The sequence below is a fragment of the Anaerovirgula multivorans genome, from assembly GCF_900188145.1.
Classification (GTDB): Bacteria; Bacillota; Clostridia; order Peptostreptococcales; family Natronincolaceae; genus Anaerovirgula; species Anaerovirgula multivorans.
The window spans coordinates 57,672-115,342 of the sequence record NZ_FZOJ01000006.1; the positions used below are offsets into that span (position 1 = coordinate 57,672).

Here is a 57,671-nt window from a genome sequence, read left to right on the forward strand (position 1 = left end):
GGCGGCACCATCAGTAGTAGTAAATTTACAATCTTGCATATGTGCTACGTCTTCAGCACCTTGGAAGTTATTCCAAATCAATATCTCCTGTTCGGCACTTTGCTGACCTGCGTTTAATGTGCCTATCTGCCATAGTGAAATAGCATCTGAATTATCACCTAGCCTCCATGAAACAACTGGTGCACTCATATATAACACCCCTTTTCTAAATTTAGTCAAGCATAAAATCCACACAAATACTAATATCAGCAGAACCAAGACTACCATTTGCGTTTACCTGTAATGATTCAAAATCTAAGCTACCTGTTAGACTTGCCTGAGCAAAAGTAGCTCCCACAGGTACTGTAATAGTCTCCAACGTCCCGCCACCCTTTAATAACACCACAACCAAGTCGATGTCAAAAGGCTTAGGGAAGCTGACATACATAGTCTTTAATGTACCCTTATAGGGAATATACAGTGACACTGTATGATTCTCTTGCGTAATCTGCTTAATATAGAAAACTGCTGTCTTTTTTATTGATAATTTTTCGGCTAAACTAGCCTTGTCGCCCCTAGCCTCATCTATCTCAGTTAGATAACTGTCTATAACAGCATGTGTTCTCTGTCCCTTATTAATAAGATCGTTATGATCATTTGTGGCGGTTTCACCCGCCCTGTTAAATCTCACTGACATATTATCAACCTACCGATCCTGAAACTATATTAAGCCCAAAGTAAAACTCTGGAACTGCTGACTCTAACTCAGTTGCCCTTCTAACTCTAAGGTAAAAGCTCTTTTCTCCTAAAGCAGGTATGCTGCCTAATGCTGCGATGTTGCTAAAATTACTACCGTCTACTGAAACAGAAACGAACTGATTATAATGGTCTGTGTCTTTATGCATAGAAGGTTCTATACTTACGCTATTAAAAATAGCACTGTGTGGATTTTTAACTGTCATAGCTATATCCCTGAACTCAGTAGTGCCTGAACCTGCCACTGAGTTCAGATACCCAAGAAACTCCTCTTCGTTAGCATCTACCCTTTTGTAAACACCGTCCTTGTCTGTGTAATATAAATCAAGGCTTAACTGAAACCTAAACTCATCCCCGCCCCACAATTCTCTGTTACTCTCGTCCTGTAGTATTGAGTTACCCTCCCACTTAAATTTACCTGTGACAGGTATTCCTAATAACGACAAATCAAAAGCTGTGGGGTAGTGAGCTGAATTAGTTTTTTCTGTTACCTCGTTACCATCTTCGTCAAGTAGTTTTAGCTTAGTACCTGCTGGTGGGTTCTCTATATACACGTTCACACTTCTGAATATCCTTACGTAGTCCACCAACAAGTGTTCAGTACTACCATCTACGAATAATCCAATCTTGGGAGAAACCTCACCGAAATTTTGGGTACCCACTAGTTGCCATGTCTTACCATCCTTCGACCAGTAGCCTGTGTAGACATTATAGTCCCTTACTAACCTTAGCCATGGGTAGGTGTTGGCAATACCTTTATCTACGTCAAAATATTCTTCTAGAGCAATGAAATTGTTCGCATCCGAGTATATCACTATGCCACCTATCTCACCCGCCTGAGTGGGGTTATAGGTATTCTTTACATCCATCACAAAGCGTTTTTCTTCTGTTAACTGATTAAAGAACAGATATAGTGGTGTACCCCCGCCCTCAAGATGAAGACGGGTGCCATCCGTATAGTACCTACTAGGGACATTGGGAGAAGCCTCCCATTGGTCACCTAGAGAACTCGAAAAATCCGATTGATATATAAAACCCGACTTTAGTTTTGTCACTATCGCCACACTAACCACCTACCTACCTTTAGTATAGGTACAAACTTGCTTAGGTAAACAGCCAAATCTTCTTACCTATAGAACAACCTTCAATAACTGGCTCGTACTCAAAGGTAAATATCTGACACTTGTCAGACTCTTCCTCTAGCAGTACAATGTTTACGTTATATGACTCTTCCGCCCCCACAAATTTGTAACCATCATATTCTTTTTTGCTTACTGTATAAACTCCGGGCATAAGATTAAACAGATACTCCGTTTCCAGAAGCTGGCTTGTTGTTACATCAATATGCTGTACTTCTATACAATCGAGTACTGGATCTTTAATGGTAGTACGCTTATACTTAAACTCAACTTCGGCACAAACATCATCTTTTGGCACATACATACTTTTTGAAGCATCGTCCCGCAACTCGTAGTGGTTTATTGTAATAGCTTCAAATGTACGATTACCTTCTTTAAGATCTTTAAATTCTTGTCTCAGTAAAACTTGACCAGTATCTATATCCACATGCCGTACTATTGCACAACCTTCGGCTGGTAGTAAGTCTAAAAGACATCCTATTAGGGCTTCTACACACTTATCCCCGCCCTTTGGTTCGCAGTAAGGTGTAACCATTACATCATCACATACCCAATTAGTTAAGCGCAACCAGTTAATTTTTGCATAGTCCCATGTGTAATCATCATTATCATTCTGAAAAACCCATCTGTATTTATTTAAGCCTTTATTGACCGGATGTGCTACCTCGCCGCTTTTCTCGTGCTCTAAACTATTCTTAAGTGCGCCATTAATATAAAAGTCTAACTTACTTGAGAACGGACTAGCAACTAGCTCGTAGCAACCTTCTACGACAAAATTGTTTATAACGAACAACGTCCTGAAGTCAATACCATTTAATACCTCGCCTTTTTGTTCTGTAGAGATGGATACTTCAAAGCTATCAGGTAAGCCATCAAAATGAAACTCATATACTCCCTCGTCTGTATACGTCTCCGTCATACCGTCTACATCTACAGTTATGTTACTTCCACTACAGCCCCCACCATATATTGGCTCATACTCATATAACCTAAAATTAATTGCCTCAAATCTTGAATCCTTGTACTCTTTCACCTTTTCGTAGTCATATCCGTCTATCCAGAACATGCCATTAAAGAACTCGAAAAGAGGCATACCCTCACACTCGTTCATAATGTTTTCAGTGTGGTAAGAGAATGTTAACTCCACAGGATCATCGAAAGGATTAGTAACATCCAGTTCTATCCTACCGCCGTCAAAGAGTATATCATCATGCCTATTCTTAAAATAACTGTTTGCACCAGAGCTACTTGAGCTCACATTATCTAAAAATAGTCTTATACCATCTGGATAGCACATGCCGTCCTGTAAGTGATCGCCTAGTGTACCTTCTTTGTGTCTCTCTACCTTAATAGCATCTAACCACAACCATCTACCTACTTGAACATTGTCCTGTGCTTTAAACGTGTCGGGACTAGGGGTTTTTAGAAAGTCAGCTAGGTCAGCTACCTTGAACTCCGCCCCCTTATAGTCAGCAGGTATATCTGTTATAGGGACTTCTTGTAATTGTTCTGTGAGAGTTAATCCACTTAATGTGAACCCGCCCCCCTTATCCTTTATCCCGCCCGCAGTACCAAAATCCTTCATCAGATAGTATACAACTCTGTAAGTCTTATCAGTAGGCACAGTAAAGTTTATATGCTGCCCCATTACCTCTCCGTAGGTATTTTCACTTATTACATTATTAGTACTAAGGTCTATTACCTTTACTAATACTTGTGTATTATCCTTCGCTGTTTGCTGTGCTGTGCCTAGTATATTTAAGCTGTACTTGACAGAGCCATAAAAATTTATACCATTTGCGTCCTTGTTCATATCTTCGTAGGTATCTTCAAGCTCCAAAACCAACCCGTACTCCCCCGCCTGCATATTATTATAAGACTTGCTTATCTTGCCGGGGTCACATAATGTACTAGGGTTGACAGAGACACAACCTATATTTCCGTTTACATCTATAATTGTGTCTACTATTTTCCAGTCCAGGCCATCATATTTTACAAGATGTACTTTAAATATTCCCCGCCCAAAAGAGTCACCTAACTGCCTCAGATATGTGTTATAATCAATATCCAAGTCGAACCTATGAGAGTCTATGGTCCATATGTCTATTGCTTTATATGCAATATCATTATCTCTGTGTGGTGTGGAGGTTGAGTCAAAGGTTATATACCCCCCACCATTAATTTTTTGCTGACCGTAGTTGTAGCCATAACCGCTATAGACGGACAGAAACTCACTGTAGCTTATGGGGCCATAACTAGACGAGGCGATATCCCTGTAAACTACTGCGCCATCATGATAAGCGTGGTGAGATACTCCGTCGTAGTATACGAAGTCCCCGCCATAGTCAACAGTACTCTTACTCACAGGGTTATATATTCGGCCAGCCTCGCTATCATAGTCAAACTTAGTTGTAACATTAAATGCTCTGTAATAAGGAACGTGTGCGACAGACCCTCCAGATAGCGGAATGTGAACCAACCCATCCTTTATCTCAATGTTCTGCGAACCATTACTGCCATCACTGAGGTATATTCCTGCGTCACTTAAATCCCCAGCAGTCACCTCACTTAGGAGCTTTGTAAGTGTTGGGTATGTTTTATTAAATGTAGCGTATACCTTAGATGCGTGGGAGAGTACTGATGCATCATTACCCTCATAAATTAGTGAATAGAAGTATTGCAACGTTTTAGGGTCACGTAAAAACATTAGATATTGCCTACCCTGTGAATCAGTAAACACTACACTGTTATCTCCAACCCAATCCAGTCCATGTATTTTATCTACAATACTTCTAACATGTGTTCTGGACTCTTGCCAACTCATATGGTCTATTGACTGTACAATACCGTTAGCAGAGTCTCTAGGCGTGACCACGTTACTGCTCCTACCTGTCCATGCGTTACCCTGCGTAGAACTTGTGCTACTTGAACCGTTATTGCTTCCGTAAGAAGATGGTTGCCTCACTATCTTGTGTGTGCCTGCAACCTGACCTCGTGTCACTGTACTACCATCAGCCTTCTTATACTCTATAATTCCTGCGTCCATTACTTCCTTGATAGTAGGATAACGAGCCATTTAACTACCACCACCTAACTGTAAATATTCAAATACGACATTAGACGTACCACTAGGTACATCTAGATTCTTAACTTTTTTACCTGACATAGAAAATTCGCTCTCTTTGGTACTGAACAACAACTGTCTTGCCCCCCCGCCAAAGTAAGCATAGACATTTAACTGATCGCCATACTGAAATCTAGCACCATACTCAAAAGATAGCCTATCCACGTATCCACTGGGTGGAGTGCTGGGCAAATCTACTTTCATCGTGTGACGTATGAAGTCTTTATCGAATAACTGTGACTTGCTGACACCATCAACTATTACAACTCCGTCACCTGATCCGCCAGTGCCAAAAAACTGAAATATATCTACCCACTCCCAAGCATATTGTTCAGCATAGGAGAAGTCTAGCGTTACACTTGAGTCAAAGGTAAAGTGCTCTATGTTATTCAAAGCGTTACTCTCCATCTGATCATTGAAGTACTCCAATAATACAACTTCGGTAGCTAGTACCTCGTCTATCTCAGTAAGGGTGTCACTATCTATATAAGGTATAGTATTAAATGGAAGGTAAAACCTGAAGTCGTCACCTGGCATTAGTCTTACTGTAAACTCACCAAGAATATCACCTGATGATACCCAAGTGGTTTTTGAGGTTAGCTTCCCAGTATTTAACAGTAAATCTAAACCACGTTCCCCGCCCACCAATTTCTGGCTGTAAGACTGCCTTAGACCTAGGTTGTCTGACGCGTAATTAAAAATGTTGCTTACTTTATCCATCTCTGTTGGTAGGTAGTTACCATGATCTCCATCCACATACAGACTACTATAAAACTGAACAGGTGACTGTATACTGCCACTGGTATCAACTGAGCCTGCCACGAACTCAACTAAGGTAGTGTCATCGTGTAAGTGTACTGGTACTAGACTCCTATCGCCCTCGCCTCCATAGAATCTTTCCACAAAATCGCCATTCGAGTAAACATCAACAAACTCGTCCTCGTTCAACTGATTACTAGTGTCAAAGTATAAGTAAGCATTACTGGGCGCGGCTAGGATGAACATGCCGTAACCATAATCAGCTACAGGGTAACTAGCGGAAGGTATATCTAAAACCAAAGACCCATCGAAACTCCATAAACCACTAAGCTCTACACCGCTTGGCACGATATTTTTTAACTCTGTGCTATAATCATAAGGTATGCGAGAAGGACATATTATCTCCACCTCCCCCGCCACGGACAACCTGTTCATACCTAGCGACTCTATGTTATACGTTATAGTAGCATTATCCTCTGGTGTAGCGTAAGATTTGCTTAGCACCCGCCACCCATCACCATACTCAGGTGTAATAATTACATGTATATCACCATATGTGTCAGCCTCCCATCGTCTGGGTGTAGTGCTTAACATGAAATCCTCATTAAACAGTAAGCCACCAATACACTCCCTATCGGGTTCGTTCACACCTAACTCATAACCAAAGGAGAAAATACCGTCACACTCACTCTGCAGCTCTACCTCTAATTCTCTAGAATTATCATTGTTGCCATCAGTAAAACCCCTGTAGAAAGTGCTTAGTGAGCTATCTTTTGCGTATACCTTCCACTTACCTTCTATCATTTCACCATGCTTGTCATAGTCTTGTGGCATAGGATCATCAGCATAGCCAACTGTCTCCACCACTTCTATATCTTTAATAAATACTGCATCTAAGCCCACGCCCATAGAAGCTAGTTTACTTACCATCATATCAAACTTATAGGTTTGTCCTTCACTCATGTTAAATTTAGCTTCCTGCCACCCATTTGTGTCGAACCACGGGCCGCCCACCTGATTCTCATTAATGTACAAGGATAGGTAACTTTGATTACCACCTTCTATCAAGTACTTAAATGAAATGTATCCCTTCTTTTTCAGCCTCCAATTAAATGTAAGCTTGGAAGATAGTGTTTCAGGTAACCTATTTAAAGGAAGTTTAAGTATATTCTCGTTTCCAGCCCCGCCGTCCACGGAATTAACTAAATCCCATTCGATATTCTCCTTAGATGACACAGATCTCAGCATATCCATAAGGTCTGTAGTAGTACTTTGTCCCTTGGTTGAGAATAAGGGTACTTCTGCATCTACACCATTAAAGTAGTTAACATAGTCAGCACTAAAATGATGATTATAAGGTAACGGACACTTTGGTATGAAGTCTTTTTCTACCTCTATGCCTAGCCCTGTAAACTGTATACTTTTAAATCTAACTGTACTACTACCTTTCGCCCCCTCAACTACCCACTGGAAAGTATGTGTACCTGCAGGTACGTTTACAGTACTATCACTAAAGTACAGGTCTGCTGTCTTATCTTCCCATAGACCTGATTCCTCGCCGCCCTCACGATAAACACTATCAATTACCTCCAATAACTCTACATCCGTATACACTGATAGGGGATAGTGCTGGCCTAGCTCGTCTATAAATGCTTCTGTCCACTTACCATCATGAGACTTCGTTATCTGGTTGATATTCTGCCACTTAGATGGCGTTGTATGAAAAGCTGACACAAACACAACTTTCCACTGATTGGGACCTGTCTGGTAATAATAGTACCTGTCTACTAGAGCCCCCACGGTGCCCGTGTCATGTATCCCATGCTTAACGTCTACAAAAGGTTTTAGATCACCAGACTTATTCCGCACATACCACTGTCCTTCTGTACCAACACGATCTGCGTGTCTCCAGATAACCTCACCGTCCAGAAGTAGCTTGACAATACCACCGTTTAAATCAGCCGCCATGTTGAATACAACCAAGCCAGCATCATTGTACGTTACTTGCTTAGAAAGAGATAGTGTTTGGCCCTCCCTGCTCTTACCTGTCAGAGAGTTATACTCACTAAACCAGTTACCATTATACGTAAAGCTATTGTCTATGGAGTTACTAAAATCAGCGAAATATATGACATAAGGCTTTTCACCTGTATCTAGTATCTTCAATATACAATCCTTAATAAAACTTAATGCCTGTGAGTATTGACTATCTAAAGGTTCGGTGTTCTGCCGCACCCACCACATAAGTCTGCGGTACATATTCCACAAAGCTTCTCTGCACCTTACGTCTTTATACCAATCTCTATTATGCGTAAAGTGCTCTATCATTTGATCTACTATGTTCCTTAAAGCCTTTTTGTCAACCTTGCTCCAACGTCCTATTTCTCCATTACCCTCGTCTCCCAACAAAGGATTCTGGTAGCCTGGCAACCTAGTTTTCCTGGGTTGGTTGGGGCTACCTTCCTTAGAAGGGTGATTAGGGTGCTGTGGGTTTACTACATTTAAAAGCATATTTTTAAACTTAGGGTCACAGCCCCCACTACTATACAAGCCTAATTTGCTCATGTACATCCCTCGACTTCCTCAGAACTTCTTGTGATTACTTGTAACCCTTTACCAGGTATCAATAATTCCCCCCTAGTTTTTGTTATTTTATAAATTTGACTTCATAGTTATATACCAGAGAAGATGCTAAAAGTTAAACTCATATACCAATCTATTATTTACTTTTATTTTTACCTTACTGTCTAAAGATTCTATAGACACTGTGTAGAACTGCCCCGCCACCAATGACATTTTTGTCAAGGGTGACAAAATTTTCTTCTTCACACCACCCACAACCCTGTACAGTGACACAGGATTTAGGCTACCTTGTTTTAACTCTAGTAAATAATAGTTTGAAGAATCCTTGTAATTAAATACAATGCCAGAAATACACTCTATACCCTGCCCTATCTCAACATCCACACTGAGCTTAAAAGAGTCACCCTCAGTACCTATAACACACATGCCTTCTTTAGATTCCATCTCGTCTCTATCGTTAAACTGCCAGTTTTTACACCAATCTTTATCTTGTATTGTCTGCTTGTTATAGCTCTCCACCCAAGGATAATAAGGATTAAATGGATCACTTGAATCATAATCTTCGGGTACAAAGAATCCATTCTCCCATTCTGAGACATCCATACCTTCTTTTAAAATGTCATCATACTTATGGATCAATCCTTGCCCTTTTGTCACTGGTATATCCTTATCATTTGTGATGACAAAATCCTTAAACTTGTCTGATAAGATGTCGTCGACTAAACTACCTAGTTTCTCATTGTATAGCGATACCTGATGCTGTTTGGTCAGTGGTACTACTTTCTCCCTCTTGTAAATGTCTATATTTTTTCTGTTTAGCTTCTCCCTGCCCACCCATTTTGACTCTAGGTTCCTCTGTGTATTGTTTAAGTGTTTGAAGTTAGGTCTGATAGAGTCTATGGCATAGTTTTGCTTAATACTCTTATCTTCCTGCCTTATTAAGGAGTAAGCCCCGTGGTTACTCAAACCTTTGCTACGGGGCTTCAAATAAGAGCCTATAGAATGCTTCGTCAGGTCTTTGCTTTGTTGCGTTATAGCATTGTCCATATAGTGTTTTCTCAACCTGTCAGTGTTTCTTCGATGTGTAGCCATAGGTGTGAATGTTTTAAATATAGGCCTACCCTGCTCTCTACTTGCCTCCCCACCCATATTTTTTCTGAGCTTACGTCGGGGTTTCGAGTACAGTGAGGCATCGTGTGTACTAGCCTCTCTAAACGAATCCGAAGAAGATAATACAAGATCACTGTACTCAACACCTTGTTCAGCAGTCTTGGTAGCTACTATGCTACTCACAGACTCAACCAATATAGTAAAATCCCTGCCAAACTGTTTACTAGTCACAAATTCTCCTTCGTGTTCATTATCAGACACAGCTAAGTCTACTAGACCAGCTATGTGTTCGAGTGGTCTGTCACTAGACAGTGTGTCACTGACTGTTGCTTGCAAGCTATAGTCTCGGTCAAGCAAATAGCTACTTTCAGTTTTATACCCCATTTGTAAATCACTTCGTAAGATGTCAGTGACACTAGCAACCTCGCCACCAAACGTGTTTACACGCCCAGGACTTATATGGCTCTGAACGTCACACCCCCGTATGTCAATTAAGCTCGTTACAGCTTTACTTAAAACACTGTGCCACTCTGTAGAATCTCGCTGAAACATATCTATAGAATTATTAATAATCTGCTTACTTGAAGAATATGCATCTACATAGATGCTCTGAAAATGCAGGTTTCTCTCCAGATCCCCCCGCAAGTTATCCTTTTCGTCAGAGATACCACGCTTGTATATGTCTCTTGTAAACTGCTTGGGGTAAACCTTACTGCAGCCTAACTCTTTTTTAGACACCCCTAACAGATTAGAAAAGGTTGACCTCCTAAAATTATCCAAAGTCACAAACCCGCCATCACTTGCTTCAAGCATATCTGTAAAGTAGCCAGCCAGAATAGGCTCGTCTAAACGCTTACCAATAAAGTAGTCAAGCATTAAAAGACTAGGAAACTTAGATATTGGTATATAAGCGAACTCGAAACCATCTTTTAATGTAGGGGCTGAAATCTTAAAAACATAGCTTTGATTGGAAACATAGTAGTCTATTAGTTTAAAGTTATAACTCAATTACATCACCCACCTGACGAAAAAGACTACCTTTAGGTAGTCTTAGTATCTGACTTCTGCTAGTAGAGCTACCGCAGTTCCTTGATTCGGAGAGAGCTTATAGAAATTCTGTTCAGTGTTTATGTCAAAGTATCTGAAAACTTCTTGCTTCCACTTCTTGTCTGGATACTTGCACACATCCACATCTATAATAAGTTTATCCATATGGAGTATATTGTGTCTTATAACGGATATACAGTCAAATAGGTGCCCTCTGTAACCTTCATATGGGTGGGCTACGTATATAGGAGATAAGTGGTACTTATCCGTCCACCTAGACGCTTGATAGCCTTGTGCTTCTAGCTCAAGACCCGTATCACCCAAAACTGAATCTACAAATGCATTACCTGGCTTAGGTGCCTGCGTTATAAAAGCAGGGTAATGTTTTTGGAACCTTACTCCTGATTTAGTACCTAACATCTGGAAAGTATTATTACCTGGTGAGGTATACACCCCGAAATACTCAGAAGGTGTTTTAGATTGAAGCTGTGCCATAGTAGGCTCCACGTTAACACACCCCGCAGTAAGTAGTACGTTGCCGTCGATATCATCTACATTACCTTCAAAAGTAACTATTTCACCAGCATACATAAAAGATTTTCTGTAATCATTAAAGTTAACAACAGGGTCAGCTACGATAACCATAGCTAGTCTTTTATTTGTGATATTCAAAAAGACATGCAAAGCACTTTCTTTTGACCTCTCTGTATTAGCTATGCTCTCATTCGCACACTGATACTTGGCAACTGGACCAGCATTACCAAATGTGCTGGTACCTTCATTATAGTTCTCCAAAACCTGCACACTGAACGTGGCATAAGTGCTATCAGAGGCTAAAGTCTCATTAAAGAATTTAACATAGAATACTTTACCTACTTGCCCGTCCGCCACTCCCCTTTTGAATATAATAGAAGTAATATTACCATCTGTGTCAGTTTCGCTAGACTGTACAGTCCATACGTTATTTTCAGCAGTCTCGCCAGCATCTGCATTAAAAGGGTATGCTGTGAGGTTATCTACTACTTCTTCTTTCAAAAAATTTAAAAATCGCTTAGCTTTGACATCGTATTTCTCCACCCACTTAAAATGAGCCATTTTGCATTCCTCCAGACTAATTATTTTTTACTTCCTTGAGTATTGCTATTGAGGTGTTAAATGTAGTAGGTGACTTACTAAACATATTAATGTGTGTGTTCAGACTGAAAAATTTATAGACTTCTGTTGTGTTACCTATCTGCATTTCTAGTTCCTCGCCGTCGATCATATTGTGGTCATGTATTGCTACAACACCATACAAGTTGCATCTGTAACCTTCATAAAAATTGACTAAATATATTGGACTTGAGTGTATCTCCTCCGTCCAAAGAGAAGCATTAAAACCATGTATATCTAGTACTAGTCTCTGTAGTGGGCTAGGTATAGTTCCCACCGTTGGGTAATTTGGTAAGTGTGTCAAGAAGGCAGGGTGATACTCTTGGAAGTATAGTCCTGATTTACCTTTAAACATCGATACTGAATCCATCCCATTAGAAGAATGTCTACCAAATGCAGAGTAACTATTATTCTTTGTCTTATCTATATTATTATAAGTCATACCTGCTTTTGCTGCTGTTAACTCACCTGTCCCCGCCGTTACCGCAAAGTTTCCTGTAGATGGTGTAGTAGCTAGGTCCTCTGTCATCCCTATATATACTAAGTTTCTATAATAGTTATCTATACCATGACTAGGGTCCCCTTGTAAAATCATTACCAGTCTACTATTATCCACACTTATATAATAGTCCACCGTAGAGAAGAAAGGGCGTTTCTTATCTGCTATCCACGATTCTGTGTAGTCAGCACTAGTAAACGCCAACGTGTTTGGACTAGTGAACCCGTCTACAATGTTAAAGACTCTAGGTACAAAATGGTTAGATTCATATACTTGCCGCTCCCACGCTAAGTATGCTTCATACTGGTCAATCACTACTGGTGTCTTACCTGCCCCTACTGTACTTAAGTCACAAGCCTTATTATACGTATTCACCGCATACTGGTTATCCGAGCTAGGTACTATGTCACCTTCTACCGCAAAACCATACCTGATCTTGAAGTAATTAGCATTGTCTTCTGGCTGTTCTAAAAGTACGTTTACGATCTCGCCGCCCTCATGCTGTAAAACCCCTATAGCAGGTATAGAGTTGTGGGTAGGAGTAAACCTGTTAAGGGTTACTGTATAAGTGCTTACTATCAAAAGGTTAATAGACAGGTTTGACCATTTACCATCGCTGTATTCTCTGTATCTGTGCAAAAGAAAGTTAGAACCCTTGCTCCTCAAATATAGGTAGTACGTCCAGTCGTCAGGCATAGGTGCTAATAGTTTAAACTGATTCCAGTTAACGTCCTCAACTTCATTGCCTGTGTAGTCTATTCTTGCGTGCTTTACCACATACGCCTGATACTTTTCCCAAGGGTTGCTGAACGTGCTCTCTGGGAAATTAGGCTGCATATCCACCAAGGTTACTAAAGCATCAGGTATATTATAAACTGTTCCTCCATGTGTAAAGCTCTTCACGTTTACTTTTCTGCCTGTTCGATACGACTCGTCATACCCTGTATAAGGTGTGTCAGGAGACAGTTCCCATACGTACCCGTTATCATCTACATGATTTGTCTGCGTACCTAATTTGTTTATCCTAGATAAGCCGCCACCTGTGTGAGTATAGTCTACAGTTGTGTTTTGTGTGTAAAGTGTATAAGTAATCCAGTCTCTTTGAAGCTCAGTGAATATTTTTTTCCACTTGTTAGTCTCTGTCCCCCCGCCCGCAATAGGTATAGTTGAAGCAGAAACTTTCTCCACAATATCCTTTACTAGGCTGTTTACTTGTGAGGTTTCTGTAATCCAAGCACATGGTTTATTAGGTGTTAAACATTCGTTCATTAAGCATCACCATCCGACCTTAAAAATTTTACATTGTACCATACACTCTTCTCCCCAGTATTTACACTAGTGAAAACAAATTTCAGCACAGCATTAGGCTCCAGTGGGTATACAATACCGAAACTATTACCCATTGATACACTCTCAGGCAGTTCTTTAGTATATATTGTTTCACATACTTTAACATCACCTATATAGAAATCCCAATAGTCACCCTTACAGTAATCACTACAGGCAAAGGCAACAGATAGGAACTCTGTATCGAAAGGTAAAGAAAAAGTATCTTCATACGTACCCGCACCGTTTACCGCAATCATCCTACCTTTAATGTACGGGACAGTAAGTTTTGAAAAATGTGGGTAAGGTAGCTGTCTTACTTTATCAACTACCCCGCCCGATAAATAACTAACATTAAATGACATACGTAAACCTCCCCATTCTTGCTACCTTTTTACAACTTTGTTTCCTTCTAAATTGCCATCCTTAGCGTAGTCTAAACCTATATAATAGTCAGTAATAACATCTGACGAAGGAGAAAGAAATGTTATTACTACATAGTTAAGCCTAAAGTGTCTGTAGTACTCATATTCTTGCTTACGCATGTTTTCGGGGTAGGTATTTACATCATCATTACCTAAACCTAATGTCACCTGCTCTACATGACCTGATTCATACGTAAGCTCTATACTAGTTACAGTGTCTTTGTCTAGAGGATGTTCCCTATACAGCTTTACATTAGGCATACCTAAACTAGAATCAGGTGTGATTTGCCTTACTTCCTTTCTTATTAAATCCAGGATTGGGTAGATAATATTCTCATTAGGTACTGCTCTGATCATTATACGATCACGTCCTCTCCCGCCCAAAATAAGTCGAGTGTTTGTGTATACTCACCACTTTCAGCATCGTACGCATCCTGTATGCCTTTGATTGTGTAAGTGGCATATGTGGACGTGTTTCTATCTGTTACATCTATTCTATCTAGCACATCAAGTGCAGGATTTCCAGGGATACGCACCTGTAACGTTCTAGCTACTCTCTTCATGTCTAGAAAAAGTCTCTGAGCTACCTGTCTTTTCATTTCTAATGTATCCGCCCAATCAAGCTGTACCACAGCAGTCCTTACCTCACCTTTCAATTCCATCAGCAATTCTTTATCTACAAAACTCTGAGGCTTACCATCACTACCCACGATAATTATATGACTTCTAACCCTTGAGTAGTCAGTGTTCTTTGATATACTCATTAGGTTCTCTGTACAGTCTACTGACTCTACAACAGGGTTATTGAAGCGTATAGGCTCCAGTCTAAAAGTACCATACCTGTCGCAGTATGCCCTGTAATTTGTGTCCTTTAGCACCTCAACTATACAGTCTGAAACCCTAGCAGAAAACTGATCGAAGCTTCTACCATATGCTTCTACATAAGGATTTTTCCATCCTTGTGGAGTAGGTATTGAATCAATAGGCACTGCTTCAAACTGCCCCTCCTCGCCCGGTACCGCTTTTAGTACAGTACCCGCCTTTTCATTAATCTGTATTATATATGATTCCTCTATTACAGCATCTGGGTACCTTAGATCATCTGCAACTACCCGCCACCCAATTAACCCTGCATGTGCTATAAGATCATGTATAACAGCCGATTTAAGCCACGCCACCTTCTCTATGTCTAAGATCTCAAAGTCAGGTGTGTCGTCCTCTAGAAAGTTAACGTCAGGGTAATTCTTATCTTCTGTCAGTACCTTATCTACAGCCTTTTTGTACATATCCCTAGCTGTAACTGTGAGTGACACACCCTCACCCACCTCATCTGTCCTATCTATAAGACCTGTAAACACCCTCACTAAGTGGCTACCGTAGCCTAGATAAATTCTAATTGGCGTGTTATTACTTAGAACACCTATCAAATAATTACCTGCCCAGTAAGTGAAAACACTTTTTAGATTTAATTCTGGAAAGTAAAATGGACTATGCGTAGGGCTGTATGAACCATTCTCGTTGGTGATAGTGACAGATGCACCCGCAGTCTCTTGATCCAGTGAATTGTTAACACTTACACTGGTTACATTATCTAGTGTACGTGTGTCCATATAGACAAAGTCGCCCACCACTATATCCATCTTGTTAGACACTTTATTAAACATAATGTCGTCTATCTCTTCCTCCACCCAATAGCCTTGCTGTATTGTGCTACCACCACTTGTAGGGTCTAACTGCTCTGCTGTCTTGTTTCTGCTAACACTCATAGAGCCTAGTTCTTGTACCTCAATGTATCCGATAGAAAGCTTTTTAGTGCCAAACCGCGGTGCATAATTAGTCGGCAGTGCGTCATGCTTGCCACCAAAAACTACCTCAATACGTATAGTGACTTCGCCTCTAGGTACATAGATATCTTTTAGCTCCTGTATATTATCTAGTCCTTCAAATGTACCTAGATTAACCGAAGCATCATTTGAGTTACCAACAAACACTCTAAAACGGTCTCCCTCAGCGTACTTAAAATCTGACCTTACCACTAAATTCATAAAACCAGCATTAAGCATGTTTAAAGTGATGTTAAAGCCAGTTGTTATTTTCTGCTGTAGCTGCTTAAAACCAAATGTATAAGTCAGCCAGTTGCCTCTTTCCCTATTAGTTATTGTCTCGTAGGTGACCAAGTCGTTAAAGTTAGTATCTATAGCGTACCTTGAAAGTGTATGCCAGTTACGTGTTGCGAAGGTTTCATACAGCCTTAACTCTCCAGGGTAACCTTCTATCTCCTCACCTACTGATGCCCCGCCTCCCACATTTTGAACACTTTTGTAAGCTTTTGCCGAACCCACTAGATAGGGTTCTGGGTTTACAGTCACATAAGTATTGTTAATGCTTTTGTGTACTTCAAAGTGTAGATGTGCACCAGCCCCTGCTGCCCTCTCTGCAGCAGAGGGAACCTTACCTTTACTCCTAACATTACCTGTGTTACCTAGTGTACCTATGATAGCACCAGCACTCACTTCTTGACCTGTTGTGACTGAAACTGTATTAAGGTGAGCATACCTAGATAACAGACCATTAGGGTGTAATATATCTATATAGTTTCCATAACCTGTAGTACTGTTAGAATATACAACCTTTTTAACTTTACCCGCCCACACAGCTACTAGTGGTGCTTTGAAAGTACCACTGGCCAATACATAGTCAACACCTGTATGTGAAGGTCTTGAAGATGTCTTATAGCCGCTGGTTTTTGTAGCTGTCTCGTGTGTGTGCCCGTGTATGGGAAAGACTGCCGATGCACCTTGTAGCTGTGTAGTGCCATCAAAATCACCTGACCCGTCACTAGCTATCCACCTCTGCTGTACCTTCTTTATCTCTTGTATATCAAAGGTGGTGAAGTCAAGCGTTTCTACCCTACCCGGCACGTAGGACAGACGGTCTACTTCAACTACGCACCTTGGTCTTGCTTGGCTACCTGCTTTAAGTCTATTTCTTATTAATTTTTTGAACTCATCTGTTATAAGTTGCATACTCCCGCCCCTTTACAAGAACCTATCCATGCATAATTTTCTAAACCTGTTTAAAATACTTGCACCCTCCGCCCTAGTTATGTGTGTATAAGGAAGAAACCACGTTTCTGTGTCACCTGAACCACTTATAGGGTTGTAGTCATTATCTACGTGAACCACTTTCTGCCCTTCATGGGTAGAGGTACTTGTAACAGGTGTACCTGACACCATTTTAGATCCATCCGAGAGTACCTCATTCTCAAGATCGAGTATATGAGATGCCCACCACGATCCACTAGCAGTACCTATTACATCAATGTAACTTGAGGTGGCTGTATTGTAGTACTTGGTATCCTCCCCCACATCTACTAAGGTGTCACTCTTAGACCTTTCGTAAAAGTATCTTATCGTGTCAACACTAGATAGTGGGCTATTCAGTGTAACTGAGTAATCACTTGTTTCAGTATAGTCAGCACTGTAAGTTAATAACGTACCATTTTTCCACACCTTTAGCTCATTTTTACCTGATGGGTACTTACCATTTGTAAGAAAAGCTACCTGACCCTCATAAGCTGTAAAGGTCTCGTCTATCACTCTAGACGGTGGTGTTACATCAGTAAATCTTTGGTACATTATCTTCATTAGCTTATTAACAAGTATAAATGCCTCTGCTCTATTTATCTGTGCGTTAGGGAAAAACCTATTTAAAAACAGCACCTTTGCAGAAGTAGGCTTGAAGGTCTCTGTTGTCTGCGCGTAACTATCCGTAGTAGAGTAAGTTATGCTACATGTCACATTGTTCAAGTTATATGGTACATACATTACACCTTGTGGTGATATTGTATAAACATCAGTATTATACTTTATTTTAGCCTCTAACAGATTCTGTACATTCCCCGCCCAATCAGCATCCGATATATCTATTCTTCTTAAAAGCTTACCGAAAGCAGTAACCTGCTCATGTAAGTTGCGCGAAAACTTATCGTACTTATAGTTAACTGCTTTACTTAACGTATACGAAGGATAACTTGCACCAGACGTATCACCATATGGCTTTCCGAACCTATCCACACTAGGTGTCCCTAGGCTGATGAATGATCCTACTGCACCTTGCCTAGCTGGTGAATACAGCGTGACTTTCGTCTGTCCGCCCTCCTGTTCTACACTTTTGTAAACTGTCTGAACACCATCTATATATACAAATAATGGATTATCTGAGGTAGGTACTATACTTACATCAAGGGTAAAAACACTTTGACCCTGCGAAGTTATTTCTGTATATAAATAAGGCGAGCCTCCCTCAAAGGCATTATAAGGTATACTGGCGATTAGAAAGCCGCCATCCTCATCCTGTATATTACTTGCTTCTGTTACATCTTTAAAAAACCAATCACCAGGTTGCACATCTAACCATGCCACACCTACCACCCCCTGTACCATTAGTATAGTACAAAAGTAGAATACTATATCAGCCTTCTACCTTATTTTAGAGAAACTATTTCTTTACTCGCTTTATTGAGGTGGGGGAGATTTTTATATCATTCATGCTGTCATATATCTTTTGTATGCCGTTCTTGAGTACACCAATTGACTTGAATCCATCGTCCGACTCAACAACTTTAAAGTAGCTCTCACCTGTCTTATTAACCTCCGTTATAGTTTTGTGTAGATAACCACTCATTTTAGCCCACGTACTTATCTGTCCACGTTTAACACCGAAGGTCTTTGTTAGATCAGTTAAGCTAACAGTACCTGTTCTGTCTATTCTCTTCTCTTCTCAGCTAATGCCAAAAGGTTTTTGTTCTTCTATGGTGCCCTGCAGTTGAGATATCCGGGATTCTGCCATCTTTAACGCCCTAGCCATCACAACTTCTGGACTATTCCATTTTTTCTCCAGCTCTAGAAAATAGCTCCTGTATTCATGTGACTTTGCTGTACGTGCCATCATAGCAATATGCTTCGCAAATTCCAGAGATACTGCAAAATCAACAGTTTCATTACCGTTCGCCATAATGGCGAACCCCACCCAATGTACGTTTTCTGGAAAAAATTCATTCTGCACGATGTTCTGCTCACTCCACCTTTTCCAGTGTGTCCTATTAAGACCCAAACCTAAATATAGATCCTTTGCACTTACTACTTGTTCCAGATTTTCATTTGCTGTTACTTTAATTAATTAATTCACTTAACCAATCCCTCTCAAAATATTATTTTACTGCTTATGTTTATATACTGGTGCAGTAGGCAAAAGTTAAGGGGATTAATAAAAAAATCCCGCCACACGTGGACGGGAAATTCAAAAGTAATATATAATGTAGAAATAGTTTTACTCTCTGACCAATCTTTCTACAAGTTTTTTAGTCCTATTTAGAGTAAGCGTGAACTCAGCTCTTGTCATATAATCATTAGGTCTAAACAGTAGTACTGGGTCACCATTAGATGATACTACTGAGACTAATCCTAGATTAGCCATATCTCGTATATTGTGCTCCGCCCAGTGTCCTCCTATATCGGTGTAACTAAATCTGTCTTTTTTAATGAAGCTATCTTTCTTGATTAAAATTAACGAAACTTCTACAAGATACCTTCGGTTGGCTTCATGTGATACAGCCTTTATGTCTTCTACTGTACCTGTATATATTTGCCCTCTTTCATCATAAAACTTATGCGTCCACCCCGCGTAAGACATATACTTTGCATAAGCTTGCCTACTATTAAAAAGTAGACTAAACGAAGTTTTATACACCGACATACCTGAGTGGTGAATGTGTGATGGCCCGTCTAGTATTCTAAGCTCAGTTACTTTCGGTATCGGTGTGGGTGGAGAGTAAGGCTCAACAACACGAGCCTCAACTTCCTCGAACTCCGTCCCCACGTCTACAAAAAGTCTTTTCTTATACTGACCATGTTCATTAGTAGACTCATCATCATTTCTATTTAAAAAAGGTTTTTGTCTTGACATTCTCCGCCGCCCCCTATTGATTAATCGGGTAGTAATTATAACCCATGTTCTGCTGAACATTCCTAGCTAAATCATTGGCTATATTTCTCTGTACCATTGATACACCATCCTCTACAGCTCTCTGCACTCTTTTTACATCTTCTTCGCTACCTGACATGTTGTCTATATTTATATTCACTAGCGTTTCACCGGATTGAACGCTCACATTCCTGTGTGTGTTTCCTCTTGTCATTGCTTCATAATAGGTTATAGGCTCCATGCCCGATGGTAAGTTAAATGTAGATAGTTGACCTTTGAGTTTCTCATCAATCTCAACAAGCAACCTTGTTTGTTCAGCCTGTAGCTGTAGAATCTGTAGGTTGATCTTCTCAAGTTGCTCTGGGTTGTCTAGAAATGACTGCTTCAAGTTTTCTAGTTTTGATATAGCTGTGCTAGTTATACCTGCTTGTTCTTTCGCCATCCTCGCTTCCAGTTGTAGACTTGCTGTTGAACCTGACCTTACCCCCGCTAGTATAGCATTGTTACGCTTAATTTCACCCCTAGCTTGAGCAAATGATGTTTCTACACCATGTTTCCGCATATACTCATCGAATGCCCCAAACTGGTTTTGCACGGTCTGATACTCAACCTCACCCAGCTTAGATTCTAGCTCAAGTATTTTCAGACTCATTTCAGTTTCTTGTAAACTACCGGGCACCAGTAATTTGATCTTTTCATTTAGTTCATTTAAAGTACCTGCTATTAACTCTGTCTCTAAGTCCAGCTTCCTCTTTAGCATGTTACGTATCTCGGCAGAATCCTCAGCCATACCTTTAGCAAGTAACTTATACCTCTCCCTGTTAAACTCATAATCAGCTTTAGACATTTCATTCTGTAGCTCACTTATTACATGATTCAGGAACTCCGTAATATCCTCCAAAGGTATCTGTGCTAATCTAGGGTCCCCCGCCTCAAGTACATTACCCTTCCTATCCGTGAAAGGGTCTATGACCTTCAAGTACTCTTCTTGCATCTCCATCTTAGCCTTACGACTGATAGTTGTGGGGTCAAGTCCTTTCTTACCTAACTCATCTAATATATACTCCTCTAGTGCTTCGTCTGTTAGACCCATCCGCTTACCGTCGAAAACTGCATCACGAGCCTCTGAAACTTCTGTCGGCGCACCTGTTAGCTTGCCTAGGTAATACTTAGTATCGCCGTAAAACTCACCTATATCCACACCACTGATAGTTTGAAGTAGGCTAAGTGGATTATACCAGCTTCTCTCGCTTCTGCTGACACTCTTACTAATATACTTCTCTGTTTTGCCAGCTATTAGACTGTCTATCTCAAAGTTTTTCATGCCTCTTGCCGCCACAGCTTCCATTCCTACACCAACCAAGTCGAAAGCTGCCATCATTAAGGCTAACTTAGGTATAGCCTTGACTAGAGACATTAAAGCAAATCCCGCTGTACCAGCATTATCTAAAGGTAGCTGCTTATCTAGTAAGCCTAGTCCGCTCTCCATGTTAGTGTTCAATGGTTTACCTGTCACAGTGTTTTTTCCAAAAGCGTTTCTAGTAGCATTATCCAACCCCGCTGCATATGTGTTAGCATCTATGTTTCCCTGTCTTAACTGCCTATTTAACGACTCTACATTAACTTGTAGCTTGTTTATGCCCTCACCACTTACACCAGCACTTTCCCCGAGTAACCTGATCTCTTCCCTAAACTGCTCATTGGTTATTTTACCTTGGTTTAGCTGCCCAGACAATTCATCTATTGGTGTCATATAGCGTTTTTCAAATTCGTCTAGAGCAAAATCCTCTGTCCTAGGTGTACTTGCTAGTCTATTAAAACCGTAACCTAGTGACTCTTTTTCGGCAAGGAGCTGGTGCATACTTTTGTTTAATCCTTGTATATTTTTCTCCGTCGCCGCCGCCTGCTCGCCTAACCCCTTCAGTGCATTCTCTGGTACACTTTCCATTTTAGTATATATAGCGTTGAGCTTAGTGCTCTCCGCTACTAGTTGCGACGATGTTCTGTTTATCTCTTCATTGAGTATTGCATCACCTACACCACGTTCACCAGCCAAAGCACTTCGTTTTCTTGCTTCGTCGTCTAGTGTAAACCCTGACCCTAAGTGAGCAAGAGACACTTCATTTTCCCTACGCCGCAAAAGTAGCCTAGACTGTTGAGATGCTACAGCCTGCTCCTGCTTTGCTAGCATTTCCCTCTCTGCAACTATTCTCTGATACTCATGCGTGTCACCAAGACCATTTGTGCTTAGCTCTGCTTCTCTAACACCAAGTGCAGTATACTCTTTGTTGTAGTAATTTCTACGGACTTCTAGATCACGAACATCTTGTTCAATGCTAGTGTTTTCATTAGTGAGGTGTTGCATGTAGGGTAAGTTTTTTTCATATATTTCTTTCTTATACTTCACATTCATGGCATTTTTAAACTTACCCCGAGCTACTTGGGCTACTAACGCCGCCCCAACTTTTGCAAAAGTTCTTATCACCTCTGCCGCTTCGTGTCCATTCTCCTCAAATTTTCTTAAAATAGCAGTCAGATAAGTTGAGGCATTACTGAAATCGCTTTTTAAGTCACTGAATATTTCAAAAGAAGTTATCTCCCACTGACTCTGTAACCCTTGCGTGGTAAGTTTAAATGTATCCTGAAGCCCTGCTATATACCCAGATATTTCTTCGTCTGTAACACTCATTATATTATCTACGTATGCCTCTAAAGTCTCTTTAAAAGAGAAATCAGCAACTGTTTTAGTAGGGTCTAGTGCACCTGTAGCCTGTAATCTTTCCACAGTAAGGTTTAAATCCTCTTGCATATCCTCTATCATTGTAGACAATGCCTCTGCTGTGGCACCGTGTCTCCTAGGGAACATATCTTGCATTAAGCTTAGCCTAGAAGGGTCGTCTATTCTTCTAGTTGTCTCTACTATGTCTGAGAACACTTCTAAGAAGTCTTTCTGCTTCTTAACCCCGTCCTCCATATAGTATGGGTTTAGATTTTCAAACCCTTTGACACCTGAAAGATTTTCTAGCTGTGACAACTCGTCACCTGTAAAGGGTCTTTGTAGTATTGCTCTCCAGAAAGTTCCACCCTCCTTACCTGTTCTACCTGTTGATTGTACAAATAGTGAGGATAAAGCCATTGATGTAGCATATGCTCTTTCATCATCCATGCCTGGTAAAACACCCCTAAAAGCCGCACCAGACAACTGTTGTGTTGAGATTAAATCCTTGACAGTAGTATTGGATAGCATAGCAGTTTTTAACATCATGTTACTGTATCTATCCATGTCATACATGCTGACTCCCCACTGCGCTGATATAGATTCAAGACCTTTTGCCGCTGTTTCTATACCTATGTCTTCCTCCGCAGCATATATTTTTGCAACTTCTCTAGTCATTGCTAGTGCTTCGTATGGGTCTGTAGCTCTACGTGATGCTATATGGTAAGCCCTACCCATATCACTTAATGACCTTGTATATGCTTTAGATATTGCTTGTATGTGTTTGTCTACGCCGCCATTCATATACCTTTGTAGACTCTTCGATTCTGTTGTAACTCTGTCATCGAAATCTGTACCTGATGTAGAAAGTCCTGTTGAAACAGAATCCTCGTAGACTCTTTTAGTCGCCACACCACTCATGGTAGGGTCTTTTATTAAGATATTCTGTTTAGCTTTAGCCATCTCATAGTCATAATCTGACGTAGACCTAGCACCTGTATAAATAGCTCTGGTAGGGGCACCTATCACAGCACCTGCTGTAATGTAACGCATAGTGTTCATTATAGAGCCTAAAAAACTTCTAGTACTTAAATCTGTACCGAACCTAGGTGTTGCTATACCCCTGCCACTAGTGACTGCACTACTGCCAAACGAACTTGTAGCACCTGCACCAATAGACTCGTATCCCCTAGGTACCGAAGGTCTAGCAAAAGACCTAGTAAAGTCCTGTGGTGGCTTGTACCCCAGGCTAACTGCATCTAGCTTAATACCCTTAATCTCTGCTGTTAGTGCATCAAACTGCTTCTTTATCATGGCTCTTGTTACCTTAACTATGGTAGCTTGTAGCTTTTCCATTTCTTGCTTAGTATAACTTACAACGGACACGTCCGGTCCAACCTCTACTTTAGCTGTGGACTTTTTAAAATCTTCTAGATAGCTCTTTATACTTTTGTGAGTCAAATCCTGTATACTTTGCTGAATAACCTTTAAATTTTCTCTTAATACTACACTTTTAAACTCGCTACCTTCTAGTTTAGGGAAGGCTTGAGTAAACTCTCTTACACTAGCATCCATAGATGCAGCTATTGACTTCTTAACATCCTTGTGTAAATCCTTGGTCTTAACACTAAACATGTTAGGGTCAAAACTTGATAACTGCCCCGCCACCTCATTAGCTTTATTGGTAATGTGTTTATTAAGTGCTGTGTCTATCTTAGACGCCACTTTCTGCACACCTTCGGAGGACATTTCTGACTGCGTTGCCTCTTTTAGAGTAGTGGCATACCTACCAACTATATCCTTCAATGCCTTATCTATAGGTACTTGTAGTGATTTTGCCACCTGTTTTACTCTATTCTCGTCTACGTCTGCAAGCCCTACACCACTTTTTGTTAGTGTCTGCTCAACAGAAGTAACTACACTCTGTACAAGAGCGTTTATGTCAACCTTAGCCGCCACTGTGTAATCAACTGTAGTCTGTCTAAGTGCCTCAGCTATCCTTTCCTCCACCATACGCATTATATAATCAAGTTGCACTTGACCTATATTAATAGGTGTTGGCGTACCCATTTTAAGATTATTGGGGTCTGCTAGGTAGTTACCTATGTGAGCACCCAGTGATGTCATCACCTTCTGCATGTTTTCGTCTGAAATCTTCATAGGTGCCATCTGTCTTGGAACCATCTTACCTGTTTTATCTTTTGTGTAGAAGTCAAACAATTTATCGTCGTTTATAAGCACATCCACATAATCTTTGAACTTATTCATAAACTGTCCTGTAACATTTCGCATATCAAACTCAGGCACTTTACCTGACTTACCTGTAAGTTTAACGTTATCTAGCGACTTACTAACTACTTGTTTAAATAATTGTTTATTCTTAGTCCAGAAATTTTCAGGCATGTTTACTTCTAGTTTTTGGCTAACTTCGGCCCCGCCCTTGTCTACAAGAATAACATCTGCTTTATCAAGATACTTCATTATCTTGTTAGAGAGAGACTTACTAAAATTAGTGCTATCTAATGCAAGCGTAGAATCAGACAAGGATTGTAGCTGTTTCTTTAGCTGTTCAGTTCCCACATTACCTACGCTACCTAGTTCACGCTTAAACTCTCTGAGTAATTCAACTGTTGCGTAAGCACTAGTTGACAAGTTCTCAAAGTCCTTAGACATATCTGTAAACTTTTTCTGACCAGTAAGATTCATTTGTATTTGAGTTTTTAAAGAATGTGTTTTATCCCCTGCCACAATATCACCTCCAGTATGTAACAATAGCCCGCCCACCTAATAGTAGGCAGAGCAGGCTAAAATCCACCAAGAAAACTTTCTAGCATTCTTATATCTTCTTCGGTAGCTACTTCATAACCACCTTCAGTAGTTGATTGGTCACTAGTACCATCAGACGCACCTTGTGCCCCGCCAAATAAGGACATTGGGCCCATTCGGGTAGAGACTTCAAACTGTATGTGCTTGTTAGTTTGTTTCATTAACTCAGCTATCTGCGGCAGGGTATACTCCCATATCTTCCACTTGTCTAAGTTACAATACCTGTGGAGCCTAAAGAATATCTCACCCCAATGCAATGGTTTCTGCTCTTCAACATCCACTATACCTGTTTCGTTTTCCGCCCCACCAACCTCTACTTTTTTGTTACTATACCGTTAATATTTAGTATTACCTCAACTATCTCTTGTGCAATAGCTAGGTCTACGTACTTGTCAAGATAATCAGCATCCACATGCTGGTAGTTTCTAAATGCTATGAGAAGTAATTCATATAGATTATCTAAATCTGGATCATTTCCCTTCTCATCAGGGAGAAAGTTTGCCAATATAACATCAAGATTAACTACTTTAACTAAACGCATAATACGCCTAGCATCCCCAAGTGTACTTGGATGTACACGGTAAAATTTACCATCACGCAGCCTTATTTTTGCATCATCCTCAAAAAATATTGTCTCCATCCTATCAGCCTCTGCCTGTGTAAGTACTTCTTCCTTTACTTTTGCTACTGCTTCCTTGTTTATCTTCTCTGAATGCTCTTTCTCTAACTGTGCCTTAGTTTTTTCCATTACATAAACCTCCCCGTTTATATCTCCCCTGTATTAAAATGGTAAGGGAATATAGGTCGGGGAGATGTTACCTATATCCTTAATCCTTACCAAAACTTATCTAGTCGTTAAGCACACCACACGTGGTACCAGACCTGATGTCAGTGAATCGCTTGATAGTACCTAGTTTTTTACCTATTGTAGGCTGGATAACCTGCAACTCAACGGCAGAAGTACTTGCTGTAGCCCTCTGTGCGTCTATAGAGAAAGCACCCTTAGCTTGGCAAGTGTATAACTCTGTTTCAACTCCTTGGAAGGTACCATCCTTCTGCTGGAAGGAGCCATGGTGTATGATGTGTACAGGGAAAGGAACCTCGTCTGCCATAATGTCAGTCCATGTTGCATCTGTAACCTGTCGCTTGTATGCTACATACACTTGTTTACCTACTAAAGCAGATAGACCTGCTCCTGTTATCGCAGAGCCACCAACACCTGTAAAAGCACCTGCAATAACTAAGTTTGACTCAGCAGAACGTACTGAGATATCTACATCATTACCTGATACAATATGCTCAACGGCAATAGTAGGTGTACCAGAAACGTCCTCTACAGTGGCTAGCTCATTAAGCACCCATATGTTAGTAGTACCTTTCTCTAAAGTAGAACCCATCATTAAGGATACAGCGTTTAGGTCGAAACTGGCATCTGTACCTACTATCTCAATACCTTTTCTAGTAACTATGGTATCTATTGCAAACAAGCCGTCACCACCAAATATCTCGTCTACATCAACACTCATTGTAATACGTAAGTCCTGTAATGTACCTAGGGTTAGCAACTCCGGACTACCATCGGCACAGATTCGCTTAGCCAGCATTGTTCCGACACCTTTTATAATCATTTTTTTATTAGCCAAAAAATTCAACTCCTTTCTGATTGTTACAACTTACTTGCTATCTTTATACCAATCACCTTTCTCTGGGTTTGATATCACACCCGCCATAGCCAGGGTGGCTAGTAGAGCGTCTACTATAGTCTGGTAGCTTTCTGTGTCAAGTCCAATGGTTTCATATAAACCGTAGTTGCCTAACAATAAACCTACAAGTGAAAAGATAGAAACCCATAATCCATAATTACGATACTTCAATTTACTCATCCCCTTTCAAGTCTCTGTGTATCTTTGCCATGATTGTCATTGTCGTACACACAAGGCTAGCATCATCCATATTAGCCAGCCACCCATCATTATTTTTTCACCTTCCTATCATAATCATATAGCATTTGCCACACTTGTTCCCTTGTGACACTATCTTTCGGCTTAGTTCCATCACTTACGCCATTTTCCTTTACCCATGATTGTGCAAGTTTCGCCCAGTTTGATACTTCATCCAGCACCTTCTCTGGTTCCTTAACTACACTCAATTTTAACAACTCCTTTTGAATATCCGCTGTAAACTGATCCCATCTAGGTAAAATTAATCGTGGGCAATTTTTACTACTCCATGACTTATGTGTGCATACTTTGTCTACAGCCCACCCTCGTTCATACAGCATCTTGGCAATTAATTTTACTGCGTTATCCCACACTACTTCCTGGTTCCCGCTCTCGCACAGCTCTATACCCAATGATGTACGGTTTCCGACTGCTTTACCTGCGTGATACGCAACTTCTGTGAGCGGTATGCACTCGATAGCCTCATTTTCATCTACCACTATATGGAAGGACGCATTTCTGATATTTTCGGTGTTAGTAAGCCAACCTCGTTCGTTTTTCGCAGTGGAGGATGTGTTAGCAGTATTGTGAACTGTTATAGAAGTAGGAACTAGGGTAGTTCCTGGTCTTTTCCCTTTGCTTATAGGGATATGGTCTACTGTATAGATCACTATAAACCACCTCCAATCAAGAAGTATGACATACAGGCAGTTAGGAAGGTTGTTACAGCACAAGCTATAGCAGTAGTTACCACAGTATTCCACCGCTGCTCGGGTAATGACTGTAACTTAGTTACTTGTGCTTGTAGTTGTATCATGCTTTGTGACATTGACTCTACCGTAGTACGTACTACAGCAACATCTGTACGTATGTCACTCAAGCTCTCCGCCTGCCTATACACTCTTTTTTCTAATTGCTCCACTCGATTTTCTAATCCTTCACTCACTACGACCTCCCCCTCTAAAATATATTCAGCATCATACTTTGATTTCGTTGCTGTTTGTTAAGACAGTTGGTCGAGTACTTGTATTAGTACTCGCAGTACTTAAATGGGGTCGGTCACTTCTGAAAAATAAATAGGTGATAGATACTACAGTCAGTGTAAAGGCTAGTGAAAAAGCAATTACAGCTATTATCACAGCCTCAGCAAGTCTTTGATTAGTCCTATCTAATTTATCCAGAACATCTTTGTAAAGTTTTAAGTCGTTATCACCCACGACTACCACCCCTCTCTAAACTGTGACAGAAAACTCTATGACAGTAGTGAAGCAGTACACATTATTCTGGTCTACGCTACTCTCATATGCAGTTAAAAATTTTGTTTCATAGCTCTCTAAACCACACATAATAGGAAACTTGTTATTGAAAAGCTCAACTAAAGAAGACGATATATTGTGTGCTAAGTCTACGTTATCTGTAGTATAAACATCGAACACAACTGGTGTAGAATAAACCAAATAGTTATCCGTATCTATCCGTCCCCCTGGTGGGGTATAGAAAGTAATCAAAGGGATATACTCAGTTAAATTCTGAGGCTTTGACCTTTTCTGAATCTTTCTTGCCTTAAGCAGGAGTAACTCCTCTTCGAGTAGACTACTATCTATCTGTAAATAGTTTAGTACAGCTTCTGAATTTGATAACATCCGATACACATTATTATATAAATTTGTTACTATCATGCCGCCCACCTACACTTTCAAAGTATTGGTGTAAATGTAATCCGTAATATCTACGTCGTTTATATGCTTTAGGTAGATGTCTACAACCTGGTCCCTAACTTCTTCAACAGACTTCTCAAACCATCTATAGGCTTGCACATCCTCACCAATATATGTTCTAAAGTTAGACACCATCTCAGCATACTTATCTGGAGCTATTTTGGTACCGTCTTTCTTACTTGGAGGGTCTGTGCCGCCAACCCCACCAATTGCAGAACCAGTCTCTCGGATATTTCCTCCAAAGTCTTTCCACTGACCATCTTTCTTGCTCCTACTCACAATAGAGGAACCTACACTAGCAATACGATAAGGGTTGGGATCACCAAGACTACGTGTAAAGCCATATTGACTGTATAGGGAAGCATCTGAGTACTCCCCTGTACCTATCTCGTAGTACCACCCAATATGTGAGTCCTTAAAATTATTCTCCATTGCCTTTACCTGTGTTTCAAGCACATCATCTGACTTCCATTTAAGGTAGTCTACAGCTATGGAACTTGCTAGTGCAGCAGCTCTCTCCGCGTCAGATGTCTCTAGCCCGCCAGCCAGTTTAACAGTATTAAACTTAAGAGGTAGTGAGTTAACATTCCTTTTAATAACATCTTGAAGCAGATCCCTTATTTCCTTTGTAGCAGCTTTTAATGCTTGCCTAAGGTCATTTACGTATTTAACACTGTCGAACCTTAGTAACTGGTTGCCGTGTCTGGGTACTGCTTTAGTTGGTTTAAAATCTACATTGGCAGATCTAAAGTTGCTATAACTTTGTTTGGCACTACTTCTGTATCCGCTATACCCTCTCTTTGCTCCGCCCATACTTCTTATTGCCACTATAATTACCTCGTTTCTGTAGACACTGTGATATGGCTAGTACCTAAAAATGTAGTGGTGTCAATACTAAGTAACTTAAACTCCTTGTAGCTGCCATTAATCTCGATACTAAGCCTATCTGTATTACCAAGCTCCAAATACGGAGCATGTACTTTATAGATCATTTCATAATGTTGTCCATGTTTCTTCTGCTCAAGCCCGCCACCGATAAACTCAATATAAACTTTGATATCACTGTACTTATCAACAGGACTCCTAGTAATATTACCCTTCGTATCTGCTGATTCAAATATTGTGAATACCTTCAGCTTGCTATTACAGGAGATCATCCTTGTGATAGTAGTAGCCAGAGCACCCTCTATTACTTCTGGGTAATTAGCCATTACGAGGTAGTGCTCAGATGTAACGTTGTTCCTAACAATCATGCCATTTTTCACCTGTAACTCGGGAAAAAACTGACCCTGCCGGTGAGATTCAAGTGATATCTCACTAAAAAACTGTCTGGTAGCCTTACCCACCAAAGCTGTTGTACTGAAAAGCTCATTGTTACGCCCGTCAAATACTGTAACAGGTAAACCTTCATCTTCTATAATCTCACGTTTGGTTTCTAACACTATTCATCACGCTCCATCTTGGCTAACGCCATTAATGCAGAGTCAGGGACTACCACTTCGACAGTTTCAATGTTTGCTAATGCGTGTTCAAATAGACCTAAAAACTCAGCAGCTAGTGCCTGCCAATCAACTTTACTACGCTCCCAGCTAACTTCAATAGTGGATACCTTATGCTTCAGTCTGTTAGCCATAGTAAGGCATAGTAAGTAGCTCATGTAGTACTGGACAGCGGCCTCTAGGAACATTAGATCAGATTCATCTGTTATCGTACTATAGGCAGGTACTCTCTTGATTACCATACTTTCTGATAAACCCGCCACCCCTTTAGATTGGATGGATTGATCAGAGAGCTCGCTCTTCTTAACACTTAGTTTAGACCTTACCTCAGTTTCAAAGCCCTCTGTTAGTATTTTTGGCTCATACATTAGTAACACGTCCTAACATAAATAGGTTATAGAAATAACAGGTCTGCTGCTTGAGCTTATTTTAAATGGGTCACCTGAGTCATATAGAGTGCTTTCACCTGGCATTAAGGGTATAGGGCCCGCATTGTCATTAAACTCTACCTGTGCAGATCCTCCGTACCTTACGTCTATTACAACACGCTTGGTGCCGTTCATTGGCGTAAAAGTCTTTTGCTCATTTAACCTAGGCTGATACGTGAACTGGCATATCTCTATCATTTCATACTGAATTTCACCTTCGTTTGATTCCGCAGCACTATTACATATTTCACCAACACTATCACTTTCGCGAACACCCTTATCATATTCACCAACTTGTGTATCAGTTTCTTTATTTATACAATCACTTAACATTTCTTCTAGTTTAGTGTTCGGCATCCTTTTAAGCTTAGACATCTCATAACCGTACTGTGTTAGCTTACTTATAAGCTCTTGCTTAATCAAAACTATCTACCCCCTTGTAAAAAGACCACTACTTGTGTAGTGGCTCTCTAGTTATTATGAAAAAGTACCTAGCGGAACTACCGCATCTGAAAACAAGAAGCCTGCCACATTTGAAATCATTCTCTGGTCAAACCATCTTTCAGCCTCAACAACAGTAGCCCTTCTACTAGTCTCATACCACTTTCTAACCTGTACTGGCCCCGCCCCATCTTTATTCCACATAAAGCTGTATGCCAAGGCAGCAGTTTTCTTACCTGGTCTACTAGGAATATAAGCAAGTACTACTGAATTACCCCAGATGTAATCTAAAGGCTCTAACTGTCCTGCCTCAACTTGACCAGGGTTATTAACACTGGACACAAGAGCTGAACCGACCAAAATCTGGTCTACCCCAAAAGCTGTAGACATTAAGTCAGTGGTAACAATACCTTTCTGCACATACTTTATGATGTCTACTAATTTAGGATGTAGCTTTAAAACATTCATAACAGGCTCTGACATGATAATAGTATTTGCTCTTAGCCCAGACTTCTTATGAATAGCTTCTCTAGCTTTTTGAACGTCTAAAATAGGGTCAGAATTTGTGTAGTCAGACCACTTAGCTGGAGCACCCGCTGCACCCAAAGTGATTCTAAGATCAGCGTGGTATGCATTAGGATTCAGCACCTTGTTAGCCGCGTCCACTTCCTTGTTCATGAGAATACCCTCAGTAACTAATTCTGTACCCTCAGTTTCTAGGTTAAACTCATCATCGGCATTTTGCTTTTCTTCGTCGGCGATTGCATGTCTTAAAGCATGGCCCTCAGCAAAGTAAGACTCATCTGAGAATGTCCAGTTGATCTCGTTTGCTTCTGTACCAGGTGCTCTGTGGTCATCATTAGTTCTGAACCTTTCCATACCATAAACATAGAATCTGTCAGATTGCTTGTTTACTACTATAGGTTTAAAAATCTTATCTCCAATATACTGCTCATTGCTGTACCCAATAGAAATGTTGGACAGAGCTTTGTCTATATGAAGTCTTTGTACTACTGGCATCTACGTCACCTCAACTCTCCAAAAATTTATTATATCGTAATTACGTGGTAAGCCATTCTAACAGGAATAACGTCACCATCCTCGGCCGCCTTCTCTGCAAAACCTAAAACATTGTATGTTCCTGCATCACTCGGTATAGCCTTAGCTACCCCGCCAGCACCTAGTATTACCCTACTCATAGCAGGTATGACCCCACTAGCCTTGATAGAAGCAATGCCCTCAAGTTTTACAGCAACATTTCTGTTAGTCTGGCTGCCGCCCGCACTAAAAGCAGAATCATTAGCTCTCTCATCGTTATCTATAACACCTAAAGGTATCTCATTGTCAGCAGTAGGCTTCTTGCACTTATTCTCACCAGAATGTACTACCCCAGTATATAGCTTAACACCGTCTGTATCTTCAATCTGATAAGTCTTTTGAAGTCTTGTAAATTGACCCGCCATTATTCTTCATTCCTTTCTTTCAACTGCGCGTACACAATTTTAGTAGCTTCCCCTATAGAAACTTTATTCTCAGTGGCATACTTAGCTGCCTCCGCCGCCACATGATCCCTAAACTCCTGCTCATCCTCAAAGTCTTCTTTAGTAAGATTCTGACCTTTCTCACCTTTAACTCTAGTTGTACTGATCTTAGTACCCTCAAACTTGCTCTTTACTTCTTTCTCAAAGCCTTGTGCGACTTCTTTGATTTCATCGATAGAAAGAGTACCCAAGAACCTTTCATACATAGCCTTGTTGAAAGCATTACCTTGTGCTCTAACACCTAATTCTAATGTAGAAGTTGTTAAATCACTTCGATAAGTGTCCGCAAGACCTGCTTTCTCAGTCAACTTTTCATTCTCAGTAGTTAGCTCTGCAATTGTAGCATTCTTAGCTTCAATAGACTTCTCTAAGTCAATCTTGCTATCTGTGAGTTCAGTTACAGATGTTTCATGCTCTGAGATTTTAGCCTCGTACTCGCCCACCTTAGTATTTAGATCACTAAGCTGAACATCAACGTCTGACTTATACTTTTTCAACGAAGCAACAAACTCTTCGGGCTTATCAGACTGCAAACCAAATACAGATTTAATTTGTTCTAGAAATTGCTTAAAATCCAACTCTTCACTCCCTTTCATATTCCTTTCTGGTGTATCGGTAAAAAATACCGGGCCATCTTTTGAGTAGTACATTGATATAATACTCTCCAGAGGAACATTCTTTATATTATCTACTACATATAGGTTAGTCCCCTTATCAAATTCCTTAACACTTTCAGTAGAAAAATTACGAACAATACTTGCTCTGTCACACGCCCCCGCGTACACCAGAGAGTTTTCAAGTAATTCACCCTCACCATCCTCACCTACAATTACAAGACATGTAACAGCTTCGTCACCTTGATCAGTCTCAACGACATACTTTCTACCAGGTATATGCTCACATTTCCACCACTGTCTTATGTCGTTACCACAGATACTGCACTCAAAAGTCTTGGCGTTAAAACCTATAGACGTATCAAAAATTGTACCTGCATCTATGCCTTTTGAGACATCATCTGTAGTCATGCCACTTTCGGTGTTCCTGCCTAAATCCATGTAAAAGCTACCATAGACAGACTTAATAAGGTCGCCACCCTCAGTTTCTTCCTCCACCAGTCTTGCATCAAAAGACCTACCTATAGGTAACTTACAATTATCGTGTGACATCAGGAGCCCTACGCCCCTGTTGGCATCTTTAGTAAACTTGCGTAACAAATTCTCATGAACAGTTGAGTAATAAGACGTAACGCCTGTATCAATCATCAAATCATCAAAGACATAAGTGTTTTCCTCAGTAAGAGGCACCATTGAAAATTTATTAATCTTCTCCAGTTGTTGTGCTGTTGGTTTTGGCATTTATTCATCTCCTCTCTATTCTTCGGTATTTCCGCCCGCCTGTGGGTTAGTGTCTGTAGTACCCGCAGGTGTTTCACCATCACCATTAGTGGGGGTTGTATTGTCTATAGGCCCATCAGCTACTGGGGCGTGGCCTACTGCCAGCTTAGCTGCTTCCTTTTGGTCTATCCAACCTTGATCACGCATAAATTGTATATTTATAAGTTTAGTCTGCCTAAACTGTTCCTGTTCGAGGTCACTACGAATTTCTGACGGCTTAAATTTAAACTCAACAACACCTTGAAGTCCCTTAATATTCAAGAAAAGTGTCAAAGCCCTGCTTATAACTCGCTCTACTACATTTTGGATACCTTCTATACCCTTCAAGTAAAGCTTAATCTCAAGCTTTGCAAATGACTCAGTGTTACCTGTAGACCTTCTTCCTAGTATAGTAGATAGTGTCTTTAAACCTGCTGTCACTAGACCATCTAAAGCACTCATTAGCTTATCTGGATCTATCATCGCCCCGCCACCTTTACCACCACCAGCAGTATCTACTGTCACTGAATTAAAGTGTACAAAGGCATCATCCGGGTCTAAGTTATTATACATGTTAATAATCTCATTTAACTTATCACTTAACCACTTTTGCTTCTTTGCTTCGTTACTCCTGATACCTATGGGCATACGGTTTAAAAGAACTTCTTCGAGAATCGTAACATCAAACCTGGGGTAGCCTTGATTGTGAACAACTGCTTTTATATCGTTTAACACTTGAAGTTGAAATAACACTATGTTTAGTGCACCTAGTATTGGTGATCTACCATACGGGTCATCAACCATAGCGTCTAATTCCTCGTAGAAAAATGTAGGACTGTCTAAAGATATGCTCTCATCATCTTGATACGGCACGTATCTGTCATTCTCAAACAAAAAGTCTACAGTAACAGGGTCTACAGGAGCTAAGAAAGCCACATCATCTAAACCGTCTGTTAAAACTAGTTCCATAGATGCCGCCCCACGTACAACTGTTGTAAGTATTAGTTGATTTAACACTTTACGTATATCTCTAGAGCTCTGAAACTGTTCAACATTCGGTTGTGCCAGTCTCTTAATAAGTAGATCAACTTCTTCCTTACCCTGCTCAAATTCGTCATCATTTTCTACATTAGTGACACTAATAACGTACTCTGAGTTAGCCAGTCTGACAAAGTTCCAGACAGCAAATGACACATCTGGATGAGCATCTATAAGTGCATCAGTCAAATCTTCTACTGAGGATTTACCTAACTGCTTGTCATCTAGTTCTAGATCCTGCTGTGTTTTCCTAGGTAAAGCACCAAAACTACCGCCGCCCCCAATCGTAAAGCGGGGGATAGTAGTCCTAGAACCACCAAAATCTGGGACAGAATCATACTCAGGAGTATTTGAAGTGGATATTTCACCACTTGCATAGCTAGTTTTTATATTCTTAATAACACTGCCTAATTTGGTCAAAAATTTCACTGATTCACCCCCCTACGCACTTAGTATAGGTACAAACTGTAAAAACGTAACGCAAAATAAAAACTTTTTTAGCTACTTAACTTGTCTAAGTTTGTAAGGTATATAACTATAAGAAAATGAAACAGTTTGCAGAAAGCAAAATTAACCTAGAAAGGGGATTGTATGAGTGAGATACTCTAAATGTAATGATTGTGTATTTAGTCACAGATGTGATATGAAAGGCAAAGAAGGTATAATACAAGAAGAAAGGGGTAGACTTTTTCAGTGTGCTATTTGTCATAAGTATAACGCAGTAAATGAATGTTATAATGGAATGAATATCCCCCCGATATATAAAGAAGCTAGTATAGCTAATATATACAAAGAAAGATTGAAGGATTTATTTAATGAACTCTTTACCCCACCCACCAAAATATTTGATGAAAGGTTAAATATTATATTACATGGTACCATGATGGGAGCAGGTAAAACATATGCTGGCTGTGCAATGTTAAATGAGTTCCTGTACTTTATAATAGAGCATATTAACTTATTAGCATTAAAAAAAGATAAAGAGATAAGTGAACTAGACCCTATATACTTTATAAGATTCAGGGACCTATCAGAGCAGGCAAGAAACTTTAGATTCGACTATGAGACAAAAGAAATGCTTAGAAAAGCTAAGGAATCTTGGTTAGTCTTGCTAGACGATGTTGAGGTAACTCCTGACGATATACACTCAATAAACCTATTATCAGACATTATAGAGTCTAGATACAACATAGGTAAGCCCACTATAATAACTACAAGTATGGACGATATAATCGACATCGAAGCAATGTTTACAGCTAAAGCATGGTCTAGATTAAATAATAATATTAAGATAATGAGACTCACAAAATAGCTACTACTTGAAGGCCCCTCACCTAGAGGGGCTTATTTACTAGAATTCATAGTAATCTACTTTAACTTCCCTATTATTAGGGACACTGGAGTGGTCTGTATCCTTCTGAAACAGCTTATGCGTATTCTTAGCTTTCCACTGTTCACCTAAATACATATTATAAACGCCCTTTATTATAAAATTATTTAGCTTATATGGGTACTTTCCCCCCGCCTTTTCTACATTTTTAAAAGAGTCAAGTAGGTCATTTAGAGAATATTTCTCTCTTGCCTCCACATAACTATCTAAAAACTCACTAGTCATGTCACTATTAGTCATTTTAGTAAAAGGATATGCTTTATTAATACCTTTTAGCTCTTCCCTTAACAGCTCTTCACCTATACCTAACTTATCAGCATATATCTTCAAGGACTTCTCACTACTAGACTTCTTTTTGGTGGCGGGCTTAGGATAGCCTCTATTAATAATATTTTCAATAATATCTACACTAACGAAACTAGTAGGACACATTAACTTATTAGTACCCTCTTCAAGTTGTTTAAGGTACATATCTAAAGCCTTCATTATATCGTTATGAGTATAAGCCTTTACACAATCAATATAACCTAAATAGAAGTTCCTTAACTTACTGCCTTCCTTGAGAGACATTCTATTAGGGATAATATCTAATAGCTCAAGACTATTCTCTATAACATCTAGAGTAGTATGCTTCATCAAGTAGCTAAATAGAGCATCATCACCTACAAACATTGGAGGTCTTTTCAATTGAATTTCATTATCATCTGCCCCCTCCTTAGATTTCTGGGGTAAAATAATACTATTTTCTAAATGCGAAGCATTATCAGTTGTGCTAACACTATAGGCTATAGGAGAATTATTTTCTGCTACCTTTAGCTCATCGTTTAACTTATTTCCATAATTATCCATATGACCTGTATGTTTTGTATGTTTAGAAGAAGTCTCTGAAGAAGTCTCTGTATTACTAGAGCTAGTCAATTTGACAAATTGGCTTTGGCAATCTGACAAATTGGCTTTGTCATTTTGACTAAGGGGAATTGTTAATCCGAGAACATTTTCAGTATTTTTAAAGATATCATCTAGCACTTTATAATCAATTCTATACCACTTCGTTCTGTCAGAGGCAACAAGGTTATATTTGTCACTTGTTATTAGCAGTTTCTTAGTCTCCAGTTTTTTTATAGCTCTGACAATGGTGCTGTTACTCCAGAATGGGAAGTTCTTTTCCCATTCTACGTAGCTATTATACGTCCAATAGTAACCATCTCTTAAATTGCTGTTTTTTGCTTTATTTTTTAGTACCCAGTAGTTAATTTGTTGTAATATTATAGCCTCGTTTAGACCTATCTCAGCCGCTAGTTCTGGTATTACTACCAATGGTTGGGAGTCTAATAATATTTTACTCAATATAGTCCCCTCCCACGTACTGCCTATTTTTACGCTCTGTGTTGACTTTATACCCGCCCTCTGCTGGCTTTATGATCTTACCTGTTGAAAGTGCATTATCCATTGCTTCAACTACGTTGCAAAACAGGTAGCTTCCATCATACAGTCTGGGTAATCCGCACTCCCTCTCTAGCAAGTTCATCACATTACCATCTGCTCTGTACTTATCCCTGAGTTTTGATCTAGCTATAGTTGCGTTACATCTATTTATATAATTATTGTAAACAGGCTTGAATCTGTTCACTTGGTATGCCCATAGTGCATCCAGTGACTCTGGTTCTACTAATGTTATATAGTAGCTGTCAGCTTCTATGTCTTTAGCTTTAGCTAGTACTGAAGCTAAGCCAGTAACTGACCTCCCTATATATATAATTTGGTTGTCCTTAATAAGGAAGTACACCATGTTAAGATTTCCCAACGTATCAATACTGCTACTCTTTTCCAGTATAACCTCTAAGGATTCTTTCATCGCAGTACCTGCAATTTCTTTCATCTTGTTTTTTTCCATAAAAATACACCCCCGATAAATTTTTAGTTCTCCGTATTTTAAAAATGGTGGGGCGGGTGGTTACGGAGGATCACCACTTTTTTCGATAGCTAGTCTAGCCCCACATAAATAGTATAGGTCAGTCTTGTAAAAATCTAACCTATTTTTATATACCCGAAAAACTTTATTTTGTTAAGCTTATCTCCTGTTATTAGCACCTGCTATAATCGGCATACTCCAATTCTCTACTGCTTCTGGTTCATCTGTTGAACAAATCCATGCCGCCCCGCACCTAGCATCTGAGAAGTCTTTGCTACCACCTTTCTTTACTGGCGGGTGGTCTATTTTATTTCCATTAATTAACTGAATATACTTTAATTCCTCATTAGCATTTCTACGCTTATCTTCCGGGTCATCTATCGTATGATCCAGTAGCTCTATATTAGACGTATATATTAGCCCTTTTAGATTCTGGTATATCTGTACTTGGAATGGGTTAGAGAAGTTTTTGTCTTCCGCGTCCACCCCGTACATCATCAACCTCTGCACTACATCTGCAGAGTTAAATTTATCAAATATAGCCTTTTTAACAAATACCTGTGTGCATATCTGCTCCAGTATATCTGCTACATTTAGTAAGTCTACTGGTAACCTGTCTTTTTTGGATGGCTTCCATTCTATGAGTAAATCCTCTACAGGTTTGTTTACCCATTTACTTACTGTCTCCCCCTCCTCAGTTACTTCTATGAGGGTGGGCTCCCCATGCATTAAACAAATCGCATAACTGTCTGTATTTACCCCACCGTCCCCGCCAATGTAGTAAGTGTAAGCAGGGTCAAGTACAAGATTATGCAACTGTAATCCAGTAAAATGCTTCTGTACCCCATTATGGAGGGTGCGGGTGGTGATAACCTCTTCTATTATTAAACCAGAACATTGTGCTTTCTTACCCAGTTGTATTGCATCATCTATACGCTCTGGGAACTTAAATAATCCCTCTGCATATTTAGGTGCTATACACTCGTACTTAAGGGCAGAGCCTTCAGGGTCCCTTTCGTAGTCTTTCTGTAAGCTTTCCCTGCTAATAGTTGGATTAACCTCCCAAGAGGCACCTGTTATACCGTATACTTGCGGATCTGTAAATGACTCATTAAACTTCATGTTCATCATGTCCCCCTCATGGCGGGGGTAACTAATGAAAATTAGTAAAATATTATTATTATACCTCGATAGCGCAGACGACCTTAATATTGAATATGAGTCCTCCGCTTTCTCTGGTTCAAATCCTGCAATCTCGTCAAATATTACAACCAATGGGTTGAAACCCTCAAAAGAGTCTGCCTCGGAGTGGGCGGAGTGGGCGGTTATGTTCTTATAAAATCTTACTTGATTTTTAGTTGTCTGGAACTCGTTAGGTAATGCACCTGGTGTTTCAGCGGGATTGTATAGTACCTTCTTAAACCATCCACAGTTAGTGAGGCGGGCCTTGAACTTCTTAAAAAATACACTGTTAGCTTGGTACGCATTAATTGCTACGTTAATAACGTCGATTGGTTCATCTTGGCCGAAGTTGAAATAACCTTGAGGGTCATTCATGCAACACAGAATATAACACATATATGCCAAAATTCCACTGGCAAGAAAGTCCTTACCACTACCTTTTCCCAGCATGCATGCGATTTCTGTTATTTGTTGTAATGTTTCATCACAAGCTGTTTTATCGCCTGTAAGTTTATACTGGATCACATCGTTTACCACTTCAAGTAACTCTGTTTGCTTTCCAGGGTAGGGGGATTCACCTAAATAATCTTTGCTTTTAAAGAAAGTAACTAGATCAACTGGGTCCTCTCGCCATGCACCAGTTTTTACTATATTATTCTCAGCTAGATTAATAAAATCTTGTAATAAGTTCTTCATCTGCCACCACCACCGAACATATCACCAAACCACTTAGTACCTTTTTTATTTTTTAATTTATCTATTATAATAGGTATTGCTTCGGGTGAAACCTCTTTTACTGTTTCCATGATAATTTCCATAAACTGTTTTATGTTGTCATAGTCACTAATTTCTCTCTGTATCTCTATCATTAGCTTTAGTGTTTCCCGCATCTCACCTGAAATAGCCTTAAAGTGATGTGGATTCATTACCCTACCTTTGTCTGCTGCTGCTTCTTCCATAGTGTCAAGTATATTTCTTGCTTTACTATACAAGTCAGAAGTCTCACGCACTATATCTATATTGTTATTTACAACTTCTACTAGTCTTTTTTCGTTACTTTTTACTACTTCCTTGCTTATTCCCGCCACCTTTTCAATAAACCTACTAACAGTGGCTGCACTTAATTCCTCACCATCAGGCAGCTTACCAGAAGATGTTATCTCATCTACAATTTGTCTGTATGTTAACCCACTGTAGTATAGAGAAGCTATTTCTTCTTCTAGTTTGTACTTCTCTATTTTAGATTGTGCCATTTTAACCCCTCCCCAAAAATTTTTCTACATATATAGGTTAGTCCAGATAAAAATTTACTTAACTTTCAGCGGCGGGCGCGGTATATAATAATGTACCAAAATTATAATCCTCCGTTATATTTTGTGTTTCGCCTTCCCCTCTCCAATGCAGGTTGGGGGAGGTGCTACATAACCGGTAGAGATATAGATGCTCTGTCGCTAGTGGCTAAAAGTTAAGCCTTAAATTTTAATTCGAGGAGGAGTAAAATGAAAAATTTGCAAGTAATTCGAGGTGTAAGAGGTTATTTAGACGGAGATGGCGTTGCAATGCTAAATTTGGAAGACTGTGCTAGAGGATTAGGCTTCACAGAAACTAAAGGTGACTACATTAGATGGTAGAGACTAGAGGGATACCTAGCGGAATTTGATTTCTCCACTTGTGGAGAAAGGCCAGAGTACATCCCAGAAAACATTTTTTACAGGTTATGTATGAAAGCGAAAAATGCAGTAGCAGAAGCTTTTCAAGCTAAGGTGGCTGATGAGATTCTACCAGCCGTTAGAAAGCATGGCGCGTACATGACAACAGAGGTGATTGAAAAGACATTGTCCGATCCTGATTTCATCATTGGTTTAGCTACTGCATTAAAGGAAGAAAAACAAAAGCGTATGGCGGCGGAGGCAGAGATTCAAGTTATGCAGCCTAAAGCACTATTCGCTGATTCAGTATCAGCATCTAGTACCACTATCTTAGTAGCAGATCTGGCAAAGTTATTAAAACAAAATGGTATCGACACTGGGGAGAAAAGATTATACGCATGGCTTCGTGAAAATGGTTATCTGATAAAAAGAAAGTGTGCCGATTATAACATGCCCGCTCAAAGGTCTATGGACTTAGGACTATTTGAGATTAACGAATCTACCATCAATAGACCAGACAAAGAACCAATTATTAGAAAAACCACTCGTGTAACAGGTAAAGGGCAGCAGTACTTCATAGATAAATTTATAAAGCATTTAGCTAGTGAATTTTAGCAGGGAGCCTCTAAACAGCTCTCTTGTGTTTAGAAGAAGGGGCGGCAATATGGAAGTGCAAATAGAAAAGATAGTAGCGGAACTACTAATAAAACAATTAAAAACAGAAAAAATACGTGTACTTATAATAGGAAGAAACTGAAAAGGTTTTAAACTAGGACTTGCTCCGGGGGAGCAGAGGCAGAATGATGTTTTAATTCAATTACATGGTATAGATTTTTTAATTGAACAGCCTTTATACGATAGGTTAAATAGTATTAGAGTGTATTTAGCAGGACCAAACTTTCATGCTATATATGTAGAAAAGCCCAAATGATACGTCTTTTTGGGCTTTTGTTCCATCTCTAAACCTCGCATTGTTTCGTTAAAAATATTGATTTTTAAAAAAGTTATTCACATTTTTATAAAATTTAGTTTCACAATTGCCTGAAAACCATTATATTTTGCAGGACTAAAGTCCTGCTGTTTGTCGAAACTTGCGGTAGAAAGTTGCAGGACTTTGGTTTGTTTTGGAGAATCGAGTAGGTGGGAGGTGATATTGTGGACTATGAGGTTGTTAAACCAAATCTAATTACGCAATGCAAGAAGGAGAAAGAGTTCAATAAGAGGATGCAGAAGACCTTAGGGAAGAGAATGAAAAGAATGTCTAGTCTTACCTTATCTTATTCACAATGTTTGCCAATAACCGAGTTATCTGGAAATTTGCGTTTACTTATACATCAACATGAAAAAGGATTCTCATTTAAAATTGTTAGTACCTCAGAAAAGATAGGTTATGTATTTGCTTTACTAGAAGAAGAAATAGTGAACGTCTATTTTGTAGATGGCGAAGAAATTTTTGAGGAAAGGTCTGTGATTGGTCGAGGTATTATCGGAACTTTAGTAGCGGGTCCCTTAGGTGCTATTATTGGTGGTCTTAGTGGCCTAAGTCAAGCAAAGGCACAAGATAAATATATGATTATAAAAACCAATGAATATAACATTATTTTTAAATTTATATTATTTGAGAAGCTTCAAATTGGGATACTTCAAAAAGATTTTAAAAAAGCTTTGAAAGAAAAAATAATAACAAAAGATTCTAAAAGACAACAAGAACTGAAATTTTTGGATAAACTATAAAAATCATATCTAAAAATGCTTTCATATAGAATTAACAACCAACCATCCTTCTAATTCTGCAAAAGGTTTTATAAAGATAAACGGATGAAGTTCTCATTCCCTTCATCCATTTACTTATTTTAGATTGATGTTGGAAAATAATGCTTCACAACCATAATCCTCTAAAAATTCCTCAAAACTAATAGGGGCATCATCTACTCCCTGTGTCTCGCACCAGTCTTCGTGTATTATTAGATATATTTCGTACTTATACCTTAGTTCATCTCTGGTCATTTACCCTTCCTCACCCCTGCCATTATCCTGAATTTGTACACACATGCTTCTGACAATAGGTTCCTGTCTCTGTTTCTGATTCTGATATGTGGGCACACACACTTTCCATTGGAGCCATTATACATCTTAAGCCATTTACAGTTATAACACTTCTTTTTTAAATCCGCTTGAGAATATTTATACCTTAATTCATCTCTATTCATTTACCCTTCCTCCTTATCCTCTTTTGTTTCCTGTTGGCAGCATATGTTAAAAACTCATCTTCTGATAGCTTTTCTTTCGCCGCCCGCCTTGCTTTTAAACCCTTATAAATCAGGCTTACAGCTTCTTCTTTGCCTAGAACTTTCACTAAAACACCACTTCCTTTCTTACTTTTATATACCGGAAAAATAATAAATAGTTAAGGGTTAACTTTTGCGGGCGAGCACGGTAAGTAATAATAGGAAAGGAAGTGATGTTATTGGTTTTTCTTGCCATATTTTACTTATCATCTGTGGTTGTTTTTTATTCTTTCATTTTTGCCTTGCACCTAAAATGTATTGCTGATGGAGGGTTTTATGGTCACTTATCAACCAGACTTGATAAACCTGAATCTGATAGTTCCTTGTCAGGAACTATGGTGCTAGGATTACTGCCTGTGCTTAACTTGATCGCAGTACTAATGCTGTTCTTAGTGGTATTCAAAGGTTTAGACTTAGGGGAATTATAGAGGGGGGAGGATGGAGTTTCAATGAAAATTTACATTGCAGGTAAGATAACAAAGTGCCTTAACTTCAAGGCTAAGTTCGGGGCCGCAGAAGAGAAACTATGTGCGGAGGGGCACATAGTAATGAATCCTGCGGTGCTACCCGGTCGGTTTGACTTCGATGACTACATGCATATTTGCTATGCCATGATAGACGTGTGCGATGCAGTATACTTTCTAGACAACTGGCAGGATAGCAGAGGTGCTAAACTAGAAATGGAGTATAGTATTGCATCTGGCAAAATGGTATTATTTGAAGCTATGCAGGCTGAAAACCTTGGGAATATGATGATTTAGTAGAATGTATAGAAGTGCGCCAAGTGGAAAAGGCAATTAAGATATAGGAACCAGTAAAATAAGAGGAGGAAATTATATGAGTGAAAAGGTAAATCGAATGGACATTAAAGAATTTAGAGAAATGGGTCTATTAGCAGAGCTTAATAGGGCTTTCTTACATCCTTTGGGATTGGCCTTGGAGGTGTGCATAGAAGATGATGGCACTGAAAAACTTGGCGGCATACAGGATTATCGGGATGACCCAGAAGGAATGCTTTATTCAAAAGAGTATTTCCCTGCTGATAAAATCAAAAAAGCACAGGACTTTATCGCAGGAAAACATAAACAACGATGGGAAGCTTTAGGGTTTATTTACCAAGATGTGGATAATCCAGAATAGGTGGTGGTGCAATGCTTTTTCAAGAATTAGATGCATGGGCATATGATATTGAGCTAGAGTATAATTACCGTAATGGTATTAGCAGTAAGAAAAAGAGACAGCATGTGAAGCTATGTGCTCTAAGAGATGCCTTATACGCTAAGTATAAAGAGGAATTTGAGAAGTCACACAACCCAAGATCTTTTAGTATACCTGCGCCAAAGTGCTGTGGCTTAAGATCCGGTATAATTCCGCCACCACCACCTAATAAAAGTGTTAAAATTCAGTAAAAAGGGAGATGATAGAAGTTAGTGTTTACTAGCTTCTATTACTTTATGGAGGTGGTTGTGTGTCTAGAGGAATACATGTGAACAAAACGTGGGGAAACTACGCTGTTGGATTCGAGAGAGTTACAGTAATGAAGTGGTTACGTTGTCCCCGCCCACTGGTGCTATCCAATAGTGTGTTCATATCTTTAGAAAGTGCACTATACTAATAATAACCTCCTTATTATATAAATAGCTCTTTTAAAGAGCAACCCTCACCTTTTATTTGGCGGGGGTTTTTTCTATCAGTACAAGTTTATTTAAATTGTGGGCGGGATCAATCAAAGTCACCATAAGATAAGTCTTCATCAACAAATGAATCTAAGATGTTGCACATATTACCAATAAAAATTTCGGTGTATTCCCTAACAAAATCATCTAGTGTACAAATAATATCCCCACCCCATTCAATGCCACATTCATCTGTTGCTAAAGTGTGTTCACCCATCTCTTTGTGTTTTAGGAGCTTTGTATCATCTACCATCTCACTGATTACCTCATCTAAATCCCAACCTTCTTGAAGCTCTAAAAACTGTTTTACTGCCATTAATGTTTTCTTATCTACTTTCATATTTATCCTCCTCATCTATTTGTTTGGGTATTACAGGCGAGGCGACGTAGAAACTACAATCTGTAATCCCTTTCCTGTAACACTCTTCACCAACATGTAAAGCTATATGCTTACAGTCAGAACAAGTTTTTCTTTTGTGGCATGAATTGCATAAACAAGACCACATACTGTTGCCCCCTAATCATTAGTAAGAATGTTGTAACAATCTGTTACAATTTCAATCTGGTGTAACACATCGTCAATTGCATCATGCGCGTTGTTGTTTTCATATCTTGCCAGAAACTGCTCTCTTGTCTTGCCTACCTTAGTGTAAGCCAGCTCTAAAATTGTCCTCACGTCTCTATCGTTCCTGTAGTTTATAGGGTACTTAAGTCCGAGATTCTCCATCTGAGTTCTAATGAGGTTGTTATCAAACAGTGTCCCATCCCCCCACAAGTATACGGCACCTTCCTGCTCGTTCAGCCACCTACAAAAACATCTAACTAAATCATCACTTGACATACTTCCTCTATTTAAAATATCCTGTAGAAGCTCTTTATTGGTGTTTAGCCACCACTTAATAGTTGATCCGGTTGTTTTCATTGTTTCATTCATAGTAATATTTGCACATTCGTTAAATATTCTTCCTACATACCCTGTTCTAATATCAAATGTGGCGGCTGCAAGCTGGATAATATTAGAATCAGGTTTATTACCTAGTGTCTCAATATCAACCATAATATCTGTTCTACTTGAAACTGCGGGCGGGTAGTCATCAGCTTTTATAATAACCTCAGTGACTACCCTCCTCTCTTTACGCCATCCTTCTTCGCTCTTAATATAAACGTCTCTTTCCACATTCTCATTAATTCCCATATCTATCCCCTTCCCATTCTATTTAATATTTACAAAGTAAGTGATCCATAGGCTCCACCACTCTTAGGCGTGCCTACGTGGGCGGGTGAGCTAAGCAACATTTAATACATATACTTCTATTGCACCTCTACCCTTTTTACAGAATGTCCAGCCACTTTCAATTTCAAAACCTTCGGGCATTCTAGGATAGTATCTAATAAAATCTTCGGATATGTCATCTGTTGTAAATTCTGGGTTTTCGTCTAAAAATGAAAAGTCGGACTCTAGTTCATCACAATCATGCATACACCAATCTAGAAAATCTTTCTTAGATTTAAACAAGTCTTTTCTTCCAACTATGCCAGTTAAAGAACCACAACCACCCTCGTAAAATGCCATTGTAGTAAATTTACTCATTTTCTCTCTCCTCCTTTCATCCCAGTCACCCCCTATAAAAATTTATCTGTGGGCGGGGGCCAGGCATAACTCTGTAAATCTAGGTAAAGTCTTAATCCAATCACAATAGTACTGCCACTCTTCCAGCTTATGGTTATGCCTTTGATTATACTTTGATTTAAGTTGTAAATAGTTATCAGTAATTCTTGCTGTCAACTCTAGTCCCATAGGACAGTTTGATATTACTCTCTGGAACTGTTCTTGCTTTTCTGCTTTTGTTGCTCCATACATCTGGTTGTACAAGTTTATTTCTTCCTTTAAGCTTTCTTTAACATCTTCCCTTACATAAGGGTTACACATTTCATTGATATCCATTCTCAATATCCTATGCATCTTGCTCATTGAGGCTATATAATCGTGAAAATGATACCGGTCAAACTGTCTCCAAAAATATTCAGGGGCGACCATGTCGTACTGTACGATAATACCCTTTAATCCACAGTCATGGCCACTATTAGGTGTGGCGTTGCCTAAGTGTTTCATTCTTTTTAAATGTTGGTCGTATGTGGGAGGCAATTCCTCATCTTTTAATACTCGGCATATCTCATTAAATTCGTATTCTGGGTATGTCCCAGACATCATTGGGTACCCACTGGCCAGAATTGACTCCTCCAGCCCGTAAACTTTAACATTTGATATTTTCATGCTACTTTCCCTCCTTTTGTCTTCTTATTTATATACCGTATAAAGCGACAAGAGTTAAGCTCACTGAAACAAGTTTGTCAAAAAATTTCCCATAGGTCTTCCTCCCCCACTGAAACACTTTTTCCAAAAAATTTCCCATTGGTATCACAACGCACCCCCGCCCGCAGGGCGGTGTACAACAATTCCAAGGCACTGGGGAGGGTAAATGCTTATTGACAATATTTCCCTTTAAATTACTTAAATTCTTTTTAATTAAAAGCATTGACGGAGTTCGTGATGCTTGCTATGTTGACAATGTACCACGACGGTACAGCAACATAGATTCTTGATAATTTAATAAAGGAGGAAGTCAATATGACACGTAACGAAAAGATATCTTGTATAAGAGGGTTATACCTTGCAAGGGGCTACGAAGAAATAAAAAGTCCTTGTGGTACATATTACTTTGTTAAAGGCAGTAACCTTATAAAAGTACGGTAGGACTTGTTTCCTGCTCCCTACCACCTAATATAGGTGGTAGGCAGGAGGGAATAAAATCCCTACTATACATACAAGAGGAGTTTGATGGAAATGATTAAAAACAGTAGAGTAGAAGTAAACGAAGAGGGTAACATAGTTATCACAGTATTAACAGGGGTAGACACTAACAAAGAACTGCACGAAAACATCGAGGATTTAAAGAAAGTAGGCAGAATGTATATCCCAGAGACAGGTCAAAAAGGAAAGCCTTGTTTATTCTTTGCAGAGTTTGAAGGTAAATCACCTTATCAGAAGTACGACGAAGTAATAGTAAACGGTATTAAAATGAAGCTAACATTGAGTGTTAAAGTAGAAGAAGAAGAATTAAACCGGGCGGCGGAATTGAAACAAGCAAGAGAAATAGAAAAGAAAAGACTAGAGGGAGAAACTGCTATCAAGGAGAACCAAGATTTAAAGCAGCAACTAGCGAATATGCAGGCTATGTTAAATGAATTAATGGCAGACAAGAAGAAAGGAAAGAAGGCATAGTGCCTTCCTTCCTTGCGGAGGTGGCAAGCGTGGTAGTACTGTATGCACTAGAGATTGACCATAAACAAAGACTTATACCTATACAAGCACCGACAGAGACTTTATGTAAGACACATTTAGAAAATCGTATGGGGCACTTCCCCTATACCCTGCTTAACACGCAAGTGTTCGGGTCCTGGGATGAGTACAATTATATGTTCGGAGGCATCTAGCCTCTTTTTTTGTGTCCTTTTTTATGCCCATGAGTTGTATACTATAGCGGCTTCAAAATTAACCCTTGAAAATGCACTTAGTGGCTTTAAAAACAACCCTTGAAATTTCAACGTTTCATTCTTTAACCTCTCACAATATACATTATGAGAGGTTTTATTTTGCCCTATATCGCCCTTCAAATTAACCCTTGAAAGTCCTATACCTGCCTGCAGGATTAGTAGCAAAGCTACTATATCGACTTTAAAAACAACCCTTGGTTTTGCAAGTTTGTTATGTTAATCTTGCAGAAAACAGCTAAAATCGGAGTCTCACACTAGGAATAAGTGACGCCAACTAGGTATCAATATTGCATATTAGTCATATTATGTGATGTCTACTAGTACATAACCATCTATATTGGCTTTAAAAACAACCCTTAAAAAGTGAAATATTACTTGAAAAGTGTAATTTTACACTATTGGAGGTGAATAAGCTGACGAAGCCTAGCAAATCTATAGATAAAAATAGCAAATCTACCTGCAAAGCAGGATCAATCAAAGATTGCACCTCCGAAGGAGGATCATTCGTAGAATGTACAGATAAAAATAGCGAAAGGACTGGTGAGTATGATACTAAAGGAAAGGATATAGCTAAAGTAATGATAATGTTATTACAGTAATTATATACTATCAGTTGTAGTCTCTGCCCCCGCCCCCACTTTTAGGGGGCTTATGTGGTATATAACAATTGAAAGGATGAGATATTATGAAGTTACAAGATGTATTTAACATGTCTGAGAGCACAGTATTTCAGTGTGTTACACAATTACAAGCTACTGAGTTTCTACGTACACTACTTAATGAAGATCGTGTATCAACAGTGTATTGGGATGTATATAAAGAGAACACATGCTATGAGCTGTCTGAGGGTATAGTATCCTATGGTAGCACTGGTCATTTCTTGGATAATGGCTATAGTGTTGCTAGATTTAATGGATGGTCTGACTGATACTACCCGCCCCACCAAATTTGAAAAGAGGTTAAAACATGAGAAAAATAAAGTTTATTGGTAATGATGGATTAGCTTATGCTTTGTTTAAGGATAAGATATACACACCTATATATGAGAGTGAAGAAAATTATTTAGTTAAGAATGAAGTCAATGGTAATTCTATTGTACCAAAATGTAAATTTATAGTTATTAAAGATGAGGGTAAGGATTATACAGGCTAGAGGATTTCTAGCCCCCCGCCCCACCAGATAAAAATTTAAGGAGGAGATTATTGTGAGAGGAATTAGTACCAGAGGAAAGAATACGTATAGTGTTATGAATCATTGTGGTTTTAGTGGTGTTACTATTGTGAAAGAAGGATTTAAACTACATATCCCGCCCCACCAGATAAAAAAGGACGGTGGCTTTAAGAAGACAGTGGCTAAGATGCTACTGTCTTTTGATTTAGATGGACTTATGTCACGTGGTATAAGCATACAGTAACGAATAGTTTCATAATGCGGAACAACTTTCTGTTAACAGCTTAGTTGTTGTTCCGTATCGTGAAACAACTTAATAAAAATGTAAAAATTAAGTAAGTAGCGAAGCTGCTATAGCGGCTTTAAAAACAACCCTTGAAAAGAGTCGTAGAGGGAAGTTTACTTTTCCCCTTAACTTCTTGCGATTATCACGGTATATATTAATGTAACCTGCTGGGAGCCTATCTCAGCAAATAAAATTTAAGGAGAATTGCAAATGGAAGAAATTAGAGGTTTTAAAGTTTTTAATCCTGACTGGACTTGTAGAGAGTTTCAATATGAAGTGGGTCAAACGTATAAGCAGGAAAGAAAACCAAGTATTTGTGACACTGGATTTCACTTTTGTAAAGAAGCAAAGGATTGTTTCAACTATTACAGATTTGACCCAAACAATAAGGTTGCAGAAGTTGTTGCACTAGGTGAAATTGCAGAAGAAGGTGACAAATGCAGCACTAACAAGATTGAAATTGTCAGGGAAATTCCTTGGGGTGAACTGCTATCTTTGGTGAACCTTGGAAAAGGCAATTCAGGTCTTTGCAACAGCGGTGATTGGAACAGCGGTGATTGGAACAGCGGTAATTGCAACAGCGGTGATTGGAACAGCGGTAATCGCAACAGCGGTGATTGGAACAGCGGTGATTGGAACAGCGGTGATTGGAACAGCGGTAATCGCAACAGCGGTGATTGCAACAGCGGTAATCGCAACAGCGGTGATTGGAACAAGGCTTCCAATGTTGCAGGGTGTTTCAATACAGAGCAGCACAAATTAGTGTTCTTTGACAAAGAAACAGACATGACCTTTGAACAATGGAGAATGTCAGATGCATATTACTTAATGAGCCAAATTGATTTCAGACCTACTGAATGGATTTATGAAGAAGATATGACTGATGAAGAAAAGGCGGCACACCCTGAATATGAAACAACAGGCGGTTATTTGAAGAAACGTAACAATAAAGATTCATGCATTAACTGGTGGAACGGACTGCCCGAAGCAAGAAGAGATGTTATCAAGAGCATTCCAAACTTTGATGCTGAAAAGTTCTTTGAGATTACTGGAATCAGAGTGTAATAACATAGGAGGTGAAAGTATGGGACTAGAGTTAAAACGGAGTATTGTCATTAGTGCAGTAGCCGCCCACACGAGGTTACCACTTATTTACGTAACAGGATTGTTTGATAGTCTTGTTGTGGGTGGGGCAATCAGTAGTAATACTTCTATATATGATACCACTAGTATTCTTATGGAGTCTGTCTAGCCCCGCCCCACCTACCCACTGACTTCCTTAATTGGAAGTCTTTTTTATTGTCATCAGTCATTCATGCATAAAAATCTATAGAGGGAGGGTTGCATATGAATACTATTTTAGGTGTCACTGATAGAAATATTGAAAAAGAAATACTGCTTGGAATCAATGAAAGAGCGTATGAAGCAGGAATAATTGACTATGAACTTTATACTAAAGCTAGGGCAGACCTAGAAAAATTATAGCCTTTCCCTGTCTTCGTAGTATTCATGCCTAAGAATCTTGTCTAGTGATGGACAGGTATTGGTGACGTAATTAAGCTTTTACAAGAGATTAAAAACAAAGTTAAAAAGCTAAATAATTAGGAGGGGTTAAAATGGATGATATTAAATTATGCAAGTCTGCACTAAATGACTGGTTTGAGTATTACATAAGTGGTAAGAAGTTAGCAGACTGGTGCACACATAACGGTAAGAGCGAGGAAGAGTTGTCTACCGTGTCAAAGCAAATGTCCGCTAGGTTTAGGTATGGCACAACAGACGCAGAAATTATACCCATTATAACCAAGGCTAAAAGGTATTGGTATGACGAGTATCTTAAGTTTAATGGCAAAGTTGTAGATGCAGTAGAGTGTGCAGAAGGCGACTACAGTACTGTTAGGGGTAGGTTCGGATCAGTCACAACTGAGCTCAGCAGGTGGAAAGACTTTAAGGCATCAGGTGAATCACTTGAGAGTTACGTTAGTAGTTCTGCCCCCACCCAGTCTACTGGTCATTTCAAGCTACTCAGTGCTGTATACGATGGTTATGAACCCAGCAACAACAATGATATTGAATTTACTTTTAGTCAGGAGGTATACATCCCTTCCACCAAAGAGGGTTTTACCTCCTCAAATGAGACAACAGATACAACAAAGATCGACAAATTAACTGATAAGACACCAGAAGTTGATAAGGTCCAGCGAAGCCGTACAGTGTCATTTAAAATAAATGGTAAGGCTATTGAAATACCTGAAAACATGTTTGAACGTGCGATGGCGTGCATTTAGTGAAAATATATTATAAGGGAGTGTTTTTATGAAAATGAGTTTAGCGGGTAAGACGTTGAAAGTTAACGTAGCGGCAGGTGTAACTGACCTAAGAAATTGTAGCAACGGTTTATCTGAAATTGTGCGAGAACACTTTAAAATGGACCCTACAAATGGTCAGATGTATGTATTTGCGAATAGAAACCGAGATATGATTAAGATTATGTGGTATGACATACCAGATCAAACTAGGCACTTGCATACAGTAGAAGCAGAAAATAGATTTAGTTTCAGTTGGCTAGATGGTACTAAAAAAGGTACTGCTAAAATAACTTATGCTGAGCTAAACCGCCTACTGTCTAAAAGTTACCACCAAATTTCACAGATTTCAGTATAGCGTACTTAGTCACTACCATCAAATAAAAATTTAGGAGGAGTTAAAATGGATTTAAAAAGTGTAGTAGAGGAAGCTTTAAGGTATTACCTAAATGACAATACAGGTAAGTTTGATGACGGTGAGTTTATTGATATGCGTTACTTAAAACCCAGTGGCGTAAGGGATAGAATTGTTAAAGCTATTGCAGGTAGTGGCTTAGTAGGTAGCCCGCCACCCACAAAGGTTTTTACCAGTAGGCAAAAAGAGCTAATAAAACAACTAACTGGTGACTATATAATGGATTCTGGCATTACCTTGTGTAATGCGGTAGAGGATGAAGACCCCGAGAGCCTAGAGCAAAGTATAGTCGAATTAAACGCTGCCGCAGCGGTCTACCTTTACTGCCTACAAAACACAGATGACGAAGGAACAGAATGTAACTGTAGCGGGGGGTGCAATTGTGGTAAATAGAATAGGTACGTTGTTATTTCAGGGGGTGCTTATAAGCACCCTCTTTATTTTGTGGAGAAATATTAGGAGTGAAGTCTAAAAACCCACTTAACTTCTGCTGGTCTGTAAGGTATATAAGTATAGGAGGTGTTAATGTGTGAAAAGACAATGGAGAGTTATATATTACAACGGAGTAACTACATGTGGAGATAAACAGCTCAAAGAGCTCGTACAAAGTGAGTTAGAGTTCATACATAGTATTGAGCTTATTGAAAACTATGAGGGGGCGGAGAAATGTCTAGATACTTTGTAATACAAAATAATGCAGACGGCGTATGTATCGACAGTGTGGATGAGAAAACATTGCTGGAAAGACTGAGAACAGATGAGCAAGGTGAGTCGTATTATGGGGCAGACATGGAGTTTTTGGATTATCTACCAGACATATATGCTGGTAGCTTTATGTGGGGGGACGACAATCATGTCGTTATTATTAAAGGAAATGTGGTTGTACCTAAACCTGTCAAAGTAGTCACAGAATATACACTGGAAGATGTCTAATGGGTGCTATATTAATTGCTATGCTGGTCATGTCACCTTACCTAATTGTGAGGCTATTGGTTAGGTAGCATAGTTAAAATAAATTTAGGGAGTGGTATTCTTGAGAAAATATGTTGAAGGTTTGTTAAAAGATCATGAGGTAAATGGTGCTGTGGTATTCAATTGCACAAATGAATCATACGCCATTACCCTTCTATCTAGCTTAGATAACTTAGGTTACACATGGTTGTCTGGTGAGAACTTGGACCATCACTTATGGTGTGGTGGCAGTAGTTGCTATAGGGTTGACATCATCAGTAAGGCAGTAACGTGGGGAGGCAGGAGCCTATATGAAAGACACAATTGTAAGATAGTTGAATTTAAGGGGCAACCTATTAGTATAATAGATATCCTAAAGGATAATGCACAGAATGTTGCTGATAACATGGGCCCCGCCCGCCTGACAGATACTGATATATTCTGGCTTGAACTTGCATACGTGGCGGTAAAGGACAACAATTTAGATATTTTCTCTTATGATAAAACAGAATACCTCTTGTGTGTGACTATGGAGGTACCTGCAGTGGCATGTTCATCACATACTCCATACAGTAAATACTACGAAGTGAGCATTAGCTTAGACACGCTAGCTATTGTTTTGTCAGTACCTACTGCTGATATAGTCAGGTCAGTATTAAGCTTACGCCCCCCGCTAAATTTTAAAAAGCTAGTAGTAGGGGTGGGTGTTAGTGGAGAGTAGTGTAAGAGTTAAACTCATAGATAGATACAGAGTAGCCAGTAATGTATCTGTCCTACTTATGATAGGCGTAATAGCGTTCCTGCTTCACATGCTAGGTGACGAATTTAATGATTTAAACCTGCAGGTAGAAGAACTACGAACTGCAAATAGTGATCTACAGATATCTCTTACACAAGCATTACTCTATACTGAGGCACTTGAAGCTGAAGTGGTAGAACTTAAAGTAGAAAATGAAAAGCTTAGGACTTTTAGAGCAAAGGTTACTGCTTATTCTCCTTACGATGACAGGAATGGTATTAATTCTAGTGGTGACCCGAGCGTAACTGCTACTGGCACCCGCCCGCGTATTGGGGTGGCGGCAGTAGACCCAAAAAAGATTCCATATGGTTCAAGATTATTAGTCCCTGGGTATGGTGAGGTCACCGCAGAGGATACAGGAGGTGCTCTGAGACAGTATGATGGCTACGCTATAGATGTATTTATGGACACCTATAGTGAGGCTATGTCGTTTGGCGTGAAATACATCGATGTAAAAATATTAGACCACTAACAAGTGGTCTTTTTGTATGGGCTAATTTATTAGCCCTTAACTTTTTGCTGAGTACCCAGTAAGTATAGTAAAGGAGGAATGTTAGATGGTTAGAATCAATGCAGCTAAGGTAGATAAGTACCTACATATCACAGAGGAGAAAAAGAAAGAGTGGCTGAGACTGTTTCCCTTCCTTGAGTTTGATAGGTTTGGGCGGGCAAGTGTAGGTAACATACAGGTAGATGATACAGCGTTGGCAGAAGAGTTGTACAACTTTGTATTGAGTGAAAGCTTTTTTAATGCGATAAAGATATGGGAGAACAAGAATGAGTTGAAGCTACCAAATTACTTTGACATAGCCCTTAAAAGGTTTAACTGCGGTACCACTCGCCTTGTTGCGAACAGCGAAGTGTACCTATGTAGTACGGCGGGCGGTGAGGACAAGCATATGAGACTGTCAAAGATACTTGCACAAATACAGGCAATATGGGAAAAGGAAACATGTCCTGAGTATTCAGAGTTAAGAAAAGAAATTAAGAAGCTAAGAAAAGAAGGGCTCACTTTTTCAAACAGTCTTGAGTTAGTAGATCTAAGTGAGAAGAAAAAGAGCCTAGAAATAGGTAACTTCTATGTTGCCTACGACCACTTTCAGAACGCTATAAAAAAGGGTACTGAGATGTGGCTTTCTATTAACCCGCTAGACTTGATTACTTCTTCGGGTAATCAAGGGGATAACCCCACAAGATTTGACTCATGCTGGTCACTTGAAATGGAGCTAGCCTCAGATGAAATTCATGTTGACAGATCTGGTTGTCATTCATCAGGTTCTGCTTGTTTGAACATGGGAAGAATTACAAACCGAGGTATATTATTCATAAAAAATGGTAGGACACTTAATGTTCCCGGCACAGACTTCGATTTTATCGGTTATTCAGAAAGATCCCATGTTTGGCTTGATGAGATATGCGGAAACAGTAGTCTCTTCTTAGAAAGGGTATACCCTTCTAAATGTTACGAAAGGAGACGTGACTGGTTTGAGGCATTAACCAAGTCAGGTTTTGATGTAAAAGAAGAATCCTGCAATACAGAAGAATTTGATTACCAAGATAGTGAAAACTTGAATAACTACTCAAATAAGTCGGGTGGCGCATTGTTCCTTGATAACGTAGCTATTACATCTGGTACATTGTACTATTTAAACGGTTGTAGAATGGATTATGACTACGATGATAACATAGACGGAATCATAGAAGCTGTTTATTGTTGTGAATGTGGGGATTCCACAGATAGTGATGACAGGTACGAAGTAGGTGGTAACATATATTGCAGTTACTGCTTTAATGATAGATATGTTAGTTGCCAATATTGCGGGGAGCCTGTAGAAATCAATAATGCAATTGAGATAGAAGGCTACTACTACTGTGAGTACCACGCTAACGTAAGAGGTTGTCAGTGTGAAGGTTGTGGGGAGTGGGCATATACCGAGCACATGGAAGAATACAACGGTGATTATTACTGCCGTAGCTGTTTTGATGAACACCACACTTACTGTGCAAATTGTGGTGAAGCTGTCAGTTACAATGATGCAGTTGAATTAGAATATGAATACTACTGTGAAGACTGTGTATCAGTTTACAGTTCGTGCGGTAGTAAGTATCCAGTATCTGATGGTTACTTTGTATGCAAAAATTGTACAAACGAAGGGGTGGCATAGATGAGAAAACAGTTATTGAAAGACTTATTGCAGATTAGCTCAGTGTCAGGTAAAGAAGAGCTGGTAGTACCCGTTATATTAGATGAACTAGAGAGTTTAGGTTTCACCGCCCACCAAGATGCTATTGGGAACGTATTTGCTACTAGAGGAAAAGGTCCTTATCCACTACTTAATGCACATATGGATATAGTAGACATACAAGGTTATGGTTGGTTTTATGGGCAAAATGACAATATCTATGATGCCAGTTATTACGAAAACTTAATGAGTTACGGTTTAACCTGCGGAGACTGTGTCAACTACAATTACTGTAAACTTCTTAATCCTCTTTTGTGTGAACACTTTGAGGTTACCGGTGAAGCTGCGTATATACTAGAAATAGCAGAACTCGACTATCTCATGCCCGAAGATGTGGATATGGCTGACAATTTTTGCATCACTGAATCTTATGGGGTTTTAACAGGTTCAGGTGAGAGGGTTCTTGGTGGTGATGATAAGTGTGGTATATTTATAGCCCTTGAGC

67 protein-coding genes and 1 pseudogene (2 of these 68 cut by a window edge) are annotated in these 57,671 nt (G+C 39.5%); 25 read left to right on the forward strand and 43 right to left on the reverse strand.

Going from position 1 to position 57,671, the window contains the following annotated elements; all coding sequences use genetic code 11:
• The 32 genes and pseudogenes from CHB72_RS07765 to CHB72_RS07915 all read right to left on the reverse strand — a co-directional run.
• Positions 1–234, reverse strand: partial view of a hypothetical protein gene (locus tag CHB72_RS07765; RefSeq protein WP_141131352.1) — the start only. 270 nt of this gene lie to the left of the window's left edge; only the first 234 of its 504 coding nucleotides appear in the window; the start codon lies at positions 232–234; the stop codon falls past the left edge of the window.
• Positions 212–676: a hypothetical protein gene (locus tag CHB72_RS07770; RefSeq protein ID WP_089282319.1), complete on the reverse strand. Its 465-nt coding sequence runs from the start codon at positions 674–676 to the stop codon at positions 212–214. Before CHB72_RS07770 ends, CHB72_RS07765 begins: the two co-directional genes overlap by 23 nt.
• A 4-nt stretch (positions 677–680) precedes the next feature.
• Positions 681–1,799 (reverse strand): DUF1349 domain-containing protein, encoded by a 1,119-nt coding sequence (locus CHB72_RS07775; protein WP_089282320.1) that lies wholly within the window; start codon positions 1,797–1,799, stop codon positions 681–683.
• 40 nt (positions 1,800–1,839) lie between these two features.
• The gene (locus CHB72_RS07780) at positions 1,840–4,749 is read right to left on the reverse strand and encodes a hypothetical protein (protein WP_141131354.1); all 2,910 of its coding nucleotides are present in this window, start codon (positions 4,747–4,749) and stop codon (positions 1,840–1,842) included.
• Between the two features lie 201 nt (positions 4,750–4,950).
• Positions 4,951–8,328, reverse strand: coding sequence for a hypothetical protein (locus CHB72_RS07785; protein WP_089282322.1), 3,378 nt, complete (start codon positions 8,326–8,328; stop codon positions 4,951–4,953).
• A gap of 120 nt (positions 8,329–8,448) precedes the next feature.
• Entirely contained in the window at positions 8,449–10,458 is a 2,010-nt protein-coding gene (locus CHB72_RS07790; protein ID WP_089282323.1) for a hypothetical protein, read from the reverse strand.
• Between the two features lie 42 nt (positions 10,459–10,500).
• Positions 10,501–11,592: a hypothetical protein gene (locus CHB72_RS07795; RefSeq protein WP_089282324.1), complete on the reverse strand. Its 1,092-nt coding sequence runs from the start codon at positions 11,590–11,592 to the stop codon at positions 10,501–10,503.
• Between the two features lie 16 nt (positions 11,593–11,608).
• The gene (locus CHB72_RS07800) at positions 11,609–13,417 is read right to left on the reverse strand and encodes a hypothetical protein (RefSeq protein ID WP_089282325.1); all 1,809 of its coding nucleotides are present in this window, start codon (positions 13,415–13,417) and stop codon (positions 11,609–11,611) included.
• Complete coding sequence (locus CHB72_RS07805; RefSeq protein ID WP_089282326.1) at positions 13,417–13,839, reverse strand: hypothetical protein; 423 nt, start codon at positions 13,837–13,839, stop codon at positions 13,417–13,419. The genes CHB72_RS07800 and CHB72_RS07805 overlap by 1 nt, the downstream gene beginning before the upstream one ends.
• Before the next feature lie 21 nt (positions 13,840–13,860).
• On the reverse strand, positions 13,861–14,256 hold the full coding sequence (locus CHB72_RS07810) for a hypothetical protein (protein ID WP_089282327.1): 396 nt from the start codon (positions 14,254–14,256) through the stop codon (positions 13,861–13,863).
• Entirely contained in the window at positions 14,256–16,925 is a 2,670-nt protein-coding gene (locus CHB72_RS07815) for a M23 family metallopeptidase (protein WP_089282328.1), read from the reverse strand. The genes CHB72_RS07810 and CHB72_RS07815 overlap by 1 nt, the downstream gene beginning before the upstream one ends.
• 12 nt (positions 16,926–16,937) lie before the next feature.
• On the reverse strand, positions 16,938–18,323 hold the full coding sequence (locus tag CHB72_RS07820) for a hypothetical protein (protein WP_089282329.1): 1,386 nt from the start codon (positions 18,321–18,323) through the stop codon (positions 16,938–16,940).
• A 358-nt stretch (positions 18,324–18,681) separates the two neighbouring features.
• A complete protein-coding gene (locus CHB72_RS07830) occupies positions 18,682–19,077 on the reverse strand; it encodes an antA/AntB antirepressor family protein (RefSeq protein WP_089282331.1) in 396 nt (131 codons plus the stop codon).
• A gap of 153 nt (positions 19,078–19,230) precedes the next feature.
• A complete protein-coding gene (locus CHB72_RS07835) occupies positions 19,231–19,866 on the reverse strand; it encodes an S-layer homology domain-containing protein (RefSeq protein ID WP_089282332.1) in 636 nt (211 codons plus the stop codon).
• 13 nt (positions 19,867–19,879) lie between these two features.
• Positions 19,880–25,372, reverse strand: a complete 5,493-nt coding sequence (locus tag CHB72_RS07840; RefSeq protein ID WP_089282333.1) for a phage tail tape measure protein — start codon at positions 25,370–25,372, stop codon at positions 19,880–19,882.
• Between the two features lie 32 nt (positions 25,373–25,404).
• Positions 25,405–25,587 carry a hypothetical protein gene (locus tag CHB72_RS27000; RefSeq protein ID WP_207652519.1) on the reverse strand — a complete coding sequence of 61 codons (183 nt, stop codon included), beginning with the start codon at positions 25,585–25,587 and terminating at the stop codon, positions 25,405–25,407.
• A gap of 152 nt (positions 25,588–25,739) precedes the next feature.
• Positions 25,740–26,174: a hypothetical protein gene (locus CHB72_RS07850; protein ID WP_089282335.1), complete on the reverse strand. Its 435-nt coding sequence runs from the start codon at positions 26,172–26,174 to the stop codon at positions 25,740–25,742.
• A gap of 100 nt (positions 26,175–26,274) precedes the next feature.
• Positions 26,275–27,069, reverse strand: coding sequence for a hypothetical protein (locus CHB72_RS07855; protein ID WP_207652520.1), 795 nt, complete (start codon positions 27,067–27,069; stop codon positions 26,275–26,277).
• Between the two features lie 30 nt (positions 27,070–27,099).
• Positions 27,100–27,300, reverse strand: coding sequence for a hypothetical protein (locus tag CHB72_RS07860; RefSeq protein ID WP_089282336.1), 201 nt, complete (start codon positions 27,298–27,300; stop codon positions 27,100–27,102).
• 98 nt (positions 27,301–27,398) lie between these two features.
• Positions 27,399–27,575 carry a hypothetical protein gene (locus CHB72_RS27280; protein ID WP_242975081.1) on the reverse strand — a complete coding sequence of 59 codons (177 nt, stop codon included), beginning with the start codon at positions 27,573–27,575 and terminating at the stop codon, positions 27,399–27,401.
• A gap of 69 nt (positions 27,576–27,644) precedes the next feature.
• Positions 27,645–28,130 (reverse strand): annotated as a pseudogene (locus CHB72_RS28240) (peptidoglycan recognition protein family protein); the annotation flags it as partial.
• Positions 28,037–28,312, reverse strand: a complete 276-nt coding sequence (locus CHB72_RS25890; protein ID WP_141131356.1) for a hypothetical protein — start codon at positions 28,310–28,312, stop codon at positions 28,037–28,039. The pseudogene CHB72_RS28240 and the gene CHB72_RS25890, both read right to left, overlap by 94 nt.
• A 31-nt stretch (positions 28,313–28,343) precedes the next feature.
• Positions 28,344–28,583 carry a hypothetical protein gene (locus CHB72_RS07870; protein WP_089282337.1) on the reverse strand — a complete coding sequence of 80 codons (240 nt, stop codon included), beginning with the start codon at positions 28,581–28,583 and terminating at the stop codon, positions 28,344–28,346.
• Positions 28,584–28,598: 15 nt separating this feature from the next.
• Positions 28,599–29,045: a hypothetical protein gene (locus CHB72_RS07875; protein WP_089282338.1), complete on the reverse strand. Its 447-nt coding sequence runs from the start codon at positions 29,043–29,045 to the stop codon at positions 28,599–28,601.
• Positions 29,046–29,054: 9 nt separating this feature from the next.
• Positions 29,055–29,912, reverse strand: coding sequence for a hypothetical protein (locus CHB72_RS07880; RefSeq protein ID WP_089282339.1), 858 nt, complete (start codon positions 29,910–29,912; stop codon positions 29,055–29,057).
• A 5-nt stretch (positions 29,913–29,917) separates the two neighbouring features.
• Positions 29,918–30,526 (reverse strand): hypothetical protein, encoded by a 609-nt coding sequence (locus tag CHB72_RS07885; protein ID WP_089282340.1) that lies wholly within the window; start codon positions 30,524–30,526, stop codon positions 29,918–29,920.
• Positions 30,526–30,951, reverse strand: a complete 426-nt coding sequence (locus CHB72_RS07890) for a hypothetical protein (protein WP_089282341.1) — start codon at positions 30,949–30,951, stop codon at positions 30,526–30,528. The genes CHB72_RS07885 and CHB72_RS07890 overlap by 1 nt, the downstream gene beginning before the upstream one ends.
• 12 nt (positions 30,952–30,963) lie before the next feature.
• The gene (locus tag CHB72_RS07895; RefSeq protein ID WP_089282342.1) at positions 30,964–31,434 is read right to left on the reverse strand and encodes a hypothetical protein; all 471 of its coding nucleotides are present in this window, start codon (positions 31,432–31,434) and stop codon (positions 30,964–30,966) included.
• A gap of 54 nt (positions 31,435–31,488) precedes the next feature.
• Positions 31,489–32,472 (reverse strand): hypothetical protein, encoded by a 984-nt coding sequence (locus tag CHB72_RS07900; protein WP_089282343.1) that lies wholly within the window; start codon positions 32,470–32,472, stop codon positions 31,489–31,491.
• A gap of 29 nt (positions 32,473–32,501) precedes the next feature.
• A complete protein-coding gene (locus CHB72_RS07905) occupies positions 32,502–32,915 on the reverse strand; it encodes a hypothetical protein (RefSeq protein WP_089282344.1) in 414 nt (137 codons plus the stop codon).
• Positions 32,915–34,348, reverse strand: coding sequence for a coiled-coil domain-containing protein (locus CHB72_RS07910; protein ID WP_089282345.1), 1,434 nt, complete (start codon positions 34,346–34,348; stop codon positions 32,915–32,917). The genes CHB72_RS07905 and CHB72_RS07910 overlap by 1 nt, the downstream gene beginning before the upstream one ends.
• A gap of 15 nt (positions 34,349–34,363) precedes the next feature.
• Positions 34,364–35,833: a hypothetical protein gene (locus CHB72_RS07915; RefSeq protein WP_089282346.1), complete on the reverse strand. Its 1,470-nt coding sequence runs from the start codon at positions 35,831–35,833 to the stop codon at positions 34,364–34,366.
• Between the two features lie 166 nt (positions 35,834–35,999).
• Between CHB72_RS07915 and CHB72_RS07920 the strand changes: the two genes are divergently transcribed.
• Positions 36,000–36,716 carry an ATP-binding protein gene (locus CHB72_RS07920; RefSeq protein ID WP_089282347.1) on the forward strand — a complete coding sequence of 239 codons (717 nt, stop codon included), beginning with the start codon at positions 36,000–36,002 and terminating at the stop codon, positions 36,714–36,716.
• 39 nt (positions 36,717–36,755) lie between these two features.
• Here the strand turns inward: CHB72_RS07920 and CHB72_RS07925 are convergent, their stop codons facing one another.
• The 4 genes from CHB72_RS07925 to CHB72_RS07940 form a co-directional block, all read right to left on the reverse strand.
• The gene (locus CHB72_RS07925) at positions 36,756–38,141 is read right to left on the reverse strand and encodes a hypothetical protein (protein ID WP_089282348.1); all 1,386 of its coding nucleotides are present in this window, start codon (positions 38,139–38,141) and stop codon (positions 36,756–36,758) included.
• Complete coding sequence (locus CHB72_RS07930; RefSeq protein ID WP_089282349.1) at positions 38,134–38,688, reverse strand: hypothetical protein; 555 nt, start codon at positions 38,686–38,688, stop codon at positions 38,134–38,136. Before CHB72_RS07930 ends, CHB72_RS07925 begins: the two co-directional genes overlap by 8 nt.
• A 177-nt stretch (positions 38,689–38,865) precedes the next feature.
• The gene (locus CHB72_RS07935) at positions 38,866–40,584 is read right to left on the reverse strand and encodes a hypothetical protein (RefSeq protein WP_089282350.1); all 1,719 of its coding nucleotides are present in this window, start codon (positions 40,582–40,584) and stop codon (positions 38,866–38,868) included.
• Positions 40,581–41,141, reverse strand: a complete 561-nt coding sequence (locus tag CHB72_RS07940) for a hypothetical protein (protein ID WP_089282351.1) — start codon at positions 41,139–41,141, stop codon at positions 40,581–40,583. The genes CHB72_RS07935 and CHB72_RS07940 overlap by 4 nt, the downstream gene beginning before the upstream one ends.
• 246 nt (positions 41,142–41,387) lie before the next feature.
• On the opposite strand from CHB72_RS07940, the gene CHB72_RS27715 reads away from it, so the two are divergent.
• The 3 genes from CHB72_RS27715 (at position 41,388) to CHB72_RS07950 (ending at position 43,271) form a co-directional block, all read left to right on the forward strand.
• Complete coding sequence (locus tag CHB72_RS27715; RefSeq protein WP_278277819.1) at positions 41,388–41,519, forward strand: hypothetical protein; 132 nt, start codon at positions 41,388–41,390, stop codon at positions 41,517–41,519.
• A gap of 90 nt (positions 41,520–41,609) precedes the next feature.
• The gene (locus CHB72_RS07945) at positions 41,610–42,152 is read left to right on the forward strand and encodes a phage antirepressor KilAC domain-containing protein (protein ID WP_176431262.1); all 543 of its coding nucleotides are present in this window, start codon (positions 41,610–41,612) and stop codon (positions 42,150–42,152) included.
• A 540-nt stretch (positions 42,153–42,692) separates the two neighbouring features.
• The gene (locus CHB72_RS07950) at positions 42,693–43,271 is read left to right on the forward strand and encodes a hypothetical protein (protein ID WP_141131360.1); all 579 of its coding nucleotides are present in this window, start codon (positions 42,693–42,695) and stop codon (positions 43,269–43,271) included.
• A 114-nt stretch (positions 43,272–43,385) separates the two neighbouring features.
• Here CHB72_RS07950 and CHB72_RS26405 read toward each other — a convergent pair whose 3' ends face one another.
• The 3 genes from CHB72_RS26405 to CHB72_RS26410 are packed head-to-tail and all read right to left on the reverse strand — an operon-like array spanning position 43,386 to position 43,893.
• Positions 43,386–43,544: a hypothetical protein gene (locus CHB72_RS26405; protein WP_176431264.1), complete on the reverse strand. Its 159-nt coding sequence runs from the start codon at positions 43,542–43,544 to the stop codon at positions 43,386–43,388.
• Positions 43,541–43,747 (reverse strand): hypothetical protein, encoded by a 207-nt coding sequence (locus CHB72_RS07955; RefSeq protein ID WP_089282353.1) that lies wholly within the window; start codon positions 43,745–43,747, stop codon positions 43,541–43,543. The genes CHB72_RS26405 and CHB72_RS07955 overlap by 4 nt, the downstream gene beginning before the upstream one ends.
• Positions 43,744–43,893: a hypothetical protein gene (locus CHB72_RS26410; RefSeq protein ID WP_176431265.1), complete on the reverse strand. Its 150-nt coding sequence runs from the start codon at positions 43,891–43,893 to the stop codon at positions 43,744–43,746. The genes CHB72_RS07955 and CHB72_RS26410 overlap by 4 nt, the downstream gene beginning before the upstream one ends.
• 111 nt (positions 43,894–44,004) lie before the next feature.
• Here CHB72_RS26410 and CHB72_RS07960 point away from each other — a divergent pair, with 111 nt between their 5' ends.
• The 4 genes from CHB72_RS07960 to CHB72_RS07975 all read left to right on the forward strand — a co-directional run bounded on the left by CHB72_RS07960 (position 44,005) and on the right by CHB72_RS07975 (position 45,234).
• Positions 44,005–44,253: a hypothetical protein gene (locus CHB72_RS07960; protein ID WP_089282354.1), complete on the forward strand. Its 249-nt coding sequence runs from the start codon at positions 44,005–44,007 to the stop codon at positions 44,251–44,253.
• Between the two features lie 21 nt (positions 44,254–44,274).
• On the forward strand, positions 44,275–44,586 hold the full coding sequence (locus tag CHB72_RS07965) for a DUF4406 domain-containing protein (RefSeq protein ID WP_089282355.1): 312 nt from the start codon (positions 44,275–44,277) through the stop codon (positions 44,584–44,586).
• 76 nt (positions 44,587–44,662) lie between these two features.
• Positions 44,663–44,965: a hypothetical protein gene (locus tag CHB72_RS07970; RefSeq protein WP_089282356.1), complete on the forward strand. Its 303-nt coding sequence runs from the start codon at positions 44,663–44,665 to the stop codon at positions 44,963–44,965.
• 11 nt (positions 44,966–44,976) lie between these two features.
• Positions 44,977–45,234, forward strand: a complete 258-nt coding sequence (locus CHB72_RS07975) for a hypothetical protein (protein WP_089282357.1) — start codon at positions 44,977–44,979, stop codon at positions 45,232–45,234.
• 313 nt (positions 45,235–45,547) lie between these two features.
• Here the strand turns inward: CHB72_RS07975 and CHB72_RS07980 are convergent, their stop codons facing one another.
• From CHB72_RS07980 to CHB72_RS08000, 4 genes are all read right to left on the reverse strand, one after another.
• Positions 45,548–45,841, reverse strand: a complete 294-nt coding sequence (locus CHB72_RS07980) for a hypothetical protein (RefSeq protein ID WP_089282358.1) — start codon at positions 45,839–45,841, stop codon at positions 45,548–45,550.
• A gap of 177 nt (positions 45,842–46,018) precedes the next feature.
• Entirely contained in the window at positions 46,019–46,696 is a 678-nt protein-coding gene (locus CHB72_RS07990) for a 3'-5' exonuclease (RefSeq protein ID WP_207652521.1), read from the reverse strand.
• A gap of 90 nt (positions 46,697–46,786) precedes the next feature.
• Positions 46,787–47,092: a hypothetical protein gene (locus CHB72_RS07995; RefSeq protein ID WP_089282360.1), complete on the reverse strand. Its 306-nt coding sequence runs from the start codon at positions 47,090–47,092 to the stop codon at positions 46,787–46,789.
• Between the two features lie 42 nt (positions 47,093–47,134).
• Positions 47,135–47,776 (reverse strand): hypothetical protein, encoded by a 642-nt coding sequence (locus tag CHB72_RS08000; RefSeq protein ID WP_089282361.1) that lies wholly within the window; start codon positions 47,774–47,776, stop codon positions 47,135–47,137.
• A gap of 354 nt (positions 47,777–48,130) precedes the next feature.
• Here CHB72_RS08000 and CHB72_RS27720 point away from each other — a divergent pair, with 354 nt between their 5' ends.
• From CHB72_RS27720 to CHB72_RS08075, 17 genes are all read left to right on the forward strand, one after another.
• Complete coding sequence (locus tag CHB72_RS27720) at positions 48,131–48,256, forward strand: hypothetical protein (protein ID WP_278277820.1); 126 nt, start codon at positions 48,131–48,133, stop codon at positions 48,254–48,256.
• Positions 48,257–48,340: 84 nt separating this feature from the next.
• Complete coding sequence (locus CHB72_RS08005; RefSeq protein ID WP_089282362.1) at positions 48,341–48,784, forward strand: hypothetical protein; 444 nt, start codon at positions 48,341–48,343, stop codon at positions 48,782–48,784.
• A gap of 957 nt (positions 48,785–49,741) precedes the next feature.
• Positions 49,742–49,984, forward strand: a complete 243-nt coding sequence (locus CHB72_RS08020) for a hypothetical protein (protein ID WP_089282365.1) — start codon at positions 49,742–49,744, stop codon at positions 49,982–49,984.
• Positions 49,985–50,022: 38 nt separating this feature from the next.
• A complete protein-coding gene (locus CHB72_RS08025) occupies positions 50,023–50,208 on the forward strand; it encodes a hypothetical protein (protein ID WP_089282366.1) in 186 nt (61 codons plus the stop codon).
• A 52-nt stretch (positions 50,209–50,260) separates the two neighbouring features.
• A complete protein-coding gene (locus CHB72_RS08030) occupies positions 50,261–50,470 on the forward strand; it encodes a hypothetical protein (protein WP_089282367.1) in 210 nt (69 codons plus the stop codon).
• Between the two features lie 252 nt (positions 50,471–50,722).
• Positions 50,723–51,577: a pentapeptide repeat-containing protein gene (locus CHB72_RS08035; RefSeq protein WP_089282368.1), complete on the forward strand. Its 855-nt coding sequence runs from the start codon at positions 50,723–50,725 to the stop codon at positions 51,575–51,577.
• Positions 51,578–51,596: 19 nt separating this feature from the next.
• Complete coding sequence (locus CHB72_RS26420; RefSeq protein WP_176431267.1) at positions 51,597–51,764, forward strand: hypothetical protein; 168 nt, start codon at positions 51,597–51,599, stop codon at positions 51,762–51,764.
• Positions 51,765–51,859: 95 nt separating this feature from the next.
• Positions 51,860–51,997, forward strand: coding sequence for a hypothetical protein (locus CHB72_RS26425; RefSeq protein ID WP_176431268.1), 138 nt, complete (start codon positions 51,860–51,862; stop codon positions 51,995–51,997).
• 131 nt (positions 51,998–52,128) lie between these two features.
• Positions 52,129–52,800 (forward strand): hypothetical protein, encoded by a 672-nt coding sequence (locus CHB72_RS08040; RefSeq protein ID WP_089282369.1) that lies wholly within the window; start codon positions 52,129–52,131, stop codon positions 52,798–52,800.
• Positions 52,801–52,828: 28 nt separating this feature from the next.
• On the forward strand, positions 52,829–53,176 hold the full coding sequence (gene tnpB / locus CHB72_RS08045) for an IS66 family insertion sequence element accessory protein TnpB (protein ID WP_089282370.1): 348 nt from the start codon (positions 52,829–52,831) through the stop codon (positions 53,174–53,176).
• A gap of 45 nt (positions 53,177–53,221) precedes the next feature.
• The gene (locus CHB72_RS08050) at positions 53,222–53,626 is read left to right on the forward strand and encodes a hypothetical protein (protein ID WP_089282371.1); all 405 of its coding nucleotides are present in this window, start codon (positions 53,222–53,224) and stop codon (positions 53,624–53,626) included.
• A gap of 136 nt (positions 53,627–53,762) precedes the next feature.
• Positions 53,763–53,918 carry a hypothetical protein gene (locus CHB72_RS26430; RefSeq protein ID WP_176431269.1) on the forward strand — a complete coding sequence of 52 codons (156 nt, stop codon included), beginning with the start codon at positions 53,763–53,765 and terminating at the stop codon, positions 53,916–53,918.
• The gene (locus CHB72_RS08055; protein ID WP_089282372.1) at positions 53,900–54,166 is read left to right on the forward strand and encodes a hypothetical protein; all 267 of its coding nucleotides are present in this window, start codon (positions 53,900–53,902) and stop codon (positions 54,164–54,166) included. Before CHB72_RS26430 ends, CHB72_RS08055 begins: the two co-directional genes overlap by 19 nt.
• 151 nt (positions 54,167–54,317) lie before the next feature.
• Complete coding sequence (locus CHB72_RS08060) at positions 54,318–54,905, forward strand: hypothetical protein (RefSeq protein ID WP_207652522.1); 588 nt, start codon at positions 54,318–54,320, stop codon at positions 54,903–54,905.
• On the forward strand, positions 54,889–55,455 hold the full coding sequence (locus tag CHB72_RS08065; RefSeq protein WP_207652523.1) for a 3D domain-containing protein: 567 nt from the start codon (positions 54,889–54,891) through the stop codon (positions 55,453–55,455). The genes CHB72_RS08060 and CHB72_RS08065 overlap by 17 nt, the downstream gene beginning before the upstream one ends.
• An 85-nt stretch (positions 55,456–55,540) precedes the next feature.
• A complete protein-coding gene (locus CHB72_RS08070) occupies positions 55,541–57,148 on the forward strand; it encodes a hypothetical protein (protein ID WP_089282375.1) in 1,608 nt (535 codons plus the stop codon).
• Positions 57,149–57,671: the 5' portion of a hypothetical protein gene (locus tag CHB72_RS08075; RefSeq protein WP_089282376.1), read on the forward strand. 506 nt of this gene lie beyond the right edge of the window; only the first 523 of its 1,029 coding nucleotides appear in the window; it begins with the start codon at positions 57,149–57,151; the stop codon falls past the right edge of the window. It abuts the gene before it with no gap.

What these genes read in the sequence shown, in the direction of transcription:
- CHB72_RS07770 (WP_089282319.1), bottom strand. Translation starts at nt 676, where the DNA reads ATGTCAGTGAGATTTAACAGGGCGGGTGAAACCGCCACAAATGATCAT.
- CHB72_RS07785 (WP_089282322.1), bottom strand. Translation starts at nt 8,328, where the DNA reads ATGTACATGAGCAAATTAGGCTTGTATAGTAGTGGGGGCTGTGACCCT.
- CHB72_RS07795 (WP_089282324.1), bottom strand. Translation starts at nt 11,592, where the DNA reads ATGGCTCATTTTAAGTGGGTGGAGAAATACGATGTCAAAGCTAAGCGA.
- CHB72_RS07800 (WP_089282325.1), bottom strand. Translation starts at nt 13,417, where the DNA reads ATGAACGAATGTTTAACACCTAATAAACCATGTGCTTGGATTACAGAA.
- CHB72_RS07805 (WP_089282326.1), bottom strand. Translation starts at nt 13,839, where the DNA reads ATGTCATTTAATGTTAGTTATTTATCGGGCGGGGTAGTTGATAAAGTA.
- CHB72_RS07810 (WP_089282327.1), bottom strand. Translation starts at nt 14,256, where the DNA reads ATGATCAGAGCAGTACCTAATGAGAATATTATCTACCCAATCCTGGAT.
- CHB72_RS07815 (WP_089282328.1), bottom strand. Translation starts at nt 16,925, where the DNA reads ATGCAACTTATAACAGATGAGTTCAAAAAATTAATAAGAAATAGACTT.
- CHB72_RS07835 (WP_089282332.1), bottom strand. Translation starts at nt 19,866, where the DNA reads ATGTCAAGACAAAAACCTTTTTTAAATAGAAATGATGATGAGTCTACT.
- CHB72_RS27000 (WP_207652519.1), bottom strand. Translation starts at nt 25,587, where the DNA reads ATGAAACAAACTAACAAGCACATACAGTTTGAAGTCTCTACCCGAATG.
- CHB72_RS07850 (WP_089282335.1), bottom strand. Translation starts at nt 26,174, where the DNA reads ATGGAAAAAACTAAGGCACAGTTAGAGAAAGAGCATTCAGAGAAGATA.
- CHB72_RS07875 (WP_089282338.1), bottom strand. Translation starts at nt 29,045, where the DNA reads ATGATAGTAACAAATTTATATAATAATGTGTATCGGATGTTATCAAAT.
- CHB72_RS07890 (WP_089282341.1), bottom strand. Translation starts at nt 30,951, where the DNA reads ATGTATGAGCCAAAAATACTAACAGAGGGCTTTGAAACTGAGGTAAGG.
- CHB72_RS07900 (WP_089282343.1), bottom strand. Translation starts at nt 32,472, where the DNA reads ATGCCAGTAGTACAAAGACTTCATATAGACAAAGCTCTGTCCAACATT.
- CHB72_RS07905 (WP_089282344.1), bottom strand. Translation starts at nt 32,915, where the DNA reads ATGGCGGGTCAATTTACAAGACTTCAAAAGACTTATCAGATTGAAGAT.
- CHB72_RS07910 (WP_089282345.1), bottom strand. Translation starts at nt 34,348, where the DNA reads ATGCCAAAACCAACAGCACAACAACTGGAGAAGATTAATAAATTTTCA.
- CHB72_RS07930 (WP_089282349.1), bottom strand. Translation starts at nt 38,688, where the DNA reads ATGGAAAAAAACAAGATGAAAGAAATTGCAGGTACTGCGATGAAAGAA.
- CHB72_RS07935 (WP_089282350.1), bottom strand. Translation starts at nt 40,584, where the DNA reads ATGAAGAACTTATTACAAGATTTTATTAATCTAGCTGAGAATAATATA.
- CHB72_RS07940 (WP_089282351.1), bottom strand. Translation starts at nt 41,141, where the DNA reads ATGGCACAATCTAAAATAGAGAAGTACAAACTAGAAGAAGAAATAGCT.
- CHB72_RS27715 (WP_278277819.1), top strand. Translation starts at nt 41,388, where the DNA reads ATGAAAAATTTGCAAGTAATTCGAGGTGTAAGAGGTTATTTAGACGGA.
- CHB72_RS07945 (WP_176431262.1), top strand. Translation starts at nt 41,610, where the DNA reads ATGAAAGCGAAAAATGCAGTAGCAGAAGCTTTTCAAGCTAAGGTGGCT.
- CHB72_RS26405 (WP_176431264.1), bottom strand. Translation starts at nt 43,544, where the DNA reads ATGACCAGAGATGAACTAAGGTATAAGTACGAAATATATCTAATAATA.
- CHB72_RS07955 (WP_089282353.1), bottom strand. Translation starts at nt 43,747, where the DNA reads ATGAATAGAGATGAATTAAGGTATAAATATTCTCAAGCGGATTTAAAA.
- CHB72_RS07965 (WP_089282355.1), top strand. Translation starts at nt 44,275, where the DNA reads ATGAAAATTTACATTGCAGGTAAGATAACAAAGTGCCTTAACTTCAAG.
- CHB72_RS07970 (WP_089282356.1), top strand. Translation starts at nt 44,663, where the DNA reads ATGAGTGAAAAGGTAAATCGAATGGACATTAAAGAATTTAGAGAAATG.
- CHB72_RS07975 (WP_089282357.1), top strand. Translation starts at nt 44,977, where the DNA reads ATGCTTTTTCAAGAATTAGATGCATGGGCATATGATATTGAGCTAGAG.
- CHB72_RS07980 (WP_089282358.1), bottom strand. Translation starts at nt 45,841, where the DNA reads ATGAAAGTAGATAAGAAAACATTAATGGCAGTAAAACAGTTTTTAGAG.
- CHB72_RS07990 (WP_207652521.1), bottom strand. Translation starts at nt 46,696, where the DNA reads ATGGGAATTAATGAGAATGTGGAAAGAGACGTTTATATTAAGAGCGAA.
- CHB72_RS07995 (WP_089282360.1), bottom strand. Translation starts at nt 47,092, where the DNA reads ATGAGTAAATTTACTACAATGGCATTTTACGAGGGTGGTTGTGGTTCT.
- CHB72_RS08000 (WP_089282361.1), bottom strand. Translation starts at nt 47,776, where the DNA reads ATGAAAATATCAAATGTTAAAGTTTACGGGCTGGAGGAGTCAATTCTG.
- CHB72_RS27720 (WP_278277820.1), top strand. Translation starts at nt 48,131, where the DNA reads ATGACACGTAACGAAAAGATATCTTGTATAAGAGGGTTATACCTTGCA.
- CHB72_RS08005 (WP_089282362.1), top strand. Translation starts at nt 48,341, where the DNA reads ATGGAAATGATTAAAAACAGTAGAGTAGAAGTAAACGAAGAGGGTAAC.
- CHB72_RS08020 (WP_089282365.1), top strand. Translation starts at nt 49,742, where the DNA reads ATGAAGTTACAAGATGTATTTAACATGTCTGAGAGCACAGTATTTCAG.
- CHB72_RS08025 (WP_089282366.1), top strand. Translation starts at nt 50,023, where the DNA reads ATGAGAAAAATAAAGTTTATTGGTAATGATGGATTAGCTTATGCTTTG.
- CHB72_RS08035 (WP_089282368.1), top strand. Translation starts at nt 50,723, where the DNA reads ATGGAAGAAATTAGAGGTTTTAAAGTTTTTAATCCTGACTGGACTTGT.
- CHB72_RS26420 (WP_176431267.1), top strand. Translation starts at nt 51,597, where the DNA reads ATGGGACTAGAGTTAAAACGGAGTATTGTCATTAGTGCAGTAGCCGCC.
- CHB72_RS26425 (WP_176431268.1), top strand. Translation starts at nt 51,860, where the DNA reads ATGAATACTATTTTAGGTGTCACTGATAGAAATATTGAAAAAGAAATA.
- CHB72_RS08040 (WP_089282369.1), top strand. Translation starts at nt 52,129, where the DNA reads ATGGATGATATTAAATTATGCAAGTCTGCACTAAATGACTGGTTTGAG.
- tnpB (WP_089282370.1), top strand. Translation starts at nt 52,829, where the DNA reads ATGAAAATGAGTTTAGCGGGTAAGACGTTGAAAGTTAACGTAGCGGCA.
- CHB72_RS08050 (WP_089282371.1), top strand. Translation starts at nt 53,222, where the DNA reads ATGGATTTAAAAAGTGTAGTAGAGGAAGCTTTAAGGTATTACCTAAAT.
- CHB72_RS08055 (WP_089282372.1), top strand. Translation starts at nt 53,900, where the DNA reads ATGTCTAGATACTTTGTAATACAAAATAATGCAGACGGCGTATGTATC.
- CHB72_RS08070 (WP_089282375.1), top strand. Translation starts at nt 55,541, where the DNA reads ATGGTTAGAATCAATGCAGCTAAGGTAGATAAGTACCTACATATCACA.